This is a genomic window from Alcaligenes sp. GCM10023179, from assembly GCF_042653705.1.
In the GTDB taxonomy this organism is placed as follows: Bacteria; Pseudomonadota; Gammaproteobacteria; order Burkholderiales; family Burkholderiaceae_B; genus Alcaligenes; species Alcaligenes phenolicus.
Genome location: NZ_JBHSIQ010000001.1, coordinates 1,957,132 through 2,014,802, shown reverse-complemented (window position 1 = coordinate 2,014,802; position 57,671 = coordinate 1,957,132). Strand labels below are relative to the sequence as shown.

General features: G+C 55.5%; 48 protein-coding genes (2 of these 48 only partly in view). 31 read left to right on the top strand and 17 right to left on the bottom strand.

Annotated features, from left to right (window positions below; all coding sequences use genetic code 11):
• The 7 genes from ACFPDR_RS09095 to ACFPDR_RS09065 form a co-directional block, all read left to right on the top strand.
• Positions 1-1,046: the 3' portion of a dicarboxylate/amino acid:cation symporter gene (locus tag ACFPDR_RS09095; protein WP_060185035.1), read on the top strand. The gene continues 277 nt to the left of window position 1, outside the view; 1,046 of the gene's 1,323 nt are visible here — the last part of the coding sequence; its start codon lies off the left edge, out of view; it ends in the stop codon at positions 1,044-1,046.
• Between the two features lie 71 nt (positions 1,047-1,117).
• A complete protein-coding gene (locus ACFPDR_RS09090) occupies positions 1,118-2,929 on the top strand; it encodes a sensor histidine kinase (RefSeq protein WP_376911031.1) in 1,812 nt (603 codons plus the stop codon).
• Positions 2,914-4,248 (top strand): sigma-54-dependent transcriptional regulator, encoded by a 1,335-nt coding sequence (locus ACFPDR_RS09085; RefSeq protein ID WP_060185037.1) that lies wholly within the window; start codon positions 2,914-2,916, stop codon positions 4,246-4,248. The genes ACFPDR_RS09090 and ACFPDR_RS09085 overlap by 16 nt, the downstream gene beginning before the upstream one ends.
• A 119-nt stretch (positions 4,249-4,367) precedes the next feature.
• Complete coding sequence (locus ACFPDR_RS09080; protein WP_115633635.1) at positions 4,368-5,291, top strand: LysR family transcriptional regulator; 924 nt, start codon at positions 4,368-4,370, stop codon at positions 5,289-5,291.
• 267 nt (positions 5,292-5,558) lie between these two features.
• Complete coding sequence (gene tcuA, locus ACFPDR_RS09075; protein ID WP_376911030.1) at positions 5,559-6,944, top strand: FAD-dependent tricarballylate dehydrogenase TcuA; 1,386 nt, start codon at positions 5,559-5,561, stop codon at positions 6,942-6,944.
• A gap of 32 nt (positions 6,945-6,976) precedes the next feature.
• Positions 6,977-8,167: a tricarballylate utilization 4Fe-4S protein TcuB gene (gene tcuB, locus ACFPDR_RS09070; protein WP_376911062.1), complete on the top strand. Its 1,191-nt coding sequence runs from the start codon at positions 6,977-6,979 to the stop codon at positions 8,165-8,167.
• 70 nt (positions 8,168-8,237) lie between these two features.
• On the top strand, positions 8,238-9,215 hold the full coding sequence (locus tag ACFPDR_RS09065) for a Bug family tripartite tricarboxylate transporter substrate binding protein (RefSeq protein ID WP_115633637.1): 978 nt from the start codon (positions 8,238-8,240) through the stop codon (positions 9,213-9,215).
• A gap of 238 nt (positions 9,216-9,453) precedes the next feature.
• Here ACFPDR_RS09065 and ACFPDR_RS09060 read toward each other — a convergent pair whose 3' ends face one another.
• The 6 genes from ACFPDR_RS09060 to fmdA all read right to left on the bottom strand — a co-directional run bounded on the left by ACFPDR_RS09060 (position 9,454) and on the right by fmdA (position 18,657).
• Positions 9,454-12,579 carry a tetrathionate reductase subunit A gene (locus ACFPDR_RS09060; protein ID WP_376911029.1) on the bottom strand — a complete coding sequence of 1,042 codons (3,126 nt, stop codon included), beginning with the start codon at positions 12,577-12,579 and terminating at the stop codon, positions 9,454-9,456.
• Positions 12,580-12,616: 37 nt separating this feature from the next.
• The gene (gene nrfD / locus ACFPDR_RS09055) at positions 12,617-13,648 is read right to left on the bottom strand and encodes an NrfD/PsrC family molybdoenzyme membrane anchor subunit (RefSeq protein WP_376911028.1); all 1,032 of its coding nucleotides are present in this window, start codon (positions 13,646-13,648) and stop codon (positions 12,617-12,619) included.
• Between the two features lie 9 nt (positions 13,649-13,657).
• The gene (gene dsrO / locus ACFPDR_RS09050) at positions 13,658-14,416 is read right to left on the bottom strand and encodes a sulfate reduction electron transfer complex DsrMKJOP subunit DsrO (protein WP_035273177.1); all 759 of its coding nucleotides are present in this window, start codon (positions 14,414-14,416) and stop codon (positions 13,658-13,660) included.
• Between the two features lie 208 nt (positions 14,417-14,624).
• Positions 14,625-16,871 (bottom strand): TonB-dependent siderophore receptor, encoded by a 2,247-nt coding sequence (locus ACFPDR_RS09045; protein WP_277614408.1) that lies wholly within the window; start codon positions 16,869-16,871, stop codon positions 14,625-14,627.
• A 241-nt stretch (positions 16,872-17,112) separates the two neighbouring features.
• Positions 17,113-17,400 carry an FmdB family zinc ribbon protein gene (locus ACFPDR_RS09040; protein WP_009453884.1) on the bottom strand — a complete coding sequence of 96 codons (288 nt, stop codon included), beginning with the start codon at positions 17,398-17,400 and terminating at the stop codon, positions 17,113-17,115.
• Between the two features lie 57 nt (positions 17,401-17,457).
• Entirely contained in the window at positions 17,458-18,657 is a 1,200-nt protein-coding gene (gene fmdA / locus ACFPDR_RS09035) for a formamidase (RefSeq protein WP_021446607.1), read from the bottom strand.
• A gap of 452 nt (positions 18,658-19,109) precedes the next feature.
• On the opposite strand from fmdA, the gene ACFPDR_RS09030 reads away from it, so the two are divergent.
• The 3 genes from ACFPDR_RS09030 to ACFPDR_RS09020 all read left to right on the top strand — a co-directional run bounded on the left by ACFPDR_RS09030 (position 19,110) and on the right by ACFPDR_RS09020 (position 22,716).
• Positions 19,110-20,486 (top strand): 8-oxoguanine deaminase, encoded by a 1,377-nt coding sequence (locus ACFPDR_RS09030; protein ID WP_035273174.1) that lies wholly within the window; start codon positions 19,110-19,112, stop codon positions 20,484-20,486.
• A gap of 55 nt (positions 20,487-20,541) precedes the next feature.
• Positions 20,542-22,074, top strand: coding sequence for a nucleobase:cation symporter-2 family protein (locus ACFPDR_RS09025; protein WP_035273173.1), 1,533 nt, complete (start codon positions 20,542-20,544; stop codon positions 22,072-22,074).
• Between the two features lie 192 nt (positions 22,075-22,266).
• Positions 22,267-22,716: an Hsp20/alpha crystallin family protein gene (locus ACFPDR_RS09020; RefSeq protein WP_035273170.1), complete on the top strand. Its 450-nt coding sequence runs from the start codon at positions 22,267-22,269 to the stop codon at positions 22,714-22,716.
• 58 nt (positions 22,717-22,774) lie between these two features.
• On the opposite strand, the gene ACFPDR_RS09015 is transcribed toward ACFPDR_RS09020, so the two are convergent.
• The 5 genes from ACFPDR_RS09015 to ACFPDR_RS08995 all read right to left on the bottom strand — a co-directional run bounded on the left by ACFPDR_RS09015 (position 22,775) and on the right by ACFPDR_RS08995 (position 27,762).
• A complete protein-coding gene (locus tag ACFPDR_RS09015; RefSeq protein ID WP_376911027.1) occupies positions 22,775-23,815 on the bottom strand; it encodes a methyltransferase in 1,041 nt (346 codons plus the stop codon).
• A 123-nt stretch (positions 23,816-23,938) separates the two neighbouring features.
• Positions 23,939-24,589: a M20 metallopeptidase family protein gene (locus tag ACFPDR_RS09010; protein ID WP_376911026.1), complete on the bottom strand. Its 651-nt coding sequence runs from the start codon at positions 24,587-24,589 to the stop codon at positions 23,939-23,941.
• Positions 24,579-25,265 (bottom strand): M20 metallopeptidase family protein, encoded by a 687-nt coding sequence (locus ACFPDR_RS09005; RefSeq protein ID WP_376911025.1) that lies wholly within the window; start codon positions 25,263-25,265, stop codon positions 24,579-24,581. The genes ACFPDR_RS09010 and ACFPDR_RS09005 overlap by 11 nt, the downstream gene beginning before the upstream one ends.
• A 329-nt stretch (positions 25,266-25,594) precedes the next feature.
• On the bottom strand, positions 25,595-26,911 hold the full coding sequence (locus ACFPDR_RS09000) for a M20 metallopeptidase family protein (RefSeq protein ID WP_035273728.1): 1,317 nt from the start codon (positions 26,909-26,911) through the stop codon (positions 25,595-25,597).
• 83 nt (positions 26,912-26,994) lie between these two features.
• Entirely contained in the window at positions 26,995-27,762 is a 768-nt protein-coding gene (locus tag ACFPDR_RS08995) for an AraC family transcriptional regulator (RefSeq protein ID WP_035273725.1), read from the bottom strand.
• Between the two features lie 98 nt (positions 27,763-27,860).
• On the opposite strand from ACFPDR_RS08995, the gene ACFPDR_RS08990 reads away from it, so the two are divergent.
• The 6 genes from ACFPDR_RS08990 (at position 27,861) to ACFPDR_RS08965 (ending at position 33,945) form a co-directional block, all read left to right on the top strand.
• Positions 27,861-28,985 carry an MFS transporter gene (locus ACFPDR_RS08990; RefSeq protein WP_247966822.1) on the top strand — a complete coding sequence of 375 codons (1,125 nt, stop codon included), beginning with the start codon at positions 27,861-27,863 and terminating at the stop codon, positions 28,983-28,985.
• Between the two features lie 170 nt (positions 28,986-29,155).
• Positions 29,156-30,394 carry an MFS transporter gene (locus tag ACFPDR_RS08985; RefSeq protein ID WP_035273719.1) on the top strand — a complete coding sequence of 413 codons (1,239 nt, stop codon included), beginning with the start codon at positions 29,156-29,158 and terminating at the stop codon, positions 30,392-30,394.
• A gap of 3 nt (positions 30,395-30,397) precedes the next feature.
• Positions 30,398-31,261: an alpha/beta hydrolase gene (locus ACFPDR_RS08980; RefSeq protein WP_376911024.1), complete on the top strand. Its 864-nt coding sequence runs from the start codon at positions 30,398-30,400 to the stop codon at positions 31,259-31,261.
• Positions 31,258-32,250, top strand: coding sequence for a VOC family protein (locus tag ACFPDR_RS08975; protein WP_376911023.1), 993 nt, complete (start codon positions 31,258-31,260; stop codon positions 32,248-32,250). Before ACFPDR_RS08980 ends, ACFPDR_RS08975 begins: the two co-directional genes overlap by 4 nt.
• 10 nt (positions 32,251-32,260) lie before the next feature.
• Positions 32,261-33,418 (top strand): FAD-dependent oxidoreductase, encoded by a 1,158-nt coding sequence (locus ACFPDR_RS08970; protein WP_376911022.1) that lies wholly within the window; start codon positions 32,261-32,263, stop codon positions 33,416-33,418.
• 71 nt (positions 33,419-33,489) lie between these two features.
• Entirely contained in the window at positions 33,490-33,945 is a 456-nt protein-coding gene (locus tag ACFPDR_RS08965) for a MarR family winged helix-turn-helix transcriptional regulator (protein ID WP_376911021.1), read from the top strand.
• Positions 33,946-33,953: 8 nt separating this feature from the next.
• Here the strand turns inward: ACFPDR_RS08965 and nudC are convergent, their stop codons facing one another.
• A complete protein-coding gene (gene nudC, locus ACFPDR_RS08960) occupies positions 33,954-34,715 on the bottom strand; it encodes an NAD(+) diphosphatase (RefSeq protein ID WP_254003190.1) in 762 nt (253 codons plus the stop codon).
• Positions 34,716-35,323: 608 nt separating this feature from the next.
• Positions 35,324-36,256, bottom strand: a complete 933-nt coding sequence (locus tag ACFPDR_RS08955; protein WP_009453903.1) for a YicC/YloC family endoribonuclease — start codon at positions 36,254-36,256, stop codon at positions 35,324-35,326.
• A 147-nt stretch (positions 36,257-36,403) separates the two neighbouring features.
• Between ACFPDR_RS08955 and ACFPDR_RS08950 the strand changes: the two genes are divergently transcribed.
• From ACFPDR_RS08950 to ACFPDR_RS08920, 7 genes are all read left to right on the top strand, one after another.
• Positions 36,404-37,522, top strand: coding sequence for a metallophosphoesterase family protein (locus ACFPDR_RS08950; protein ID WP_376911020.1), 1,119 nt, complete (start codon positions 36,404-36,406; stop codon positions 37,520-37,522).
• Positions 37,512-40,133 carry an AAA family ATPase gene (locus tag ACFPDR_RS08945; protein WP_376911019.1) on the top strand — a complete coding sequence of 874 codons (2,622 nt, stop codon included), beginning with the start codon at positions 37,512-37,514 and terminating at the stop codon, positions 40,131-40,133. The genes ACFPDR_RS08950 and ACFPDR_RS08945 overlap by 11 nt, the downstream gene beginning before the upstream one ends.
• Positions 40,134-40,162: 29 nt before the next feature.
• Positions 40,163-40,900, top strand: a complete 738-nt coding sequence (gene rph / locus ACFPDR_RS08940) for a ribonuclease PH (RefSeq protein ID WP_026482596.1) — start codon at positions 40,163-40,165, stop codon at positions 40,898-40,900.
• 153 nt (positions 40,901-41,053) lie between these two features.
• Entirely contained in the window at positions 41,054-41,665 is a 612-nt protein-coding gene (gene rdgB / locus ACFPDR_RS08935) for an RdgB/HAM1 family non-canonical purine NTP pyrophosphatase (RefSeq protein WP_009453909.1), read from the top strand.
• A gap of 4 nt (positions 41,666-41,669) precedes the next feature.
• Entirely contained in the window at positions 41,670-42,884 is a 1,215-nt protein-coding gene (gene hemW, locus ACFPDR_RS08930; RefSeq protein WP_060185057.1) for a radical SAM family heme chaperone HemW, read from the top strand.
• Positions 42,885-43,111: 227 nt separating this feature from the next.
• The gene (gene glnA / locus ACFPDR_RS08925) at positions 43,112-44,524 is read left to right on the top strand and encodes a type I glutamate--ammonia ligase (RefSeq protein WP_021446603.1); all 1,413 of its coding nucleotides are present in this window, start codon (positions 43,112-43,114) and stop codon (positions 44,522-44,524) included.
• A gap of 123 nt (positions 44,525-44,647) precedes the next feature.
• The gene (locus tag ACFPDR_RS08920) at positions 44,648-45,106 is read left to right on the top strand and encodes a GNAT family N-acetyltransferase (RefSeq protein WP_060185058.1); all 459 of its coding nucleotides are present in this window, start codon (positions 44,648-44,650) and stop codon (positions 45,104-45,106) included.
• 56 nt (positions 45,107-45,162) lie between these two features.
• Here ACFPDR_RS08920 and ACFPDR_RS08915 read toward each other — a convergent pair whose 3' ends face one another.
• On the bottom strand, positions 45,163-46,092 hold the full coding sequence (locus tag ACFPDR_RS08915; RefSeq protein WP_060185059.1) for a LysR family transcriptional regulator: 930 nt from the start codon (positions 46,090-46,092) through the stop codon (positions 45,163-45,165).
• 102 nt (positions 46,093-46,194) lie between these two features.
• Between ACFPDR_RS08915 and ACFPDR_RS08910 the strand changes: the two genes are divergently transcribed.
• Together ACFPDR_RS08910 and ACFPDR_RS08905 are read left to right on the top strand one after the other, a co-directional pair.
• The gene (locus tag ACFPDR_RS08910; protein WP_376911018.1) at positions 46,195-47,388 is read left to right on the top strand and encodes an MFS transporter; all 1,194 of its coding nucleotides are present in this window, start codon (positions 46,195-46,197) and stop codon (positions 47,386-47,388) included.
• Positions 47,389-47,515: 127 nt separating this feature from the next.
• Positions 47,516-48,277, top strand: a complete 762-nt coding sequence (locus ACFPDR_RS08905; protein WP_376911017.1) for a MauE/DoxX family redox-associated membrane protein — start codon at positions 47,516-47,518, stop codon at positions 48,275-48,277.
• Between the two features lie 95 nt (positions 48,278-48,372).
• Here the strand turns inward: ACFPDR_RS08905 and ACFPDR_RS08900 are convergent, their stop codons facing one another.
• The 3 genes from ACFPDR_RS08900 to ACFPDR_RS08890 form a co-directional block, all read right to left on the bottom strand.
• Positions 48,373-49,155: an ABC transporter ATP-binding protein gene (locus ACFPDR_RS08900; protein WP_060185062.1), complete on the bottom strand. Its 783-nt coding sequence runs from the start codon at positions 49,153-49,155 to the stop codon at positions 48,373-48,375.
• Positions 49,152-50,816, bottom strand: coding sequence for an ABC transporter permease (locus ACFPDR_RS08895; RefSeq protein ID WP_060185063.1), 1,665 nt, complete (start codon positions 50,814-50,816; stop codon positions 49,152-49,154). The genes ACFPDR_RS08900 and ACFPDR_RS08895 overlap by 4 nt, the downstream gene beginning before the upstream one ends.
• 94 nt (positions 50,817-50,910) lie before the next feature.
• On the bottom strand, positions 50,911-51,954 hold the full coding sequence (locus ACFPDR_RS08890; protein WP_009453937.1) for a Fe(3+) ABC transporter substrate-binding protein: 1,044 nt from the start codon (positions 51,952-51,954) through the stop codon (positions 50,911-50,913).
• Positions 51,955-52,262: 308 nt separating this feature from the next.
• Here ACFPDR_RS08890 and ACFPDR_RS08885 point away from each other — a divergent pair, with 308 nt between their 5' ends.
• From ACFPDR_RS08885 to ACFPDR_RS08860, 6 genes are all read left to right on the top strand, one after another.
• On the top strand, positions 52,263-53,039 hold the full coding sequence (locus ACFPDR_RS08885) for a ferredoxin--NADP reductase (protein ID WP_042480593.1): 777 nt from the start codon (positions 52,263-52,265) through the stop codon (positions 53,037-53,039).
• A gap of 73 nt (positions 53,040-53,112) precedes the next feature.
• Complete coding sequence (locus ACFPDR_RS08880) at positions 53,113-53,499, top strand: Rid family detoxifying hydrolase (RefSeq protein ID WP_026482586.1); 387 nt, start codon at positions 53,113-53,115, stop codon at positions 53,497-53,499.
• A gap of 12 nt (positions 53,500-53,511) precedes the next feature.
• Positions 53,512-55,593 carry an ATP-dependent DNA helicase RecG gene (gene recG, locus ACFPDR_RS08875; protein WP_060185065.1) on the top strand — a complete coding sequence of 694 codons (2,082 nt, stop codon included), beginning with the start codon at positions 53,512-53,514 and terminating at the stop codon, positions 55,591-55,593.
• Positions 55,594-55,630: 37 nt separating this feature from the next.
• Positions 55,631-56,596 carry a LysR substrate-binding domain-containing protein gene (locus tag ACFPDR_RS08870; RefSeq protein WP_009453943.1) on the top strand — a complete coding sequence of 322 codons (966 nt, stop codon included), beginning with the start codon at positions 55,631-55,633 and terminating at the stop codon, positions 56,594-56,596.
• 392 nt (positions 56,597-56,988) lie between these two features.
• Positions 56,989-57,456, top strand: coding sequence for a Dps family protein (locus tag ACFPDR_RS08865; protein WP_026482584.1), 468 nt, complete (start codon positions 56,989-56,991; stop codon positions 57,454-57,456).
• 156 nt (positions 57,457-57,612) lie between these two features.
• Positions 57,613-57,671, top strand: the beginning of a protein-coding gene (locus ACFPDR_RS08860) for a branched-chain amino acid ABC transporter substrate-binding protein (protein WP_026482583.1). Its footprint extends 1,066 nt past the window's final position; only the first 59 of its 1,125 coding nucleotides appear in the window; it begins with the start codon at positions 57,613-57,615; its stop codon lies off the right edge, out of view.

Genomic DNA, 57,671 nt, shown 5'->3' with positions numbered 1-57,671 from the left:
TGGTATCGCTGACGGTAGGGCTGATTTTTGCCAATATTTTCCAACCAGGTGCCAATGTCGGCATCCCCTTGCCGGCTGAATCCGCTCACTTGGGGGTAGATACCTCGGCACTGAACCTGAAAACGTTTCTGACCCACGTTGTGCCACGTAACTTTTTTGAGTCCATGTCCAAGAACGAGATTTTGCAAATCCTGGTGTTCTCGGTATTTTTCGGACTGGCCTTGGGAAAAGTGCGTGGAAATCCCCAGGCAAACACCCTCGCACAAACCATCGAGGGCGCAGTGCCAGTGATGCTGACGGTAACCAACTACGTTATGTACTTTGCGCCGCTAGGTGTGTTTGCTGCCGTTGCCAATATCATCACGACCGAAGGGCTGGGTATTTTGGCTGTCTATGGCAAATTCCTGGGCAGCTTTTATGCCACCTTGGTGGTGTTGTGGTTGATTCTGCTTGCTGCGGGATTTCTGGTGCTCAAGGGCCGTGTATTCACGCTGTTCAAAGAAATCCGTCAACCCATGTTGCTGGGCTTTTCCACCGCCTCCAGTGAAGCCGCCTATCCACGTTTGATGGAAAAGCTGGAAGTGTTCGGTGTACGCAAACGGGTTATCGGCTTTGTCCTTCCGCTGGGTTATTCCTTTAACCTGGATGGCTCCATGATCTACACCGCTTTTGCCGCTTTGTTTATCTCACAGGCGTATGACGTGCCGCTGTCCTTACAACAGCAGATTATTATGCTGCTGGTGTTGATGATCTCCAGCAAAGGTATCGCCGGTGTGCCACGCTCCGCGCTGGTCGTGGTGGCCGCGGTTTTACCGATGTTTGGGCTGCCCGAGGCTGGTGTACTATTGATCATGGGCATTGATCACTTTCTGGACATGGGCCGCACCGCGACAAATGTGTTGGGTAACGGCATTGCCACGGCCGTTGTTGCTAAATGGGAGGGCGCCATCGACGCACCCGACGAGTCAGACAACAGGGCGGCAGATCCATCCGTGCTCCAGCCCAAGGAGGCAGCCGCGGCAGGCTCCGTGCCTGTCGTTGCCTGAGGCCTCCCCTGTCTCTGAGTGGCGGCTGTTTACTAAAATCCCGTGTAAGTGGCCGCTACGGTTTTATGCATTTGCCCCGATTTTTTCGTCCTCAGAAAGTCTTGCTGTTACTGGCGCTGATTGTGTCGCTGGCTGCCATAGCGGGCGTGATGGCTTATCGTGTTGGCGAAGCGCTCGGACTAGCCAGTTTGCAGGACACGGCTCGGCAGCGTCTGGACTTGTATGCGCTGACACTGCGTCACGAAGTCGAGAAATACGAATATTTACCCAAGATGCTGGAGCTGGATCAAGCAGTGGTTGGGCTTTTGGAGCGTAACACCCAGTCCTCGCTCGAGGTCAGCCGTCATCTGGAGCGCTTGAACGAGCGTGCCAAGACCCGCGTGATTTACATCCTTGGTCGCCAGGGACGCGTTCTGGCGACCAGCAACTGGCAACAGGCTGACAGTTATCTGGGGGAAGATCTTTCCTATCGCCATTATTTCTCCGAGGCACACCAAGGGCGGCCCGGTTTCTTCTTTGGCGTTGGGACCACCCGGGGTGAGGCAGGCTATTACATCTCAGCACCCATCTCGCTGGCGGGGCAGGTCATGGGAGTGGCCGTGATCAAGGTGGACCTTGATCGTTTGCAGGATTCCTGGACCCATGCTCAAGCGCCGGTGATCGTTTCCGATCACTATGGAGTGGCGATTTTGTCCTCTGTGCCCGCCTGGAAATTTACAGCAAATCAACCCTTAACTGAAGATGTGCAGCAGCACCTGCGCGAGACTCGCCAGTACAATGGTTTACCGATTGTGCCACTGGATCTCCTGACCCAAAAAGTGCTGAGCCAGGATGCACAATTAGTATCTTGGTCGCAGGCCTGGACGGAATCGGGGGCAGCGGATCAGGTTCGCGGACTGTCGCTGGCTCAGACACTTCCGTTTGGTGCCAACGGCTGGACTTTGACGCTGTTTTTGCCCACCGATCTGGTCTATTCCATGGCTCGCCTGTACGCAGGCCTGGCGGCCTTGGGTGTCGTGTCCTTTTTTGTCATATTAATCAGTTGGTATTTGCGCCGGCAGCAACAGCGTGATCGGGCTCTTGCGCGCTTGCAACTGGAGCGGGCCCATGCTCAGCTTGAACGCAAGGTGCAGGAGCGTACTCGAACGTTGGAAGAGACCCAGGCCGGCTTGATTCACGCAGGCAAACTGGCTGTCATTGGACAGTTGTCTACCGGCCTGGCCCACGAGCTGAATCAACCCTTGACGGCACTGCGTACCTTGTCAGGGAACACCATCCGCTTCATGGAGCGCGGCGACCTGGATACGGTACGCGCCAATTTGAAACGCATCAATGATTTGGTGGACAGCATGGGCGCGCTGACCTCACAGCTCAAACAATTTGCTCGCAAATCGCCTGGTCATTCGGGGCTGGCGGATTTGAACGCCATTATCGATCAGGCCCTGCTAATCCTGGATCCTTCCATTCACCAACACCGCGCAACGATACAGGTTCAATTGGCTGACGAGGCGAGCAGGGTGCTGTGCAATCCCAACCGCCTTGAACAAGTGATTGTTAATCTACTGAGCAATGCGATTGACGCTGCGGCCACGCAAAACGCTCATCCCGTCATTCAGATCAGCAGCCAGCGGCAAGGCCAGCAGGTGGCGATCCGGGTTCAAGACAATGGTCCGGGATTAAGCGAGGAGGTCTGCTTGCATTTATTCGAACCGTTTTTCACCACCAAAGACAGTGGTACCGGACTGGGCCTGGGTTTGGCCATTTCGATGAGTATTATCCAACATTGCGGGGGCAACCTGACGGCAGAGAACTTGCCAAGTGGTGGTGCCGTATTCACCATTGTGCTTCCCTTTCCTGGAGCAGAGAAATGTACGACGGGCTGACTGTTCTCATCGTTGAAGACGACGTTAATGTACGTCTGGGCTGTAGCCAAACCTTGCAGCTTGAAGGCATTCAGGTGCAAGAGGCAGAAAGCGCCGAACAGGCCTTGCACCTCCTTCACAAGGCTTGGCCAGGCATTGTGGTGTCCGACGTGCGTTTGCCAGGCGCCGATGGCATGAGCTTGTTGCAGCAGCTGCAGCACGTGGACAGCGACTTGCCTGTCGTACTGATTACCGGCCATGGTGATGTGTCGATGGCCGTTCAGGCCATGAAAATGGGGGCCTATGATTTTATCGAGAAACCATTTTCGCCCGAACATTTTGTACAGGTCGTATCGCGCGCCCTGGATAAACGTCAAATGAGCTTTGAAATCGAAGCTTTGCAGTGCCGCTTGCAGGATAAGCAATCCATTGAAGCGCGTGTTCTGGGTAACTCCTCTGTCATGTCCAAGGTACGTGAACTAATCTGCAATCTGGGCAATAGTGCCGCCGATGTACTTATTTTTGGCGAAACCGGTACCGGCAAAGAACTGGTAGCACGCTGCCTTCACGAGGTGGGGCACACCAGCGAGGGCAATTTTGTGGCCGTCAACTGCGGTGCACTGTCCGACAGTCTGTTCGACAGTCAGATGTTCGGTCATGAAGCAGGCGCTTTTACGGGCGCTGGCAAGCGGGTGATCGGCAAGATAGAGTATGCACATCAAGGTACCTTGTTTCTGGACGAAATTGAAAGCATGCCAATGGTCATGCAGGTCAAACTATTGCGCGTTTTACAGGAACGTACGCTGGAGCGTTTAGGCTCGAATCAATCCATCGCCATCAATTGCCGGGTCATTGCGGCCACTAAAGTCGATTTACTGGCGCAGGCTGATCAAGGCCAGTTCCGTCACGATTTGTATTACCGGCTGAACATGGCGACCTTGCCACTGCCGCCCCTGCGTGAGCGGCGCGAGGATATTGGTCTGTTGTTCGAGCATTTTGCCTTGTTGGCGGCGGCCCGGCATGGCCGCCCGGCACTGGAGCCGGACTCCGAACGTCTGCAAGCTATGCTGGCCTGGCATTGGCCGGGTAATGTGCGCGAGCTGCGTAACTTTGCGGACCGCTGCGTGCTGGGAGTCAACGGCGCCTTGCCCGGCCAGCAAGCTGCGTCAGCAGTTGTGCCCACCTCGCTGGTTCAAACCGTGGAAGCGGTCGAACGTGCCTTGATCGTCGAAGCCCTGAGACGGCATCAACATAATTTGACCCGCGCCGGACAGGAACTGGGCATCGCCAAAAGCACACTACACGACAAAATTCGCAAGTACGGTCTGTTAGCTTCCTAATTTCCTTTTTTTAGTGCTCCGGTTTGTGCTGATCGGTCCTGTCATGTGCAGGAGACGCAGCCGTTGCTCTGATTGAACTATGATCAGAGCTTTCGTCCTATTTTTTATGGCGTTTTATTATGGAGCTGCGTCAGCTACGGTATTTCTTGCGTGTGGTGGAATTAGGCAGCATGGGCAAGGCCGCTCAGGATCTGGGTGTTGTCACTTCGGCGCTTAGCCAGCAAATTAGCCGCCTGGAGGGGGAGCTATCCGTGCGTCTGTTACAGCGCACATCGACTGGCGTGGTCCCCACCGCAGCCGGCTTGGCGTTTCGTCAAGAAGCGCAATTGGCCTTGAGACACACCGATAATGCCGTGTTGGCGGCACAGGCCGCTCGGTTGTCTGGGCAAGTCACTGTGGGTCTGGCACCGACCACCGGTTCGGTCCTGGCGGTCCCTTTTCTCACTGCCATGAAGCAGCGCTATCCCGATGTACGGGTGCATCTGATTGAAAGCTTGTCGGGCAATCTCTCTCAAATGCTCAATCGACGCCAGATTGACTTAGGGGTGGTGTTCCATACAGCAGGGCATCACTCCTGGAGTGCGCAAGCTATTTTGGATGAACGCCTGTTTCTTATCATCCACCCCAATCAACGCCACTTGTTGCCTGTGGAGCACTCGTTGACGCTGGGTGATATTACCAATCTGCCACTTGTCATGCCCAGCGCCTCCCACGGCTTGCGTGCATTGTTGAATGCCGAATTTTTTCGCGAAGGCACTGAGGCCAATGTTGTGGTGGAGATTGATGGCCTGGCCTTGCTAATGGATGTGGTGTGCTCTGGCTATGCCGCAACGGTTCAACCTGGTGCAGCAGTAGTCCGTAATCACAATCAACGTTTAGTGAGCTTGCCTTTAGCACATGAAACCCTCAAACGCCGTAACCTGATCGCCAGCTTATCGGACGAAGAATTAGCACCAGCGGGGCTTGCGGCCCGGATCGTGCTGGCTGATGTAATGCGCTCACTTGTGCAGCAATCACGTTGGCCAGGAGCCACGCTGCTCTGAAATAGAGATTTTTCCTCATAAAGCGACAGCTGCTCAGTCTGCTGACTGTCACTCGTTCTAGCTCTGCTCACGCTCATTCACAGTGAAGTGTGCTTTTGCGCTGCTTAACACACAAGGTCTCCCTGTGGCCTTGGCCTTCACTTTTAGTGAACACCTATAGCCATGACCATACTGGCGTCGACAAGACCACATCCCTAAAGTAGACCCCGTTCCATATCGTGGCGAAACGCGTAAACCACGAATAGCACACAGGAAACGGACAACAAAATGATAGATGTACTTGTTATTGGGGGTGGCAACGCCGCATTGTGCGCCGCACTTACAGCCCGTGAAGGAGGGGCAAGTGTGCTATTGCTGGAAGCATCTCCACGTGAATGGCGAGGGGGCAATTCGCAACACACTCGTAATTTGCGCTGTATGCATGATGCGCCGCAAGATGTTCTGGTCGATGCGTATCCAGAGGAAGAGTTCTGGCAGGACTTGCTCAAAGTGACAGCCGGAAAAACCAATGAACATCTGGCTCGTTTAGTCATTCGCACAACGAGCTCCTGTCGCAGTTGGATGCGCAAGCACGGTGTCAACTTCCAGCCACCGCTCTCGGGCGCCTTACATGTGGCTCGCACCAATGCGTTTTTCATGGGTGGCGGAAAAGCCTTGATAAATGCGTATTACCGCAGTGCTCAATCCCTGGGAGTGGACATTCGCTATAACGCGCCTGTTGACCGGTTGGAAATCGAGGACGGTCAGTTTGTCGCAGCCTGGAGCGGCGAAGAACGTATCCAGGCGCGTGTTTGTGTACTGGCGGCAGGCGGTTTTGAATCTAACCGTGAATGGTTACGGGATGCCTGGGGACAAAATGAGTTTGGAGAGTGGCCTTCGGATAATTTCCTGATTCGTGGCACGCGCTTCAATCAAGGAACATTGCTGCGCCACATGATCGACGATCACAAAGCAGACCATATCGGCGATCCTACTCAAGCGCATATGGTGGCAATTGACGCACGAGCCCCTTTGTATGACGGAGGTATCTGTACCCGTATTGACTGCGTGTCCCTAGGGGTCGTAGTCAACCGTCAAGCCAAGCGGTTCTATGACGAGGGAGAAGATTTCTGGCCCAAACGCTACGCAATTTGGGGTCGTTTGGTGGCCAAACAACCTGGCCAGATTGCTTATTCGATCATAGACAGCAAGGCTATTGGCAGATTCATGCCTCCTGTTTTTCCTGGACAAAAGGCTGAAAGACTGCCCGAACTGGCCTGCAAACTTGGCCTGGACGAGGTGACGTTCGAGAAAACCTTGAATGATTACAACAAGGCCTGCCAAGTTGGAAGGTTTGATCACACAGCGCTGGACGACTGTCATACCCAAGGTATTACGCCTGCCAAAACGCACTGGGCCTTGCCCATCGACACCCCCCCATTCTATGGCTACGCCTTGCGCCCAGGCGTGACATTTACCTACTTGGGTTTGCACACCGACGAAACAGCTGCCGTACGGTTTAACGACCGGCCTAGCCGCAATCTGTTTGTGGCTGGGGAAATGATGGCGGGCAATGTGCTGGGGCAAGGCTATACAGCAGGGGTGGGAATGTCGATTGGAACAACCTTTGGCTGCATTGCAGGCACGCAGGCTGCGCAGGCGGCCAAACAATGAAAACGCTATTGCGCCCTGATCCCGAGACTCCCATGAAATCACTTCAAACACTGATCGATGATGCGTGCAACACCGGTTTGCACACACACTCGCCCAGCCCCACCGTTCGCCACATGCCTCATGAGCAGGAGGTTGATCGGATCATGACGATCTGTAATGCCTGTCGTTACTGTGAGGGGTTTTGCGCGGTATTTCCCGCAATGACACGCCGCTTGATGTTCGAGCCGGCAGACGTTCATTATCTGGCGAATTTATGCCATAACTGCGGGGCGTGCCTGCACGCTTGCCAATACGCACCGCCTCACGAATTTGCCGTGAATGTTCCGCAAGCGATGGCCAAGGTTCGTGCCCAAACCTATACCCAATATGCTTGGCCCAAAAGGCTGGGCAAGCTCTATGAGCGCAACGGCTTGGTGATGTCGATTGCCTTGACCTTGGGCTTGGCCTTATTCCTGGTTCTGGCCTTGGCGCTCAACGGTACGCTCTGGGACGCAGCATTGGCTGGAGATTTTTACAATCTATTCCCGCACAACCTGTTGGTAAGCATGTTTGCACCCGTATTCCTATTTGCGGTATTTGCGTTAGGCAAAGGGGTGCATGGTTTTTGGACGGAAATCACTCCAGCCACCAGTGGCGCACCTGTCAGCAGGGTTGCCGCTGCCGAGGCAACCCATTCGGTACTCAAACTCAAGTATCTGGATGGAGGGCATGGGAAGGGATGCCATAACGAGGACGATGCTTACACCTTGTCGCGCCGCCGATTTCATCACCTGACCTTTTATGGCTTCATGCTGTGTTTTGCTGCAACCAGCCTGGGCACGATCTACCACTATCTGTTCGATATGGTGGCTCCTTACGATTTCCCCAGTCTGCCCAAACTCTTGGGGGCTGTGGGAGGGGTTAGCCTTTGTATCGGCACGGCCGGCTTAGGCTATCTGAACTTGCGTCGCGACCCGGCACAGGGCGATCAGAAGCAAAAACCGATGGATCTAGGCTTTATCGCCTTGCTGTTTTTGATCAGCACCAGCGGATTGGCTCTATGGCTGGCACGTGCCACACCCGCGATGGGTTTGTTGTTGTGCTTACACCTCGGAGCGGTCATGGCGCTCTTTGCCACCTTGCCTTATGGCAAGTTTGCTCACGGTATTTTCCGTAGCGCATCGCTACTGCGCCATGCCATAGAGAAGCGCCAGCCAAACCCCATTCGTGCCGGTGGCGACTGACCCTGCCAGGCTTGAAGCACCGCGTTTATTTTCATCGCAACAATACTTATAACGACCCAAGAGGAGCATCATGCATTTTCGTCCCTTTTCCTGTTTTGCGATTGCCGCCTTATCAATAGGTTTGCTTTCTTCATCTGTGCAAGCGCAGACATTTCCGCCCAAAAAGTCGATTTCTTTAGTTGTCGGCTTTGCCGCCGGGGGAGCAGCCGATGCTGCAGCTCGCATGATTGCAAAAAAACTGGGAGACAACATCGGTCAGACTGTTGTCGTACAGAACAAAGCAGGCGCTGGCGGTATTTTGGCGCATCAGCAAGTGGCTAATGCTGATAATGATGGCTCGGTGCTGCTCTTGGGCTCTGTGGGGCCAATGACTATTTCTCCACACCTGATGAAAGTGCCTTACGATCCGTTCAAAGACCTGGCTCCTTTGTCGGGTGGTGTACATTTTCCCAACGTACTGGTTGTGCATAAAGGTATAGGTGCAAAAACCTTGGGCGAGTTTATTGAGCTTGCCAAGAGTGAGCCTGGTCTTATCGACTTTGCTTCGTCCGGATCAGGCTCTGCCTCACACTTGGCCGGAGAACTGCTCAACCAGCGCGCTGGAGTTGAAATGGTACACGTGCCTTATCGCGGCGGTGGTCAAGCCTTGCAAGACCTCATCGGGGAACGTGTGTCTTCATACTTTGCGGCTCCCCCGACAGCGGCTCCTCACATCAAAACCGGTGCCTTGATTCCAATAGCGACAACCGGTTTGGAGCGCTCTGCTGATATGCCAACCATTCCAACAGTGGCAGAGGCCGGCTACCCTGGTTTTATTGCACTAAATTGGTATGCATTCTTGGGGCCTGGTACGATGCCAGAGGATATGCAGGAGCGTTGGAATCAGGAGCTGGTCAAGGTATTGAACGATCCTGAAGTGCGTCAGTCCTTGCTGGACTATGGCTTAACACCTCAGCCGACAAGCCGCGCAGAATTAACCCAGTTCATGGAACAAGAATCGGCTCAGTGGCAACAGACCATTCAAGAACGTGGGCTAAAAGGGGAGTAACAGCCCCTGTATCCATGAAGCTGAATGGGCTAATGCTGCTACGCTTGCGGCTGCACTCGTGAAAGCACAAGCCATTCAGTTCATGAAATAGGTTCTTGGGGTAGAGGGCATCGCCTCGAGGGCTGACCCTTGCCATTTGGGCCATTAAACTTGGTTCACTAACGGATGAGGCCGATTATCCCAAAGAATAATCGGCGCCCTTATCGTTGAACAATGGTTTGATGGAGGTGTGTTTCTTTTAAGCCGACAGCTTCTCCACTCTTGCTGGCAGGCCCTGTCGCACGGCCGCGCCAGAAACCCAGTCAATCCAGACGTTATCCTGGCCATCGCCACGGGTTGGATCAGCAAAACCCAATTCGTTCAGGTTCACACCTGCAGCCAGATCGTTCAGGTGAGGCATGGCCTCACCATCAATCTGGTGCGAACGCGCACCCAGTTCGGTATGCCCAAAACCGTGTTCGATTGCAATGGCCCCGCGCATAATACCGCCACGCACCAAAGCAACACCTTCAACCGCACCACCTGGTGTGCTGACACGAATACGATCGCCGTTACGGATGCCCATGTTCTTCGCATCATCCAGATTCAAGGAAATCGGATTGTGCGGGTGGACCTGGCGCAGGCGGGACATCCCGATGGACATGGAGCTCATCAAATTGGATTTGTAGGAGCTCATCAGCAATGGCCACTCTTGTTCCGAGAAATGCTCGCGCATTGGGCTGCCGTCAGCCAAACGAGTGGGGTACCAAGTAGGGCAACCGCTAAGACGTTCACCCGTCATGGTGTGACGCATCTTGGACAGGTCTTCATTCCAGATCTGCAAAGCATTGCTGTAGCGATTTTTCAGCTGATTTCCTTTCCAGGCGTTTTCGATTCGGTCGAATCGGCCACCGCGTGTCAACAACATCGCCACTTTGCGCTGCTCTTCAGGATGCAAACGCGCTTGAAGATCAGGAAAAAGTCGATCCACACCGGTGATGCGCATATCGTCGTCGGATGCGTCGCCAACCGGGCGGCCAGCACCAAAGGCAATATTGGCCATGCCCCGCAGATAGAAATCCTCGGCGCGCAGCAAGTCGTGGGCATTGCCTGCCTTGTCTTTCAGAACGCCTTTACCAAAACCTGGCAATCCCAAACGCAAAGCTACTGCAAACAGGAAACTTTCCAGATTGATAGGCTGACCGTCAGCCGTGCGATCCACTCGTGGCTCGACCACAGGCCAGCGCAGGGTCGAGGACTTGGCGATCACGTCAGCCCAAGGTGCCGAAACACCCCAGCTTTCGTAAGTCACCGTGTCTGGCATGATGTAGTCTGCGTAGGCATTGGTTTCGTTGATAAAGGGATTAACCGAAATCGACAAGGGCAGAACCGCAGGGTCTCTCAGTTTGTGCAGCAAGGCATTTTTAAAGCCAGCAATCGCATAGACCGGGTTGCTCATGTGGTTGATCCACACTTTGCTGGTGTATGGATAGCCATTCAGGCCTGATGCAATCATTTCACTGCTCAAGGCACCTACAGCGGGGTACCAAGGAGCAGGAGCGGGGTACAACGCTTCCCCATTCGCTTGGCGGCGCTTGAATTCGCTGGATTTTTCGTAAGCGAAGCGATGTCGCGACAAAGACACGCCTTTAGCCGCCACTTTTCCGGGGAATTGAGCAAAGTTGTAGCGTGGGCCGGGGCCAAAAGGACCAAATGGGCCCGCATCCAGCACCAAACCGCCTTTCAGGTTCAGGTTACCCACCAAGGTATTCAACATGGCAATCGCGTAAGCCGTGTAGAAACCGGAACCGTTCATGGTGCCGCCGTGTGCGTCAGCCACGGCTTGGCGACCGTAGCTGGTAAATTCACGGGCCAGTTCGATCAGGGTTTCTTCGTCCATGCCGCAGCCCTTGGCGTATTCGGCAATGGATTTTTCCTGACTGCGCTCGCGCAGCATGTTCAGCGCAGTACAGACACGTACATCCTTGCCTTCCAGCTCAACGGTACGGTCGACAAATAACGTCGCGCGATCAAGATCGGTATGGGCGCGCAGCTCGCCTTGTTCGTCCTGAACGATAAAGGGCGATTCAGTGCCTTCAGCCACCTCCCAACCAAGGTCTGTACCACGCAAATAGCGGCCAAAACCTGGATGCTCAGGATCCGCAATCAACAAATGGCTGGCGTTCGTCCAGGAAGCGGTATTTTCGTCCTGCTCCGCAGGCGCATGGGGCAGGGACAAGTGTTCTGCATCAAAACGCTCTTGTTCCAGAATCCAGCGCAACATGCCCATGACCAGGGACAAGTCAGTGCCGGGCAGAACAGGCTGCCAGCGGTTGCCACTACCCGAGGCCAGGCTGGACGACGTTGGCAAGATCGGGGAAACAACCACGTACTTGAAGGTGTTTTCTGGACGCGAACGGGCTTCTGCCAGCTCACGGCCTTGACGCTGGAAGGGATTACCGGATTGAGCCGGTGCTGCACCAATAAACAGGCCAAAACGGGCGTTTTTCCAGTCAGGTTTGCCATGAGGCATACCTTTGATGTCACCCATGGCAGCGCCTGTACCGACACGGAAGCTTTGACCACAGTAAGAACCGTGGTTGCTGACGTTGATCGTGCCAAAAGCCTGCTCGGCAAAGCGTTTGACCAGTGGCGTACGGCCTTCGTTCGCGGCATCCGTAAACAACAACTGGTTGGCCAATGGACCGAACTCGGGGTTTTGCGGGTCAATCAGGGTTTCGTGATCCCAAATCGCACGCAAACCATCGACATGACCTTCTTTGAACAGATCGCCGCCTTCGCAGACCTCTTCAATCAATTGTTCAAAACTGATGCGCTCCCATTGGCCTGACCCACGGGGGCCGACGCGTTTCAACGGCGACAGAACCCGGTAAGGGCTGCTGTGCTGTTCCAGCATGGAAGCGCCGCGGGCACAGGCGCTGGCACGGCCTTCCAAGCCATTCTCACCACCCAGCATGGCGTAAACCTCGCGTACGGGCTGCTCCATGGGAGCAGACTGCGTGGTTGCCAAAGGATGATAAGGATTACCGGCGATACGCAGAATCTTGTTGTTCTCCGTATCAATACGTACGCGCACACCACACTGCGTCCAGCAGCCCAGGCAACTGGACGGGCTCACAATCTGGCCGGGCTGCGTATCCAGCAGACCCGTGATCGGATCAATACGGAATTCAGCCTGCAAGGAGTTGCCACGGGTTGCGTGTGCGGTTGGCACACCGGCTGTACCTTGGCCCAGACCTTGGACCGCCTTGACTACCGTGTCGCTATAACCAGCCGCAAAGGCAGCCAGACCACCCACAGCAGCACCGCCGCGGGTCAATACCTGTCGACGCGACAGGTTAGGGGTTTCTTTTTTCTTGCTCATGACGATAAGTACCTGAAAGCTAGTGAGTCTGTAGGGCCTAGGCCGTCAAAGACGAACGGCGGGCCGGGAACAGAGAGAGCAGGGTGGTGCTGGCGGCGAGCAAGGCAATACACAAGCCCAGCACACCCAGCATCCCCAGCAGACCATCGCTGCCTAAGGGCATGGTGTAGAGGTACAAACCGGCGCCGTATTTGGGCACACCCTGTACCGCCATGAAAATAATCCAGCGAAACACCCAGGCCGAGCCGAGCATGAAAGCCGCACAGAACAAGCTATAAAGATTGCCTTGCAGGGTGCCGATTGGACGGCTGAGCATATACAGCAACAGCAAGCCAAACGCGGAAGAACCCAGGAAGCCCAAACGCCATACGGGGTAACTCTGGAACAGTTCCCAGGCCGAACCGAAGGAATGGCTGTAACCCATCAGACCGGAGCCGACCCAGAACAGGGCCACGACGATCAAGGTCAGAACCACCCCCAAAGACCAGCGGCGTACGTATTCCAGCGGTAAATTGGCTACGCCACCGGGCAAGAGGCGAGCCACCAGCAGGATGGCACCCAGGCTGGCCAGAGCAGCCGTCAAGGCAAAGTTGATAGGCAGGAATGCGGTATTCCACAAGGGGCGTGAACGCAGCACCATGACTTCAAAACCGCTGTAAACCAGAATCGACAAGGCCGAAACCAGCAGAGCCAGGCTCAACCAGCGCCACAGAGCACGTTTATTCAACCACCAGGCCAGCACGTTGGCCATGGATAGGCCCACGAACAGGGGCAGCAGTACAGCACCCAGCGACATCCAGGACCAAGGAGTGAAGTGGGCATAAAAATGCCAGAAACGGCCAGGTTGGTGCAAGTCAGCCAGCAAGGACACAGGAGCGGCAATGCTGCTGCACAGAAGCACAATCATCAGCGCAGGCTCCAGACGACGCAAGGCGCTGTCGCTGGACCAGGCGCAACGCCATACCCAGACGGTGCTGGTGGCAGCCATACCAACCAGGAAAAAGTATTGAACCGCCCAAGGTAACCAGGCAACTTCGTAGGCGGGGGTCAGAATTTCGATAATAGACATAATGGCCCCTTAGAACTGATTGGTCAGACGCACACTGGCCTGCCCATCCACACCATCAACGAACTCATCGGGCAAACCGATGTAGAACACATGCGGGTTGGTATTCATGCCGGGCTTGAGTACACGGATTTCCTCTTTGTGCTCTTTAAGCAGCTGGGAAATCGTGCTGGTTTCATCGTTCATATCGCCAATGACGCGCGCGCCACCGACGCAGCTTTCCACACAGGCGGGCAGCAGACCCACTTCCAGGCGGTGCTCGCAAAAGGTGCATTTATCGGCGGTCTGGGTTTCATGGTTAATGAAACGGGCATCGTAAGGACAGGCTTGAACACAGTAGGCACAGCCAACACATCGTTCGTTGTCGACCAGCACCACCCCGTCTTCGCGCTGGAACGTCGCCTGCACAGGACAGACCGGCACACAGGGCGGGTTGTCGCAGTGGTTACAGAGGCGTGGCAGGCTCAGCATGGCCGCCTGCTGCTGTTCATCGAGCACCTCGTATTGCAGAACCGTGGTACGGAACTGCCCGATAGGGGGGGCATTTTCGATAGAACAGCTGACCGTACAGGCTTGGCAACCGATACATTTTCTTAGATCAACCACCATGCCGTAGCGGGCCCCATCTTTCCCACCGCTACGTCGTGGAGGCTGGCTGTTCATGGCAGCTTGAACAGGCTGAATAGGAATAATCGTGGCCCCGGCACTAAGGCCCAGCAATTCCTTAAGAAAACGTCGCTTGCCCTTTTTGGGCTCGGCGCTTGGAATCATGTGTTTTCCTTTTCTATGCTTGGGTTGAACCCATTTACATTATTTGTAGTTATAAGCATATGAAGAATACAAAGTTCCGGTCTTGATGAAGGTCAAAAAGAACATTTAAAGGTTGAAATGTTGACGCTCGGCTGTATTTTTCAGGCACAAAAAAAGCCCCTCCAGAAAAGGGAGGGGCGCTATATACCTGAGTTGTGGATAAAACCGCTTAGAACGTTCCGCTTAAGCCCAGGAAGAAAGTGCGGCCGGGTTGGTTAAACGTCCGAGCTCCGGCGCCGTAAATATAGTTGGCATTAGTCAGGTTCACACCGATCGCATTACCGCGACGGAACAGGCGTTTGTCAAAGAGGTTATCAACCCCTGCATTGATGCGGAAATGCTTGTTGATCTTGTACTGCGTGCTCAAGCCAAACAAGGCGTAAGGGGAGACCTTGTCGGTAGCAGAACCTGTCAGAGGCTGACCGTAGAAATCATATTTAGGCGGTTTTTGCTCGCCATAGAAGGTTGCTTTGGCGCGTAAAGACCAATCGGCGTTCACGTTCCAGTCCAGCGTTGTGTTGATGGTGTACTTGGGAATGGTTGATAGCGCTTCACCTGTGGTCTTGTTTTTGGACTCGATCATGTAGGTAAAGTTGGTGGACCACAGCCAGTTCTCGGCTAATGGCAATGTCAGGTTACCTTCCAGACCGGATACCACGGCTTTGGGAATGTTTTCCCATTGCAGGACCAATTGATCCCTGTTCATATCCCAGAAACTGGACTGTGCAAAACGCCCCGCTTCCACTTTGTTGCGGTAATCGTTGTGGAAGTAAGTCAGGCTAGCTCCCAAGCCATCATCACCCACATACTCAACACCGAGCTCTTTATTAAGACTAGTTTCTGCTTTCAGGTTCGAATTACCCTGGAGAAAACACCCAGCCTCTACAACATTAGGCGCACCTGTATTTCCCCAACACCCATTGCCTGCGCTATACAAAGTGTAGCCATCGTTACTTTGATACAAGTTGGGTGCCTTGTAAGCTCGTGCGATACCTGCTTTGAATAGCCAGTTATCGGTCACGGCATGTGACAAGTTCAAGGAAGGGCTCCAATTACTACCATGTATATCGTGGTAGTCAAACCGCAGCCCTGGGGTCACAGTTGTCTTGTCTGTGGCATAAATATTGTCCTCGACAAAAACCGAATAAATATTCGCACGTGCCTTGGGTTTATAACTTCTAGGGCTGCTCGGAACCTTTTCTGGATTGCGTGCGGCCAAATCAGAAGATTTATCGTTCAATTCCTGCCCGACCCACTCCAGACCAAATGTGGCGTATTGCTCGATACTTCCTGTTTTGAACTGATGGCTCAATTCGGTATGCGCCGTCATCGTGGTCAGGTCAATAGTCCCAAAACCACCATCTTTCACGCGCAGAGGATCATTGAAAGCGCCTTCAGTGCCACCAGCCAGACCTTCCAAAATACGGTAGTTACGCGTCTTTTCGTATTGGAAATAACTCAGTGTATTCGTCTTATCATTCCAGTCCCCACGATGCGTCAGCGAGTAGCTTTGGCGATACATCTTGTTGGTCTCGTCGCCCAGCTGACGTTTGACCTCGTCATTGGTATTCGTGTTCTGGGTATCACCCGTGTAAATATTGCCTTGGCGGCTATAGGAAGCCTCCAGATCCACCGTTTGGCGGCTATCAGGACGCCAGGACAGCAAGCCATTGATGTCCTTGTTACGTACGCCTTCACGTCCAGCAGGCAAGCTGTTCGCATTGGCACCACCACGCTCGGTCTGGTGTCCTTTATTGATCTCCGGATCGTCCGAATCCGTCTTGTTCAGGTTCCCGTACAAACGGAAGGACAAAGATTCGCTGATCGGGCCACTCAAGCCAAAGCTCATGCGTCGCGTGGCGCCTTCATCGCTATGTTCGGGCAAGTTGCCATACAAGGAGTAGGTGCCCTGGAATTTGTCTGTCGTAGGCTTGGTGATGATGTTGACCACACCGCCCGCAGCCCCGTTGCCGTAGCGAGCGGCCGCCGGGCCGCGCAGCACTTCCACGCGTTCGATCTGCTCGGCAGGCACCCAGTTGGTATCCCCACGCGAATCGCGTTCGCCACGCCAGCCGAAACGCACAGCAGAACGTGAACTGACGGGTTTGCCGTCAATCAGAATCATGGTGTTTTCCGGGCCCATGCCGCGAATGTCGATCTGGCGATTATTACCGCGCTGGCCGCTGGCCGAGTTACCCGTCAGGTTCACGCCCGGCATGGTGCGCAGAACTTCGGAGATATCGTTGGCGGGAGGGGACTTCTGGATGTCTTCGGCGGTAATGATGGAAGAACCCAAGGTCTGCTTGAGCTCCTGCTCGGCCTTGACCACGATGCGGTCCAGCTCCTCGACCTCTTGCGCTTGCGTCTGATAGGGGAAGGCCAACAATAAAGCCACTGCCAGACTGCTTAAAGGCATAAAAGATACGCCGCTAGGCACCTGGCGCTTAGCGGCGAGAGACGAGGACACCGACATAATGAACACCCAGTAATAATGAGATTGATTCTTGATTATAAACAGAATGTTTCATGTTACCGAGCGTGAATCTCGTAAAACCAACACATCCGTCTGGGCAAATTCAGCCAGAACTACGCCCGCCGACGTTAATGTTGCGGCCTGTCAAGGCTGACAGCTTGCGTTGCAAAGGGGCTAATTGTATTTAGGCGCAAACGCTGCAGCCAGGGCCCATACAGGTATGGATGACAGAATTCCGGGTGCTGGAACGAGTGCCGGGCCCGGTCACATTATTGCCCGCCAAAGCTTGTTGAGGCGTCAGACCGCGCGTGGGGCTGGCTTTGCTGAACAGGCGTCGTGGCGCGCTCAGTTGCAGCAAGAGGCTGCCTTTTTCACAAGCAGGGCAGGTCTGGGGATCGTTGCGGGTGGCAATGCTGCGCAAATGGCTGCTGCGTTGCAGGCAATGATTACAAAGATAGTCGTACAAAGGCATGGCAAATCCGAGTAAAGCAAGCCCTGACTCCAAGACGAAGCCAGGGCCGGAGACCGATCAGGTCAAATTACAGCGTGTGCCTGGACGGCCAAAACGGGCCGCGTCATTCAAGGCACCTTTGGGCAGGATATCGGTATCAAAAATACCGGTAGGCAAGGCCAGAGAAGCGGAGCTGTTAGGCAGATCCACCACGCCGCCGTAACGGCCCTCAACGGGAGCAGCAGTCAGCAACATATAGGCTTGCGCACGCGACAGGTCTGTCGTGCGGCTGATGTAATCGATCGCAGCCAAACAGGCCTGACGGTATGCAACCGTAGAATCCAGGTAGTAGTTGACGCCTTCTTCCACGCTGATACCGGTGAAGTGCATCCACTGATCGTACTTGGGATCATGACGGCCTGGAACATAGATAGGCGCGGTCAGATTGTATTTGGCCATGCCACCTTTGATCAGATCAAAGCCAAGGTGGGCTGCGCCGTCCATTTCAATGGCACCACAGAAAGAGATTTCGCCATCGCCCTGGGAGAAGTGCAAGTCGCCCATGGACAGGCCAGCACCCTTCACATAGACGGGGAAGTAAATCCGCGAGCCAATGGTCAGGTTCTTGATGTCCAGGTTGCCGCCATGCTCACGTGGAGGCACGGTACGGGCAGCTTCAGCCGCCATGCGGTCAAACTCGGCCCCTTTAACGCCGCGCAATACAGCGGTTTTGGCATCAGGCGGGTTGGCGTGGCCCTTGGGCACCAGCAGGGCTTCACGGCGGTTCCACTCGCGCAGCAGTTCGTGCGAGGGCAGGGTGCCGATCAGGCCGGGGTGCATCATGGCCGCAATGCGTACGCCAGGGATGTGACGCGAGGTGGCGTAAACACCATGCAGGTCCCAGATGGCCTTATCGGCTTCGGGAAAATGCTCGGCCAAAAAGCCACCGCCATTTTCCTTGGCAAAAATGCCGGAGAAACCGACAGGAGTAATGGCGCGAATATCCAGCAGATCCACCACCAGAATATCGCCTGGCTCAGCACCCTCTACGTGGATGGGGCCAGTCAATGGGTGGGCGCGGGTCAGGTCAACGTCGCGTACGTCGTTGGCGCTGTCCGTGTTCTTGATCTGGGCGTCCAGAAAGTCCATGCATTCCAGAATCATTTCCTCGCCAGGCTTCACGCTGGTCAGGTCTGGAATATCAGGGTGCCATCGGTTGTGCCCGATTTCAGCTTGCTCGGCCAGGGGGGCGCCGGGTTTGATTTTTATATGCTGCATGTGTTCTCCGAATAATGTGTGCGAGGTCAGCACAACGGCGCTTTTAATGCGCTTGGCGACACAATTAACACGACTGAACAGGCACGGTCAAAATGTGTGGATATGCGGGTTTATATGTTTTTTTATGCCAATAAATAAATTCCTAAGCGAGTCAATGATTTAGGCTTTAAGTGATTAAAGGACAATAGTCCCAGGTTTTTGTCCAGAGGATAAATCCTGATTTTGAGCAAATTTTTATGTCCCGGAATACCGTAAAAAAACGGGCCGCTCTCTATACGACAAACCTTATAGAAGGCATAAGAGTTCCTGAATGGCCTAGCAGGACTCAAGGCTTGGAGCGAAAAAGGGTACAGCTAAGCCCAGGCTCCAAATAACCCTTATCACAGCAGGTATATAGGTCGGCTAGTCGAACTGACAACAATAAAAAGCAATAAAACGCAGGAGACACAATAATGACTAGCCGTTCCCCGATCCTGTGGATTTGCAATCCACTGGCCTGTTCAGATGCACAAGCTGCCGGTGGCGTACTGGTGCAAGATAGCCGCATTATCGAAAAAGTGGCCGCCGGTCAGCAGCCCAAGCAGGCTTACGACCAAAGCTGGGATGCCTCCCGGCACGTTTTGCTGCCCGGTTTGGTGAATACGCATCATCACTTTTACCAAACCCTGACACGGGCCTATACCCCAGCGCTGAACAAACCCTTGTTCCCCTGGCTGACCACCTTGTATGACGTGTGGGCCGGGCTGGACGACGAGCAAATGCAGGTGGCCAGCGAGCTGGCCATGGTGGAACTGTTGCAGTCGGGCTGTACGACGGTGGCCGATCACCACTATGTGTTTTCGGGCGCCTTGCAACATGCCATTGATTGCCAGGCTGAAACCGCTCAACGCCTGGGTGTACGCGCCGCATTGACCCGTGGTTCCATGAGTGTGGGTCGGGATCAGGGAGGCTTGCCCCCGCAAAACGTCGTACAGGACGAGCAAACCATTCTGGACGACAGCCTGCGCCTGATTCGTCAATATCACCAACGCGAGGATGGGGCGATGATCACGCTGGCCCTGGCTCCGTGTTCGCCTTTCTCTGTCAGCCGCGAGTTGATGAGCGAAAGCGCCAAGCTGGCTGAACGCGAGGACGTACGCCTGCATACGCATCTGGCTGAAACAGACGACGAAACTGCCTACTGCGAGCGCCTCTTTGGTATGCGTCCACTGGACTATCTGGATCAGCAGGGCTGGTTAAGCAATCGCACCTGGCTGGCACACGGCATTCACTTCAACGACGAAGAAATCCAGCGTCTGGGCCGGGCAGGCACAGGTATTGCCCATTGTCCCTCGTCCAATATGGTCTTGGGCAGCGGCCTGTGCCGCACCATCGAGCTGGAAGCCGCTGGTGCACCCGTGGGGCTGGCCGTAGATGGCTCGGCCTCCAATGATCACTCCAATCTGGCTCAAGAGATGCGACAGGCACTCTTGCTGGGCCGGCTGCGCTACGAGCCGGGCCAGGTTACCCATCAAGCCGTTATCCGTTGGGCGACTCAAGGCTCGGCCCGTTGTTTGGGACGCGAGGACATTGGTGGCCTGAACGTCGGGCAGCAGGCCGATCTGGCCTTGTTCACCCTGGATGAATTGCGCTTTTCCGGCGCTGAGAACCCCTTGGCGGCCTTGCTGCTCTGCGGCGCAGACCGGGCCGACCGCGTGATGGTCGCCGGCCAGTGGCGCGTGATTGACGGCCAACCCTGCGGCATTGATTTGCAAGACCTGATGCAACGCCATCAAGCCGCTGCGCGTCGTTTGCGCGACAAGGTGCTGGATACCGTAGCGACAGCTTGAGTTCGGTAGTGACAGGGCCTCTAGAGCCCTGCCTATTTATTTTCGGAGACAAACAATGACAACACCTACAAGGGCGACGGGTGCAGCGACTGCGCAGCGCCCCGAAGACGAGAATCTGGGCCTGGGCGCGAATCTTGCCTACGGTTTTCAACACGTATTGACCATGTATGGCGGCATTATTGCCGTACCCCTGATCATTGGCGAGGCCGCTGGCCTGCCTGCCAATGAAACCGGCTTGCTGATTACCGCCTGCTTGTTCATGGGCGGCCTGGCGACCTTGCTGCAAACGCTGGGCGTGCCGTTTTTTGGCTGCCGTCTGCCGCTGGTTCAAGGGGTATCATTTTCTGGCGTAGCCACCATGATCGCCATTTTGGGTACGGGCGGCGGTTTGCCAGCGGTATTCGGCGCAGTCATTGTCGCGTCCCTGCTTGGGCTGCTGATTACGCCGGTCTTTTCACGGGTGATCCGGTTCTTCCCGCCTTTAGTCACGGGCTGCGTGATTACGACTATTGGTCTGACCTTGATGCCAGTGGCCGCATTCTGGGCCATGGGCGGTAATCCTTCCGCACCGGACTTTGGCAGCGTAGGTAATATTTCCCTGGCCGCCATGACCTTGCTGATCGTGCTCTTGCTCAGCAAGCTGGGCAGCGCCACGATCTCCCGCCTGTCTATCTTGCTGGCTATTATTATCGGCACCGTCATTGCCGTCGCCATGGGCCATGCAGATTTCTCTGCCGTCAGCGAAGGCGAGGTCTTTGCCTTGCCCAGCCTGTTCCACTTTGGCATGCCCACTTTCCAGACTGCCGCGATTATCTCCATGTTCATTGTGATCATCGTGACGCTGGTGGAAACTTCGGCCGACATTCTGGCCGTGGGCGACATTATCGAAACCAAAGTGGATGCTCGTCGTCTGGGTGATGGCTTGCGTGCCGATATGCTCTCCAGCCTGATCGCCCCTGTATTTGGCTCTTTCACACAAAGTGCCTTTGCCCAGAACGTCGGTCTGGTGGCGGTCACCGGCGTGAAAAGCCGTTACGTCGTAGCCTTTGGTGGCCTGATTCTGATCGCACTGGGCTTGCTGCCCATCATGGGCCGTCTGGTTGCCGCTGTCCCACCCGCGGTACTGGGTGGCGCGGGTATGGTCCTGTTTGGCACCGTCGCTGCCAGCGGTATCCGTACGCTGGCCAAGGTGAACTACGAAAACAATATGAACCTGATCATCGTCGCCACCGCTATCGGCGCCGGCATGATTCCTATCGTGGCCCCCAAGTTCTACGAGCACTTCCCAACCTGGTTTGCGACGATTTTCCACTCCGGCATCAGCTCGGCAGCCCTGGTGGCGATTGTGCTGAACCTGCTGTTCAACCATTTCACGTTGGGCAATCCGGATCAGCCCTCTGTGTTTGCTGCGGGTGGAGGCCGCTATCTGCGGGTCTCGGACGTGGCCAATCTGAACGAAGGAGACTATGTTGAAAACGGCAAGGTCATGGACAAGGACGGCAAGGAGATCCCGATTATTGCTGATGAGCACCCCGCACCGGAACAGTCCCCTGTGCTGCACACGAAACCGAGTTTAAGCAGTACCTGAACAAGTAGAAACACTGCTAAAAGAACATAAGATCGTACCTTTGGCCGCCTTGTCTCTTTAGGGAGCAAGGCGGTTTTTTTTTAGCTAAGTACTTGAAATATCGGGAACTAGCCTCATCTCCTCTTATGTAGGCGACCGAGCCCACGCCTTCCATTGCAGCAGGGCTCAGCAAAGGAAAAATGGAGATCAAGCATGGCAAATAATTTGACACGTTTTAATCCCTTTGGTGATCTGGCAGGCCTGGACACGTGGCGAGATATTGAAGACATCTTCCGACGCGTTCCTGTTGTCGGCTCCCTGGCCGGAAATACACCGCCCGCCATTCGTCTGGATGTCAGCGAGAGCGAAGAGGCCTATCAAGTCAGCGCGGAAGTGCCAGGTATCAACAAGGAAGACGTGCATGTCAGCGTTGAAGGCAATGTGGTTTCTATCCGAGTGGAAAGCCGTCGGACTCAGGAAGAAAAGGACGGCGATACGGTCTTGCGCAGTGAACGCTATTACGGGGTGCAGACACGTCGTTTCAGCCTGGCTCAGGACATTGATGAAGCCCAGGCAAGCGCAAAATGTGAAAACGGCGTTCTGGAGTTGATTCTGCCCAAGAAAAAGAGTGGGGCAGGGGCCAAGAAGCTGGAAATCCGCTAAAAAGCATGCTCGAAGAAAACCGCGCCTACAAGGCGCGGTTTTCTTTCAGGCGCGGGAACTATTTGTGTCCCACTTCCAGAATGGAACACAAGCCCGCTGTGGGGATACGGCGTATCAAGCGCAAACCAGCCTGCTCAAATAAAGCTTCAAATTCCGCCAGGGTTCGTTCACGGCTGTCTTCCAGCACACACATGGTGATCAGATCCAGCAATTTACCGCCATCTGGCTGATTATTCGGCTCGATGACGCTTTCCAGAATCAGAATGCGACCATTTTCAGACATACCGCGTTTGCAGTTACGCAGGATGGTGATGCCTCGCTCATCGCTCCAGTCATGAATGATCATCTGCAGAAGATAAATATCGCCGGCTGGGCAGCTCTCGAAGAAATCGCCGCTGACCAGTTTCCAGCGTTCAGGCTGATTCAAGTTTGGAAGCACCGAATTATCCAGTACCTGGGCCTGATCGAACAAAATCCCGTAGGCGCTGGGGTTCTGTTGCAGAATCAATAGCAGTAAACCACCAATACCACCGCCCACATCCACCACCGTAGCGCCTTCTGGAACATCGATCTGTTCGATCAGCAGATGATTAGAGGCCATGGACAGCCCGGCGACACCTTGATGGAAAACATCATGAATGGCCTTGTCCTCCCAGTGTTCAAAAAAACCATGTCCAAAGCGCTCGCGGAAAATGGGGGTGCCGGCCGCCGCCTTGGCCAGATCTCCGGCGCAGTGCAAAAATGCGGCGTCTGTCAGCATCAGGGCCGCATCTTTCAGCCGGGTAGGGGAGTCAGACAGCATTTGCTTACCCAGTTCGTCCAACTGATAGGTATCTACCGGCTGTTCCCTAAAGACTCGATTGGCACACAAGACACGCAAGATACGCTGTAAATGAATGCCTTGGGTATGGGTCAAGCGAGCCAGCTCGTCAATCGTCTTGGACCCGTTTCTCAGATGATCGGCCAGCCCTAACTGGGCAGCAGCCCGTACCGAGGTTGAAATGGAATACGCCATGATCAGATTGAGCAACTCAACCCCACTATCTTGCCCCTGGCTTAAATCTTGGCTGCGTTCGGAAGTATCAGAAAATTTTGTCATCTCCATCCCTTTAAAAAAAGGCCGATCACCATGAAAGCGAATCGGCCTTTGAGGAAACGAAATTAATTCATCAGAACAAGTCACTAATATGCACTTGTTCTGGATCAGGAAATGAAAAAGAAATTAAGGGTTATTGTTCTGGATCATATAAGTCAAAGAGCTTGCCAATAATGCACGGGTTCCAATTTTCAATGAATTCTCGTCAATCAGGAATTCGGGTGAATGATTTGCCGCTCCAGGTTTATCGGCATACGGCGTAGCGTTAAGACGCCAAAAAACCAGAGGGATGTCTTTGGCAAAAACACCTACATCCTCAGACACCATAGCTGGAGATGTTTCGCGTACTCCGGCACCGTCAGCGGCTAGCTCGAAGGCAGGTAACAGCATCGCCGTCGTAGCAGGATCACTGATGGTAATGGGATACCCGCTGTTGATCTTCACTGTCGCGCTGACATCGTGGTTGGCCGCAATGTTCTCGGCATAGCGCTTGACCAGATCCTTGGCGATAAGCTGGTTGCTGGGTGAGTAGGAGCGGATAGTACCTTCAAGAACCGCGGTATCTGGCAAGACATTGCCTTTAAAGCCGCTTTGCAGCTTGCCTACAGAAACAACGGTTGTACCGGTACCCGGATTGGTACGCTGCGCAATGATGTTATTTAAAGAAACCACAATTTCGGCTGCAGCCGTCAAAGGCGAGGTGGCTCTCCAAGGAGCGGAACCATGTCCCCCTTCACCTTGCAAAGAGATATTGAAACCATCGCCGCTAGCCAGCATGACTCCTTCGCGGTAGCCAATCTCCTTGGGGGGGAAAACCGGCGCCAATATGCTGGGCCATGATCACATCCACCTTGGGCGACTCCATGACACCTGCATCCATCATGACGCGCGCACCTGTGGGCCCTCCAGGTGTCGGATTGCCTTCCTCGGCGGGTTGAAAGATCAGGACAATCGTGCCGGGTAAATCGGCACGTATGTCGGACAACACCTGGGCAGCCCCCAGTAGCATGGCCATGTGAGTATCGTGACCGCAGGCATGAGAAATGGGAACATCCTGGCCTTGCCATGACCCTCTGGCAGTGGACTTGAAGGGTAGATCGTTGATTTCTTCGACTGGCAAGGCATCCATATCCGCCCGCAAGGCGACGACCGGACCGGGCTGTCCACCCGTCAATACGGCCTTGATGCCTGCTGTTTGACCCACTCCGGTCTGAATGACATAGCCAGGCATGGTGTCCAGTGCTGCCTTGATGTAGGCGGCCGTGTTGTGTTCCTGGAAGGACAACTCGGGATTCTGGTGAAGATGGCGGCGCCAGCTGATGATCTGCGGCTCCAGCAAATCTGCTTTCTGCAAAGCCTGATCAATCAGAGTAGGGGTAGTGGGCTGAGCAATGGCAAGACCTGAAACGAAACAACTGACAGCAAACAAACCTAAGCGAAATGGATGCGTCATAAGACTTCTTCCTTTCATGGTTAAAGGTCTGCCGATAATAGCACCTCTATAAAAAATTTAATTTCAAGAAAAAATAAAACAGGAAAATAAATAAATTTTATTTTTAATGATTAACTGCCTAATTTAAAATAAGGATCCCGTAAAATGGATTTATTCCAAAAAAGAATTCATTAACAATCAAAAAAAATGAAATCGTGTTCAGATTTCAAGAATGAGTTCGCTATGCTCCAGCAAGAAAAAACCGGCCACTGCAACAGTGAGCCGGTTTTTTTGGGCAACGTATCGGAGCAGGATGGGCAAGGCATACCCATCTCAAGCCCCAAAAGCCATCAAGGTTTCTTGTTGTCGATCATGTAGGTCAGCGAGCTGGCCACCAAGGCACGCGTACCGATACGCAGTGCTTTCTCGTCAATCATGAACTCGGGTGAATGGTTGGGAGCGCCAGGCTTGTCCGCATAAGGCGAGGCATTCAAGCGCCAGAACACCAGTGGAATGTTCTTGGAGAAGGCCCCAAAGTCTTCCGAACCCATGCCTGGCGGCACTTCCTTGGCACCTACACCATCAGTAGCCTGATTCAGGGCAGGGCTGACAAGCTGAGTCACCGCAGGATCGCTGATCAGAACTTCATAACCTGTATCGATTTTCACCGTGGATTTCAAACCATGGCTATTGGCAATGTTCTGCGCATAGAGCTTGATCAAATCATGGGCCGTGGCTTGGTTCATCTTGGACAAGGAGCGGACCGTGCCGGAAATATGAGCACTTTCAGGCAGCACGTTAGGGCGATTGCCGCTTTGCAAGGACCCCACAGTGACGACAGTCGTCCCATCCAGAGGGTTGGTGCGCTGAGCGATGATGTTATTCAAGGCTGTTACGGTTTCCGCCGCGGCGACTACGGGGGAACTAGCACTCCAGGGAGAAGAGCCATGACCGCCTTTACCGTCCAGCGTAATGGTAAACACATCACCACTGGCCATAATGCTGCCCTGACGATAGCCTATGCTACCTGCCGGGAAAGCCGGACCAATATGTTGACCCATGATCACATCCACTTTGGGCTTGTCCAGCACTCCTTCTTTCATCATGGCGTTGGCGCCGCTAAGCGGCGTACCAGGGCCTTGCTCCTCGGCAGGCTGGAACAACAGGACCACTGTGCCCGGCAACTGGTCACGCATATCGGAAAAGACTTTTGCCGCTCCCAGCAACATGGCGACATGGGTGTCATGGCCGCAAGCATGGGATACAGGCACCTCTTTGCCTTGCCATTGCCCCTTGGCGGTGGACTTGAAAGGCAAGTCATTCCGTTCCAGCACAGGCAGGGCATCCATATCTGCCCGCAAGGCGACAACCGGGCCCGGCTTGCCGCCTTTCAAAACGGCCTTGATCCCGGTTTGAGCAATGCCGGTTTGAATTTCATAACCGGGCATGGTCTCCAGAGCAGCCTTGATATAGGCCGCTGTATTGTGTTCCTGATAGGACAACTCCGGATTCTGGTGAATATGGCGGCGCCATTCGATGACTTGCTGTTCAAGGGCATCCGCTTTGCTCAAGGCTTGATCTACAAGTCCCGAGCTGGCTTGAGCCATGGCGGTGCCAGCCATCAAACAACTAGCCGCAAGCAGACTCAGGCGAAATGAAAATGTCATTGTGCTCCTCTCTCTTTTTGTAGTCGTAGAGGGCCGATCATAGTGCCTAAACAATCAGTATCCAAAGTAGTGTTTATCCTGCCTTATGTAACCGGCTGTCTGGCGTAGTGGCCTGGCGTCTCTCCCATCTGATCCTTGAAGAAAGCTATAAAAGCACTGTCGCTGGCAAACCCAAGATCAAACGCAATCTTGGTCACGGCATCACCCGTAGACAACTGCTCAATGGATTTGAGCAGCCGCCATTGCTGTCGCCACTGCTGATAACTCATGCCAGTGTCACGCTTGAACAAGCGGCTGATCGTCTTTTCTCCTGCCCCCAGATATTCCGCCAGCACATGCAAGGCGGGCGGCAAAGTATCGATAGGTATGCGCTTTAAGCGCGTATCTTGCGGCAAGGGCAAAAACAGGGCTTGATCCGGCGCACGGTGCAGCTCATTCAATAGAAGTTGCATCATATGCAGGCCGGGAGGCCGGTCCCAATCCTCATCCAGATCCGCCTTGGCTATGCGGTCCAGCACGGCTGTCAACAGATCATTCGCTGCCAGAATCTGCACCTGTTCGGGCAGGCCCGGGTAATGCTCCGGGTCCAGATAGACAGAGCGGTACTCCACCTGTTCGCTCATGCGGGCCTGATGTGGAAGCAAGGCTGGAATCCAGATCAAACGCCCCGGTGGCAGCAAGCACAGTTGCTGATCCAGCGTTACGCTGATGCAGCCACTACGGGTGTACAAAATCTGCCCCCAAGGATGTTGGTGCAGACCGGAATCGTGTTGCGCCAGTTGCGCCGCAATACCCAGGGCATGACGTCCCGTCAGATCCGGAAAAGGATCATTAGCATCTAAAAAAGGCATGATTGTCCGATTTCATGGGTTTTTTATCAGAATACTTGTAATAGAAAAATCCAGCCAGACTTACGCTGATTCTTTTTTCCTAATTCAGTGTGGTTTGCATGTCTCGTTTCCTATTCTTGATGATCGCCTTGATCATGTTTCCGCAGGTGGTGGAAACCGCCTATAGCCCGGCTTTACCCCTGATCGCCGACAGTTACTCCGTGTCGGCCAGCCGCGCCGGGCAGACCTTATCGGTCTACTTCATAGCCTTTGCCGCAGGCGTGCTGTTCTGGGGCTGGCTATGCGACAAGGCCGGGCGTCGGCCCGCTGTTCTGGCCGGTTTGACGGTTTATGGCCTGGGCTGCCTGCTGGCTGTGTTCAGCCCCAGCTTCGGTGTTTTGCTGGCTGCCCGCATGATCAGTGCATTTGGAGCGGCGGTCGGCTCGATCGGTGTACAAACCATGTTGCGCGATCGTTACCAGGCAGAAGATCTGGCCAGGATCTTTGGCACCATAGGTGCCGCTCTGGCATTAAGCCCCTTGTTAGGTTTGGCAATGGGCGTCGCTCTGACAACAAGCGCAAGCCTCATGCCAGTCTTTCTGGGACTGTTCGCGTTGGCCTTGATCTTGTTTGCCGCTTGCCTGTTTCAGCTTCCTGAAACCCGTCCGCTTCAACACAGCCAGGCCAGCATGGTGAATGTGCTGTTCCGCTTGCTGCGTGACCCGGCAATTTGGCAGTCCGCCATGCTGGTGGCTCTGTTCAACGTCACGATTTTTTCCTTTTACCAATGGGCACCTTTCCTGCTGGAAGGCCTGGGCTCCGATAACCGTCCCATGATGGTGGCCGGCCTTTTACTGGCTGCCGGAACCTTTATGGGCGCTTTTCTGAATCGCCGCTGGCTGGCGGCAGGACACCGTGCCCGGCATTTGGTGTGGCGGGGGATTTTGATTTTGGCCGTGGCGGCTACCGGCCTGGAGTTGGCGGGAACACATCTGATTTTCCTGCTGCCGGCCATGTTGCTGGCATTGGCCTACGCCATCGCCATCCCCAATCTTTTGTCGGCTGCCTTGCAGGACTATCGCTCGGTGGCAGGGAAGGCAGGTGCTGTCTTTGGCTTGATGTACAGCCTGTTGCTAGGCATCGGTTTGGCCTTGTCGGCCTGGTGGGGAAATCTGGCTGACGTGACTGTTGTTTGTGCTGTGCTGGCCGCTATTTGTCTGGCCTTGCCCCTGAAAAAGGCTTGAGAAAAACCCTGATACGCCATTCGTAAGCCGCCTCATCATAGGGTATATACCAATACATATGTATTGACATAGATTAAGCCAAATCACCATAATCCTTCATGTTTAAAGCAATTGAAGAGTGTGCCTGACAAACACTCAGCTTGAACATTTATCCAAAAGGAGAGGATGACATGGTGGAACAGGGGGTTATGGGCAATCCGCTCGACAAGGCCAAGCCACGCGGCACAGTGGCCTTGCTCATGCTGTTGATGGCCGTGATGGGCGAAATGTGCCTGGCGGCCGACTTTTACGGCTTTGCAGCTGTTATCAAAATTGTCTCGGCAGACCTGTCACTGAGCCCCGCGCAAGCCGGGCTGGTGCAGGGTGCTTTCGGTGTCTCGTTTGCACTGGGCATGTTGTTCTGGGCACCACGTGGTCGCTCCATGAGCTCGGCCCGTTTGTACCTGATTGGCTTGGGTGGCAGCGGCTTGCTGATGCTGCTGCAGACTCAGGCACAGGATTTCACGCAGCTATTTTTACTGCGTCTGGTTGTGGGCTTTTTTGACTCTGCAGTCTGGGTCGGGTCCATGAAAATCGTCATGCAGTGGTTTGCGCCACGCCGCCAGGGTCTGGTGCTGGGCATTATTCTGGCCGCCTATTCGCTGGCCATTACCCTGGACTTTGCCTTGGGTTTGCCTTACGCCATGGCCCATGGCTGGCGTGCTTTCTTCCTGGTCCTGGGCGGGCTGACCTTAAGTGCCTGTTTAATCACGCAGCTGGTGGTACGCGCCGGTCCTTATCAAGATCCACACGACAAGATCAAAACCGATGCCGGTGTGTTGCGCTCCATTGCCGCACGCCCCTGGATCTGGGTAGGCATTCTGGCCATTTTTGGGGCTTTGTTCTCGGTTGCGGCAACCGCGACCTGGCTGATTCCAGCGCTGATTGATGTGCAGAAAATGGCCCCCGAACAGGCTCCCTTGTTCGGCACCATCATGGGCTTGTCCCAAGTCTTCTTCCTGATTCTGGGCGGTTATGTCAGCGATCGCTTCACCCGTGTTGGGGTAATGCGTGTGGGCATGTGGTTGACCATTCTGGCAGCCAGCGCCTGTGTTCTGGTTGCCTGGCAGGCATTGCCCTACAGCGGCCTGCTGATCGTGGCCATTCTTTGCGGCGTAGGGGTCTTTCATGGTGGCGCCATTTTCAGCTACGTGGGGGAGCGCTATGGCGTGAACCTGGGCCCTAGCGCTGCTGGCTATGCCGAAATGGGCGGTGTGTTCGCCACCTTTGTCGCGCCGTCCCTGCTGGGCCTCTTGCTGAGCCTGACTGGTTCCTACATCTGGGCCTTTGGCAGCTTCCTGGCGGTGGAAGTGCTGGTTTTCATCGGTTTCCTCCTATTGAATCGCTTGCCTTCGGCGCAGGCGGAATAAGCAATGAACAAACTTGTTTTCGATCCAGCAGACCTGGAGCAATACCGGCTCCAGGCCTCGGTGGCTGATTTTGACGCTGAGATGGCCACCTACAAGCAGGCCAGTGAACGGGCTCGTGTAGCCCTGGAAGCCTGTTTCAGCACCCACGCCTATGGCGATGACCCGACAGAAAAACTGGATATCTATGCCGCCAGCCAGGCTGGCGCCCCGGTTTACCTGTTCATTCATGGGGGCTACTGGCGCATGTTGTCCAAGGATGACTCGGCCATGATGGCGCAAAGCCTGCATGCCGCCGGTGCCACGGTGATTTGCCTGGACTATGGCTTGGCTCCGGCTTACCGCCTGCCGCAGATCGTGGCGCAATGCGAACGCGCCTTGCAGTGGGTCCACGCGCACGCGACGCAATTTAATGGCGACCCGCAACGTATTCATATTAGTGGCAGCTCGGCAGGGGGCCACTTAAGCGGCATGTTGCTGGCGGCCGATACCCGACGTGAACAGCGTCTGATCCACAGCGCCAGCATTATCAGCGGCGTCATGGATTTGCATCCCCTCTTGCAGACCGCCGTGAATGACTGGCTGCAGCTGAACCAAGAACAAGCCCAACGCTATAGCCCGGCCTTGCACCCACCAGCAAGGGGAACGCCCGTGCTGGTGGCCTGGGGGGCACTGGAACCTGCCGTCATGCAAGAACAAAGCCGTCACTACGCCCGCCAATGCGAGCTGGCGGGCTGCGTGGTGCAAAGCATGGCCGTGCCAAACCGTAATCATTTCAACGTCTTGATGGATCTGGAGCAGAGCGACAGCGCATTGACGCTAGCCGTGTTGCAGACCATGAATCGTCATACCCAGGAGGAGAAACTATGACACAAGCAACTTCCCACTCCATCCAAACCGCGTGCTTTGAGCCCCGCCGTCTGGGCCACGTCAACCTGTGGGTTGACGAACTGCAACGCGGTGAAGATTTTTACAGTCAGGTCTGCGGCCTGAAAGTGGAGTTTACCGAACCGGATCTGGTAGCGACCTTTTTGGGCACCGGCCACACGCCCCATGATCTGGGCATGATGGAAACGACTAAAGGCGTGAACCGGTATGGCCGTGACGGTCTGCTGCAACTGCCCGGCACAATTGGGCTGAAGCCCGGTCTGAATCACCTTGCCTGGGAGCTGGAAAACGAAGCTGAACTGGTTGCCGGCTGGAAGCGCGCAAAAGAGCAGGGGCGCGACATTGACATGACAGTGGACCATCAGGTTGCCCATAGCGTCTATATGTTTGACCCCGATGGCAACTACAACGAGTTCTACTGCGACACCATTAAAGACTGGCGCAGCGTACTGGGTGGCCCTATGGAATTACTGACCAGTCGCTGGGATCCTGAAGGTCAGGAGCCTTTTACCGAAGGCCGTTACGACTCCGACCCGGTTCTGGAAACAGTGACCGACGCCCCGGTCCAACCACGCCGCGTCACCCATGCCGTGCTGCGTACCGCTCAGTTGGACGCCATGCGCCGCTTTTACACCGAAGTCGGCGGCCTGGAAGTGGTTTATGAAAACGAGCAGGTTGTCTACTTGCGTGCTGGTCTGGCCAATTATGATTACAGCCTGATCCTGGTACGTGATGAAGAAGCCTCCTTCTCGCATGGCAGTTTCGAGCTGGCCGGCGTCCAGGATCTGGAACAAACACTGGAGCGCCTGAAAGCCCAGAACATCACACCCGTTCACAACGTGAACCTGCCCTGGAAGCGCGCTTTCTTCTTGCGTGACCCGGATGGTCTGCTCAGCGAGTGGTACGTAACTCTGGCTGGCGAACGTGTTCTGGATAGCAATCACTCTTTGCCTTTGTGGGCGCAAGTTTAAGGAAACCAGCATGTCCGATAAAAAACTAAGTGCCTTGATTGCAGGCGGTGGCCTGGGTGGTTTGGCAACCGCCGCCGCTTTGGCTCAACGCGGCTGGGATGTCACTGTGCTGGAGCGCCAGTCTGAATTGCGCGCCAATGGCTCCGGTATTTATATCTGGGAAAACGGCCTGCGCGTTCTCAAAGCCCTGGGAGCGTACGAACAAGCGATTGAAGGCGCTTTCTACGGTAGTCACTTTGAGCAGCGCGATCTGAATAACGAGGTCATTGATTGCGGCCCCACACCGCCCGATCGCCGTCTGATTACCGTGATGCGCTCGCAACTGCTGAAATCCCTGGAGCAAGCGGGCAAACGCGCCGGCGTAAAGGTACGCACGAATGTGGAAGTCATCGCCGCCAGCGCACGCGGCGAAGTTCAACTGGCCTCGGGCGAGCGTTTACGTGCCGATCTGGTCGTGGGTGCTGATGGCATCTGGTCCCGTATCCGCCAATCTCTCGGTCTGGAACTGGTGCACGAGCAAACCCGCGAAGGGGCCTTGCGTACCATGATCACCCGCAAGCCAGACGACACTCCGGAGCAAGACGCTCAAAAATACATCGAGAACTGGAACGGTCTGCATCGCTTGCTGATTACGCCCGTCAGCGAAACCCAAACCTATCTGGCCTTAACGTGCCCGTACGACGATGTGCGTGCCAGCAATATCCAGATCGACAAGGAATACTGGTCTGCCTTGTTCCCACACTGGGCACACTTGATTGAACGCACAGATGGCCCGGTCAGTTGGGGTCGTTACAGTGTGACGCGCTGCAAAACCTGGTCCAGTGGCCGTGCCGCGATTTTGGGCGACGCCGCCCACGCTCAACCGCCGAACCTGGGGCAGGGTGGGGGCATGGCCATGCAAAATGGCCTGGCTTTGGCCACGTTCCTGGAAAAGGTGCAGGATGCCCGCGATATCCCCGAAGCCCTGGAAGCCTGGGAAAACAACGAGCGCGAGATTGTAGAGCACTGCCAGAAGTGGTCCTGTCTATATGGTGAGATCAGCGCCTTGCCCGATGCCGTGCGTACTCAGGTCGTGCGTTCTGCCATGGCCAATCCCTGGAGCTACGCGCAGATTTTCCGCGCTGCCAGTCACACGCCTACGGGAACCGTCCAGGCAGAGCTCTGCTAGTATACTGACGGTCCGCTTGTCGCTCCGATTTCATGGAGCGACAAGCGCAGGATTGACTCTCCCAAGGCATTATGAGCAAAACTCCCGTCTCCATCCCTGACAGCAGCGTAGAAACCAATCTGGCCTTCCAGATGGCCAACATTATCTACAAGTTGGACCAAACGCTAAGATCGACCACCCTGCGTGAACACAATATGACCTATGTGCACTTTCGGGTCTTGCAGTACCTGTGGGATAAGGACGGGCGCAGCATCGGGGAAATTGCCAAGGCCATCGTGGTACATCAGCCGGTCCTGAGCCGGGTGATTGACCAAATGGAAGAACGCGAATTGGTGCAGCGCCGCACGGACGAAAACGACAGCCGCTATATGCGTGTGTACCTGAGCGAAACGGGCCGTGAGCGCTATGCGCAAGTCTGGCCCGCCGCCAAAGAAATGATTGATGATGCTCTGTCGGTGCTCACTCCGAATGAGCGCGAGGATTTGGGCCGTATGCTGCGCAATGTCGCCGCCCATCTGGCGACCTGAGTCGCGCTTTAAGTCTTGGCCTGGCCCGGTAAATTGGCCCGAATCAAACGGCCCGCAATGGAGTCTGTATGGGGCAGATCGGGCAGGGCGTCACCCGGGCCAAACCAGCGCGCGTCATTGATTTCGTCAGCTTGAATGCGCAAATCACCCCCGGCGTACTCGGCGGTATAAGCCACCATTAAAGAATGTGGGAAAGGCCAGGACTGACTGCCGAAATACTGAATATTGTCCACGCGCAGCCCCACTTCCTCCATAACCTCACGGTGAATGGCTTCTTCCAGGTTTTCACCGGCTTCCACAAACCCGGCCAGAGCCGTGTAGCGCGCCGTCGCGTAAGTGGAGTGACTGGCCAACAAGATACGGTCCTTGTCGCGGATCAGTACCATCATGGCCGGGGAGATGCGGGGATAGGCCGAGAAACCACAAGAGGTGCAGCGAAAGCACAGTTCATGCTTCACACGCTCCATGGTCGAACCGCACACACCACAGTAACGATGGCTGCGCGCCCATTCCGAAACTTGAAAAGCCCGATTCACCATACTGGCTTGATCTCCCAACTGCGACAGCACGCCGCGCAAGTGACGGAAGGTAAAGCCATCCGGAGCCGGGGTCTCGGCCGCTACGTGGCAGGCAAAATCCTGACAATCGTCACCTGGAAAAAGAGCATGCCATTGCGCCGGCGCTAAATCCAGTGCGGGTTTGGCAGGAATCAAGGCTTGTCCTTCCTGGCTGCTGACCAATATTTCATTTCCACGAAAAATGAAATTCATGTGTTTTCTGTCCTTTAATAAGCCGCCTAAGAGCAGCACAGCGCTGGCTATTGTACGGGAAGGACGGAGGCAGAAAAAAGCGGAGAAAAACCCAAGGGGCCGAGCAGGGCATTCAGACAGCGGCCAGAAAAAACCGCCGTTTTAAAACCAGAAACACAACTGTCAAAAAGGTGACGTGTTACCTGGCCTTGTCGAGAAAATCCCAGGACAAAACCGGCAAGCCACCTAATTAGCAGACAGATAATTAAGCATGAATTTATTTAAAACCAGTGATTCGTTTTTAAACTTTTAAAACCGGATTAATTATTTATAAAAACCATTTCTTATTTTTGTTTTATTTTTTTTATTTTAAAATCGCTATTTTATTTTTATATATTAAGGCAGCTTATAAAGCGTCTGTATTTATTCCTGGCTTCACTAGACCACTTTCAGAAAAAATAGCCCTAGGGAGTTTGAGGATGATCAGAAAAGTCCACAAAAAAACCGCCTGGCCTGAGCAAGACGGTTTTCTTGAAAAAACCGCATAAAACCTGAGGTTTCACGCGGTTTAAGCAGACAGCACCTGCTGAAAAAAATACTGGCAGGCAGAAAATAAGGAACTGGCTGGTTTACTCGATGTTTTGGGTCTGTTCGCGCAGTTGCTCAATACATAGCTTCAAGTCGATAGAGGCGCGCGTCATGTCCATGCTGCCTGCCTTGGAACCCAAGGTATTGGCCTCACGGTTCATCTCTTGGAACAGGAAGTCCAAACGCTTGCCAGTGCTGCCTTGGCGCGTGCTTTTCTTGTTGGACGACACGCTGGTATCACCGTTAAGAATCAGTTCCAGCTCGGTCAAATGCGAACGCAAGCGGGCAATTTCCTCGGCCACATCGATACGCAGAGAGAAAACAGCCGCTTCCTGGGCGACGCGGGCAGACAGCTCTTCGCCCGAAATCAGGGCAAAACCGTCCGGGCTGGCTTGCAACAAGGCGTCATGCAAGCGAGTGGCAATCTTGTTCTTCTGCTCCGTCAGAATAGAAGGCAAGTGCTGCTCAACCTCGTCCACAATGGCGCTCATGTCCTGGCGAATATCCAGCATGGCTTGTGCCAGCCGCTGGCCTTCACGCTCTCGGGTCGCCTGAAAATCCTGCAGGGCCGCCTCGAAAGCCTGGCTGATCATGGGCAGCCAGATTTCGGGGTCCATGCCTGAATTATTGCCGCTTTGGTTGCTCAGCAAGGTATGCAGCTCGGGCGCAGGCAGATCGGGAATGGCGACGCGTGCCACTTGCAGCATTTGTGCTGTGCGTTCCACCGCCTCCATATCCAGGCTACGTTGCTGATCCGTGCCGCTACGGGCAAAGTTGACCCGCAATTCCAGCTTGCCACGCTGTACACCCTGGGCGGCCAGCTCGCGCAGCAGATTCTCCGCAAAACGCAGTTCCTCGGGCAAACGCAGATTCAGGTCCAGAAAGCGGTTGTTGACGCTGCGCATCTCGATATTGATGGTGCCTGCTTCGGACTCGGCCTTGGCGCTGCCAAACGCGGTCATGCTACGGATCATGGGTGGGTCACTTTAAGAATGGAATAAAGCCGCCAATTGTACTCTCAGGTCCCGGCTTTGGCCGCGCCTCTTGCCGCGACAAAGCTCTATACTTTAGGCATTCAAGGCCTGTAAGGGCCGATTTTTTTACCAAATCTAAGGGCAGTCATGCTACGAATCCTGCATACAGCCGATTGGCAAATAGGTCGCCAGTATTCGCGTTTCGAGCTGGAGGACGCGGCCGCCCTGGCTGAGGCACGTTTCAAGGCCATTGAGAAGCTGGCAACGCTGGCTACCGAACATCGCGCCGATCTGCTTGTGGTAGCGGGCGATGTCTTTGATTCGCAAACCCTGAGCGATCGCAATCTGCGCCGCAGTTTCAATGCCATGGCGGGTTTCACCGGCCCCTGGCTGCTCCTGCCCGGCAACCATGACGCGGCCTTGAGCGAAAGTGTCTGGACACGCGCGCGCCGCTTGAACTGCATTCCAGATTATGTGCATGTGCTTGATAGACCGGAGCTTTTTCTGCTGGACGAGCTCAAGCTTGCGGTCCTGCCAGCGCCGTTGACACAACGCCAGACTTATCAGGACTTGAGCGACTGGTTCGATCAGGCCGAAAGTCCGGCGGGTTACTGGCGTCTGGGCTTGGCGCATGGCAGCGTCAGTGGGGTGCTGGAGCATTTGGACAGCCATAACCTGATCGATCAAAACCGCGTACAACGCGCCAAACTGGACTATCTGGCACTGGGGGACTGGCACGGCACCGTCAAAATTAACGAGCGCTGCTACTACAGCGGCACGCCCGAGCCGGACCGCTTTCGGGATAACGACTCTGGCCAGGCTCTGCTGGTGGAAATCAGCGAACCGGGCGCAACACCTGTGGTTCAAGCCTTGCCGGTTGCCCAACACCCTTGGCGCAGCATTCAGCACCATTTGAATGACGACACGGATCTGGACCTGCTGGAGCGGGAACTGAATGCCTTGGCCGATCAAAGCGTGGTCGAGCTGGAGCTATCAGGTCAGTTAAGCCTGAGCGGTTTTGAGCGTCTGGAAAGTATTTTGGGGCAGTCCCAAGCCCGTTGCCGCGCCTGGGACTGCCAGTGCGAGGCCTTGCGTCTGGCACCTTCTGAAGAGGATCTGGACGCCTTGCAAGCCGATGGCTACTTGCAAGCCGCGTTGAAACAGCTGCAGGAACTGCGTCACGGCAGCCAGCAGCAAGCCGCTGAAGATGCCTTGTTGATTCTGGCCGGTTTGCTGCGCGATAAGGAAGGTGGTCATGCACATTAAGTCCCTGCGCGTCGAGCAGTTCAAGCGCTTTCGTCAGCCCGTCTCACTGGACCAACTGGAACCGGGCCTGAACATCATCAGCGCCCCGAACGAGGCCGGTAAAAGCACCTTGGCCGAAGCCTTGCGCACGGTGTTTTTCGAACGTTATGGCACAGGTAGTCTGGCAAAAATCCTGCCTTGGGGTGATTCTTCAGCCGCACCGGAAATCGAGCTGGATTTCAGCCTGAACGGCCAGGACATGCGACTGAGCAAACGTTTCCTGAAGCGCAAACGCTGCGATTTATACATTGGCAATCAGCATCTGGACAATGACGAGGCCGAACAATTCCTGGCCCAGCAAATGGGCTTTGAGTACGCCGCCAAAGGCAGCAGCCAGGCCCGTAACTGGGGCGTGCCGGGCCTTTTGTGGATTGAACAAGGGCAGGGCCAGGACTTGCGCAGCTCGGTCGAGCACGCCAGCGGCACCTTGCAGCAGGCTTTGGGTAGCGAAATCGCTGATTTGACCAGTGCAGACGGGGATTATCTGATCGAACAGGCCCAGCAACAGCTGGACCAATATGTGACCCAGGCTCAAGGACAGCCACGCGGCGTCTGGCTGGCAGCGCAGAAAGAAGCCAAGGAGCTGGAAGAGCAGTTACAGAGCCAGCAAGCCGCCTTGCAGCAGTACCAGCAATGGGTGGACGAACTGGCGCAGGCCCGCAAGCAAATCACCCATGCCGAGGCTAAGCGCCCGTGGGAACAGCTACGTGAGCAAGCCAAACAAGTGCAGGTTCAGTTACTTCAAGCCCGCCAATTGCAGGAACGGGCCAAGGAACTGCAACAGGCGCTGAACATGTTGGCCGAGCGAGAAAAGCTCTACCAACAAGCTGGGGAACGCGACCTGGAGTGGGCTCGCCAACGCAGCCAGCGCGCCGAGCAGGTCAAATCCTTGAGTGCCAAGCTGGAGCAAGAGCAGGGCACGCTCAACAGTTTGAACCAGCGTCTGGAGCAGGCGCGCAGCCATAAAGACGCCAGCCTGCAGGAGCAGGAACGCGCCCGTACCTGGCAGCAATGGTTTCAAGATCAAGCCAGCTTTGACGGCACGCAGCAGCAATTGCAGCAGGTGCAAGGGCAACTGGAAGAACTGGGCAAGTTGGAAACCCAACTGGCGCAATGCGGGGCCGCCTTGGTGCAGCTGAAAATCAGCGACGAGGCCCTGGACCAATTACGCCAGCAGCACCAGCTTATTCAGCGTTTACAACACCAGCTTGAGACGATTTCCACCGAATTGCAGATCGAACTGCAAGACGGCGCCAGCCTGCTGCTGGACGGCGCAGCCATTCAAGGCCAGCACCGCGCCCACCTTAGCGCCAGCACTCTGATTGAGCTTCCCGGAATGGGTCAGTTGCGTATCATTCCCGGCGGTCGCGATCTGGGCAAGGTGCAGCAGCACTTGGCGCAAACCCAGCAGGAATATGCACAGGCGCTTGGCCAACTGGGCGGAAAAAGCCTGGAAGAGCTGGAACGCCGCCGCGAGCAATATCGGGAACAAGAGCAGCAGGACCGGCTGTTACGCAGCTCCATGAAAGCACTGGCCCCACAAGGCAAAGCGCACTTGCAAGGTCTGGTTCAGGCGGCTCAACAACGCATCGCCCCGCAACGCCCGCAAGGCGAGGCCATCGAGGCCTCGGAACTGGGCCGTATCGCCCAAGCCGCCTCCATGGCCGAGCAGCAGTACCGCGCACTGGAAAGCGACTGGCATGATGCCCGCGAAGCCCTTGCCCGCACCCAGGCTCGTCTGGAGCAGGCCCAGGCTGAAGCTCACAGCCTGGAACAGCAATGGGCTGACCCGCAACGCCAGCAAGCGCAGCAGGAGCGCGAGCAGCAATGGGGACAACTGCGCTTGCAACGCGAGCAGCAACTGGCCGATCAAAAAGCTCTGGAAGCCGAGCTGGCCGCCTTGCCCGTCTCGGTTCTGGAGCAGGACCTGCAACGTCTGGAGCGCAGCGCTCAACAGCAGGAGCAAAGCTATAACGAGGCCCGACTGGCCGCGCAATTGGTCCAAACCAAGCTGGAGACCCATGGTGCTCAAGGCCTGGAAGAGCAGATCGACCAGACCTCGCTACGTCTGCACGACTGCCAGCGCCGTTGCGCCACCTACGAGCGCCGTGTCGCGGCCTTGCGCCTGTTGCTGTCTGTCCTGCGAGAGCAGCGCAATGCCTTGACCCAGCAATTGCACGAGCCTTTGCAAAAGCACATCAACCACTATCTGCGTCTGCTTTTGGGCAAGGCACGGGTGGAACTGGACGAGTACCTAGCCCCACGCTGGCTGCAACGCGATAGCGGACAAGGGCTGGCCGACGACATTGACGGCTTGAGCTTTGGTGCACGCGAGCAAATCGGCCTGATCGCCCGTCTTGCCTATGCAGATTTGCTGCAACAGGCAGGCCGTCCCACCTTGCTGATTCTGGATGACGTGCTGGTCCACAGCGACAACGATCGCCTGGGGGCCATGAAGCGCATTATTCACGACGCCGCCCAACGCCATCAGATCCTGCTTTTCACCTGCCAGGCCGATAAGTGGATGGACATGGGTGTTGCGCTACGGCCCGTCCCGCAAGGCGTACAATAGGCGTTTTGAATTCTGTCCGGAGCCTAGCCTTGTCTGAAAACGCTACGATTGCACGTCCCTCGGGTCGATCTGCTGCACAATGCCGTCCTATCGAACTGGTGACCGGTTTTACCCGTCACGCCGAAGGCTCGGTACTGATCCGTCTGGGTGAAACCCATGTTCTGTGCAATGCCAGCGTGCTCGACAAAGTCCCTCCCTTTCTGAAAGGCAAGGAGCAGGGCTGGGTAACGGCGGAATACGGCATGCTGCCTCGCTCCACGCACACGCGCTCGGACCGTGAAGCGGCCCGTGGCAAGCAAAATGGCCGTACCCAGGAAATCCAGCGTCTGATCGGCCGCAGCCTGCGCGCTGTCTTTGATCTGAAAGCCCTGGGCGAGCGCACCATTCACATTGACTGTGATGTTCTGCAAGCCGACGGCGGCACCCGCTGCGCCAGCATCACTGGGGCCTGGGTCGCAGCCAGCCTGGCCGTACGCAGCCTGCAAGAGCAGGGCAAGCTGCAAGCCTCGCCCATTCTGGATCAACTGGCGGCCGTCTCGGTCGGCGTGTTCGAATCCAACCCCGTCCTGGACCTGGACTACCTGGAAGACTCCGCCTGCGGCGTGGACATGAATATCGTCATGACAGGCAGCGGCAATCTGGTGGAAGTGCAGGGCACCGCCGAAGGCCAGACCTTTGCACGCCCCACCTTGAACCGCTTGCTGGATCTGGCCGAGCAGGGCATTGCCGAGCTGATGCAAGCCCAGAAACAAGCCTTGCAGGGCTGATCGCGATGAAATGGGTCTGTCCTGCTCCCTGCGCGACACTGCCAGGTAGCGAGACAAACCGCTATTGGGACGCCGTCCCATGCAGCACACACTGCCTGGCACGGCGCCTTGCCATTTTTACTGAACAGGGCGCTTTGCCGCCTGCTGCGACTTATGAACACTGAATCCAAGCGTGTCGTCCTGGCCTCCAACAATGCCGGCAAACTCAAGGAGTTTTCCGCCATCCTGGCTCAGGCCGGTATCAGCATGGTTCCTCAAGGCCAATTGAACATTCCCGAGGCCGAGGAACCCTTTGCCACTTTTATCGAGAATGCGCTGGCCAAGGCCCGTCATGCCAGCCAATTAAGCGGCTTGCCCGCCTTGGCCGATGACTCCGGCCTCTGTGTGCGCGCCCTGGACGAAGCCCCCGGCGTATATTCCGCCCGTTTTGCCGCTCGCGAACTGGGCGGTGAAAAGTCCGATGCAGCCAATAACGCCTTGCTGGTCCAGCGTCTGCAAGGACAAAGCGACCGTCGCGCCTGTTATGTGGCTGTTCTGGTGTATGTGCGCCATGCCCAGGACCCACGGCCTATCGTGATTGAAGGCGTCTGGGAAGGGGAGATTCAGGATCAACCCGCTGGCGAGCACGGCTTTGGCTATGATCCTCACTTTTATCTGCCAGAGCTCAAGCAAACTGCGGCGCAGCTCTCTCCTGAAGTGAAGAACAAATACAGCCACCGGGCGCAAGCCATGCAAGCCTTGTTGGCCCGTCTGGCCGCCGAGTAACACCATGACTGTTTTCTCTCCTGAGGTACGCATCCGGCCTGGCTCCGGCCCGGCCACCTTGCTGCCCAGCCTGCCGCCCTTGTCCGTCTACGTGCACGTGCCCTGGTGCGTGCGCAAATGTCCATACTGTGACTTCAACTCACACGAAGCACCCGCTGAACTGCCCGAAAACGAGTATCTGGACGCTTTGCAGGCCGATCTGGAACAAACCCTGCCGCTAGTCTGGGGCAGACAGGTAATTTCCGTATTTATCGGTGGTGGCACGCCCAGTCTGCTGTCAGCCCAGGCGCTGGACCGTATGCTGGCCTTGCTGCGTTCCCACCTGAACTTGCTGCCCGACGCAGAAATTACGCTGGAAGCCAATCCTGGAGCTTCCGAAGCCTCGCGCTTCATGGATTTTGCACACAGTGGCGTGAACCGGATTTCTTTGGGCATTCAGAGCTTTAACGATGAGGCCCTGAAAGCGCTGGGCCGCATTCATGACAGCCAGCAAGCACGACAGGCTATTGAAGCCGCCATGAAAGCCGTGGACCGCGTGAACCTGGACGTCATGTACGCCTTGCCGGGCCAGACCCCAGCGCAATCCGAGCAGGACATTTTGCAGGCCATGTCTTATGAGACCGAGCACTTGTCGCTCTACCATTTGACCTTGGAACCCAATACCGTCTTCGCGAAATACCCGCCGGTCTTGCCCAATGACGACGACAGCGCCGCCATGCAGGACCGCCTGATCGAGCTGACCGCCAGCCGCGGCTGGAACCAGTACGAGATCTCGGCCTACAGCAAGCGCGGTGGCCATAGCCGCCACAATCTGAATTACTGGGAATTTGGCGACTATATCGGCATAGGCCCGGGAGCCCACGGCAAGCTGTCCTTTCACGACCGCATTATCCGTACTGCTACCACCCGCAGCCCGGCGCAATGGATGCAGAACGCCATCAAGCGCGACGGCAGCCACTATGCGCACAATGCCCGTGTCACACCCAAAGACTTGCCCTTTGAGTTCATGCTGAACGTGTTGCGCCTGAAAGAGGGCGTACCCGCCCAGTACTTCCAGGAACGCACGGGTGTGCCCCTTGCGAACATCCTGCCCGTGATCAAGCGCAATATCGAGAAAGGTTTGCTGGCTTCCGATCCGGTTCGTATTCGAACCACCGATTTAGGCTGGCGATTCTTAAATGATTTACAGGAAGCATTCCTTCCTGATGAAGGTTCCTGACATTTAATTGTTTATTTAAGACATTTTTTATTGTGCATCTGCACAATTGCTCTACAATTAATTTCTGGTAAGTCCTATGCCATAACTACTTTATCGGTATTGCGCTGTTTGGATCAGATTCAGCGGCAATCCCGATAAACGTAATTAAGACCTGCCGTAGTGGGTTACACAATGATCCGCGCCACTCCTCCTCACTTTTTGTTAACGTCATTGACGCTGGAGTAACCATGTCCTCCCCCGAAGATGTTCTGAAGATCATCGCCGAACGCGAAATCACGTTTGTCGATTTCCGCTTTACCGATACCCTGGGCCGTGAGCACCACTTGACCACCCCCGCACACGCGGTGGACGAGGATCGCTTTGAGTCTGGTGTCGCCTTTGACGGCTCTTCCTTGCCTGGCTGGAAAGGAATCGAAGCCTCGGACATGTTGCTCATCCCGGACGCCAAAACCGCCCGTATGGACCCGTTCCGTGAAGAGCCCACCCTGATTCTGACCTGCGATGTGGTCGAGCCTTCCGATCTGAAAGGTTACGACCGCGACCCACGTTCGCTGGCCAAGCGTGCTGAAGCCTACCTGCGCTCCAGCGGTTTGGGCGATACCGCGTACTTTGGTCCCGAGCCGGAATTCTTCGTGTTCGACGGTATTACCTGGAACGACGACATGTCGGGCAGCTTCGTGAAGATTCGCTCTGAAGAAGCTCCCTGGTCGCGTGGTCTGGAACTCAATGGCAATAACCTGGGTCACCGTCCTGGCGTCAAAGGCGGCTACGTTCCTGTTTCGCCTACAGACTCCTTTGCCGATCTGCGCGCTGAAATGTGTTTGCTGCTGGAACAGCAGGGCGTTCCTGTTGAAATCCACCACCACGAAGTGGCCGCTCCCGGCCAGCTGGAAATCGGTACGCGCTTCTCGACTCTGGTCGAGCGTGCGGACTGGAACCAGATCATGAAGTACACCATCCATAACGTGGCTCACGTTTATGGCAAAACGGCGACATTCATGCCCAAGCCCGTGGTCGGCGACAACGGTTCCGGCATGCACGTGCACCAGTCCATCTGGAAAGACGGCCAGAACCTGTTTGCCGGTAACGAGTACGCTGGTCTGTCCGAGTTCGCGCTGTTCTACATTGGCGGCATCATCAAGCACGCCCGTGCCCTGAACGCCATCACCAACCCCACGACCAACTCCTACAAGCGTCTGGTTCCGCACTTTGAAGCCCCAGTGAAACTGGCGTACTCCGCCCGTAACCGCTCGGCCTCGATCCGCATTCCTTACGTCAGCAACCCCAAGGCGCGTCGTGTGGAAGCCCGCTTCCCCGATCCAATGGCCAACCCATACCTGGCCTTCTCGGCCCTGATGATGGCCGGTCTGGACGGTGTGCAGAACAAGATTCACCCCGGCGATGCAGCCGACAAGAACTTGTACGATCTGCCACCCGAAGAAGATGCAAAAATCCCAACCGTTTGCGTGTCGCTGGAACAGGCGATCGAGTCCCTGGACAAAGATCGCGAATTCCTGACCCGTGGCGGTGTGTTCAGCAATGAAATGCTGGACGCCTTCATCGAGCTGAAACAAGCCGAAATCACCCGTCTGCGTATGGTTCCGCACCCGGTCGAATTCGACATGTACTACAGCCTGTAAGATCGAAGGCACTGGTTTTGGCCAGTACGATCAAAAAGAGCGGCTTTCGGGCCGCTCTTTTTATTCTGCCCTCGGACGATTACCATACGCAGTCACCCAAACCTTATCGTCATGGAAGTAAAGATGGACCTGGTTTTTCAATGGAAACGGTTGGACGATCTGTCCACGCGGGAAATGTACACAATCATCCAGGCTCGCGAGGCGGTGTTTGTGGTGGAGCAGGAGTGTGCCTACCAAGACGTGGACGGCCTGGACCTGGATTCCTGGCATTTGTCCGTGCTCAAGGACGGCGAGCTGGCTGCTTATGCTCGCGTTGTCGAACCGGGCTTGAAATATGATGAGCCTTCCATTGGCCGTGTCCTGACCTTGGCCAAGTTCCGTAGCCTGAAAATCGGCTACGCGCTAGTGGCTGAAGCGATCCGCTTTACGGAAGCCCACTATCCTGGCGCAGGCATACGCATTGGCGCACAGGCGCATTTGCAGAAGTTCTACGGCTCTTTAGGTTTTGAGCCTGTGGGCCAGATCTACGACGAGGACGGCATTCCTCATATTGATATGGTCAAAGCAGCCGTCATTGCTTGATATAGCGTCGGTTGCTGCAACGACGACTCAAGCTCAAACCCTACAAGGCCCCCAAGTTAATGGGTGTTTAATCCAGGCAAGGTGCCGATATCAGCTTGGGCCTTCAGATACTCAATCAAGGCACGTGCCGAGTTCGACAAGTGTCGTCGATGCGTATACGCCAGTACCAGACGCAAAGGGGCAGGCGGCAAGGGCAGGGGAACGGCAATCAGACGCCCTTGGGCGATTTCTTTCTCACATCCCTGCCGCACCAGAATCGCAAAACCCAGCCCTTTGACGGCGCCAGCTCCCGCCAGCAAACCGCTATTCACACGAAAGCGGCTGGGGACGTTCAAAATTTGAAAGCGACCATCGGGCAAGACAAACTGCCAGGCTTGGCCATCCAAAGCCGTATCGGTCGTAATGCAGGGCAACTGTTCCAACTCTTCCAGGCTGCTGGGCATACCGTATTGCTCGATCAAGGCAGGTGCCGCCACGACCTGGCAATCAAAAGAACACAATTCCTGCACCACCAGACTGCTGTCTGGCAGAGCACCCCGACACATCAATAAGGCCAGGTCAAAATCCTGCGCCAGCACACCAGGGCCTTCCAGGTTGGTTTGACAATGCAGTTCCAGATCCGGATGCTGGGCCGCAAAATCTGCCAGGACACCCGCCAATAGAAACGGCCCCACCTCGGATGGAATACAAATCCGCAAGCGTCCCGACAAACGGGTGCGTTGATCCAGCAAATCCTGTTCAGCCTGCTTTAAGGCTCCCCACCAGGGCTGAACGGTATCAAACAAGCCCTGGCCCACACTGGTCAAACGCAGTTGCCGGGAACTGCGCTCCAGCAAGCGCTGACCAATCTGCCGCTCCAGTTGCGCCACATAACGGCTGACATTGGAGGTCGGCAAATCCAGCACCTGAGCTGCAGCCGTAAAACTGCCACTTTCGGCTACCTGGATAAAAACCCGCAAGGCATTCAAATTCAGCTGAGGAGCCATGGAATTATCCCGGTTTTGATAATTTAATATTCGAATTATAGAGACTACATATCAAAACCGCGAAGAATTAGGCTAGAGGCCTCTTTCTTTATGCGTATCATCATGTCTGATTCTGAAGTGTTTCGTCCCCGGCTGCGTGCCCGTGCCGTGTCTTTTATCCAGTTTGTTCATGCTCTGGAATTCATGGCCTTGACGCCTTTGTTTGTCTGGATGGCAGTGGACTTTGATGTTCCTGCCACCTACGCCGGCTATGCCGCTTCCGCCTATATGGGCGGCGCCGCTTTATCGGGCGTCCTGGCTGCACGCTGGATGCACCGCGCGGCACTAAAGCCTTTACTGCTCCTGGCACTGATTCTCTTGGCCGTATTAACCGCTTTGGGGGCCATCAGCTCCGAATTCGGGCTATTTATCTTGCTGCGTCTGGGAGCTGGTTTGCTAGGTGGTTTTTTGATGAGCGCCGCAACGACTTTACTGCTGCATGGCATGAATGCCGAGCAGCGTACCGACGCGATTGCCATTGTGGTCAGCGCCTTTGCCTTGGTCAGTATCGCCGGAATGCCCGTCACCTTGTTCATCGCCGTAGAACTGGGCTGGCGTATCGCCTTGATGACTCTGGCCGTGCTCTGCCTGCTTGCCGTCGCAATTGCTCATCGCTATCTGCCTTCCAACCCTTTCGTTGCAGCGCAACCCTCACCACTGGCTCTAGGTAAAGAGGCCTGGCGCTGGCTAAGCCTGCCGGCTATTGCGCAGGCAGGCTCACTATTACTGATCCCGGTCCTGATCCCCATTTTGGCGCTGCGTTACGACACTCAAGCACAGCAAATGCCTGTGGTCTTCATGTTAGGCGGTGTCGCCGCCTTGATCGCCTCCCGCCTGTCCGCTACGGGCATCAAAAAATGGGGCGAGACCCGTATCTCTGATCTGGGCACATTGATCTTGCTCTTGTCCTTGATCATGCTGGCCCTGGGGCGGGGAACAGCTCACGTATTCATGATCCTGTTCATGACGGGCAGCTACACCCGTCTAGTCTGCGCCAGCGCCCGCAGTACCAGCTACCCCACTCAAGCTCAGCGGGGCCGCTTCATGGCTTTGCAAACCACAGGCAACCACATCGGCAGCTTTATTGCTCTGGCTATTCCGTCCCTACTGCTCCGCACTCTGGATATATCCGTGCCAGACCTTCATGTCTTGCTGCTCCTGACAGCGTTTGTTGCCCTTGTTCTGCCCATTTTCATGCGATGTGCTGCCACCCAGCCCCTGAGACCTTACGATCAGGCAAAAACAATCGATCACTAACACTACTAAATCACTACACCTGCTTACTCACACTTCCTGACACCTGGTTTAGGGTGTCAGATAAACGCTTGCATGAGCGGTCAGGGGAGGGCTTCCGACAAACAGCATCACGTCAAAGGAGTCGCATATGGCTACACACACCGCCAAACGCGCCGCGCTTTACCGCATGGTGACGGCAGAACATATCTGTCCCTTCGGACTTAAGGCACGCGCACTGCTCAAACGTAAAGGCTACGAGCTGGACGATCACTGGCTCAGGAATCGCGAAGAGATTGACGCTTTCAAGGCCAAGCATCAAGTCAGCACAACCCCCCAGACCTTTATCAATGGAAAACGGATAGGGGGCTATGACGAACTGGTCGAGTATTTCGGTGGGAAGGTCAAGGACAAGGATGCCGTCAGCTACACGCCCGTGATCGCCTTGTTTGTGATGGCTGGCTTGATGGCGCTAGCTGTTTCTTGGGCGGCATTCGGACAGATTGTCCTGCTCCAGGCGCTGGAATGGTTTATTGCCATTGCCATGTGTTTGCTGGCCGTGCAGAAGCTCAAAGATGTGGACGGCTTTGCCACCATGTTCCTGAACTACGACTTGCTGGCCCAACGATGGGTGCGCTACGCCTATCTGTACCCCTTTGGAGAAGCAGTGGCCGGCGTGTTGATGCTGGCCGGTGCCCTAGTGTGGCTGTCTGTGCCCATCGCCTTATTTATTGGCAGCATCGGTGCCTGGTCAGTGTTCAAGGCGGTCTATATCGACAAGCGCGAACTGAAATGCGCCTGCGTAGGTGGCGACAGCAAGGTGCCCTTGGGCTTTGTCTCTCTGACTGAAAACCTGATGATGGTAGCGATGGCGGTCTGGATGCTGATCAAGCCATCCATCATCAGCGCTTAGAGGACACTCAGTTCACCGTCCACCCGGAAGAAAGCGAGAGCTACCAGTCCAATATGGCAGCATGGGGCACACTAGAGCTGCCGTACTTGCAACTACTACGCAGGCTCGCCACGCAAAAAGGCCTGGGCCCGTTGCGCCATGATGGCTTCGCGGCGGATGAAGTCCGCCACAAAGTCATTCACAGGACGATGGTGCAGGCTGTAAGGCGTATCCCACTGGATGATCTTGCCAGCCTGCATCACACCAATACGATCGGCAATCGCAAAGGCTTCAGCCTGATTGTGGGTGACCAGAATCGCGGTAATGCCTGCGCTTTTCAGAATGTCGCGCACCTCAAACGCCAAGCGCTCGCGGGTATCCACATCCAGATTGGAAAACGGTTCATCCAGCAACAGCAGAGAGGGTTTGGGAGCCAAGGCGCGTGCCAAAGCCACGCGCTGCTGCTGGCCGCCCGACAATTCATGCGGATAGCGCTGCGCCAAACGGGACAGATCGACCAGTTCCAGCATTTCCAGTACTCGGGCCTGACGCTGGGCTTTATCCCATTTGCGCAGACCAAAGGCCACGTTTTTTTCTACCGTCAGGTGAGGAAAGAGGGCGTAATCCTGGAACATCATACCCACATGGCGGTCTTCCGGCGGCACTTGCTGAGACACAGCCGACAAGACATGGCCATTCAACAGAATATGTCCGGCACGCAAAGGCTCGAAACCGGCAATGGCCCGCAAGACCGTGGTCTTGCCACAGCCCGAGGCCCCCAGCAGACAGCCGATTTCCCCTTGGGGCAAATGCAGGCTGAGCTGGTCAACAACCGGCCGAAAACCTTCAGACGTTTCGTAGGACAGAGTAATCGCCTGCAAATCCAGAAAATCGTTCATGATGCGCGTGGGCCAGAGGCCATCAATTGAGTACGTGCCAATAAAATAACGGGGATCAAACCGGCCAGCACAATGGCCAAGGCGGCAACCGCGCCTTCCTCATAAGTCCCACGAGCCGCTTCCGCATACAGCCAGGTTGCCAGGGTCTCGAAATTCATCGGACGCAGCAACAAGGTCGCAGGCAGCTCCTTCATGGCATCAACAAAAATCAGCAAAGCAGCCGCGCCCATGGCGGGGCGCAGCAAGGGCAAGTGCACACGTTTCAGCGTCCCCACCGGGGTTTCACCCAATAAACGGGAAGCCTGCTCCAGCGATGCCGGGATTCGAGCCAGCCCGGCTTCAATACCGCCAACCGAGATCGCCAGAAAGCGTAGGGTATAGGCCAACACCAAAGCCAGCGTTGAACCCATCAACAACAAACCCGTCGCCGAAACACCAAACCAGGACATGACTTGATTGTAGAAAGAGTCAAACATGACGAGGGGCGTCAACAGCCCAATCGCCAATACGGTTCCCGGAATGGCGTATCCCAGACTGCTGACACCTGCCAGAAAACGGGCCAGACGCGGTTTGCGTCCCGAACGTACTGCCCGAGCAGCCCAGGCGACGACCAAGCCACAAGATAGGGTCGCGATAGTGGCCAGCGCTGCGATATACAAGGTGTTCCAGGCGCTGCTCAGCAATTGCGCCGACACACCGCCCGCCAAGCTCACATGCTTGATGGTCTCATTCAACAAATACAGGGATGGGGCCACAAAGCCCACCAGCACGGGCGCTACACCCAAAGCAATGGCGATACAGGCAGCGGAGCCTTTCAACCGGGTAGGTCGAATGGGTTCGGAACGCTGATTACTGGAATAGGCTTGGCGGCGGCGACCATAACGCTCGATGCTGATCAACGCCGCCACCAGACAGAGCATGGAAACAGCAATTTGCGCGGCACCCGCCAAATCCGAGCGCGTCACCCAGGTGGTGTAAATAGACACCGTCAGGGTCTGCACGCCCAGAAACTCGGAAGCACCAATATCGTTCAGGGTTTCCAGCAAAGCCAGGCTGACACCCACTGCAATCGCGGGGCGGGCCATAGGCAACACGACCCGGAAAAATACGCTACGGCCCGATTCACCCATAATGCGGGCAGCCTCCAGCAAGCTGGCCGATTGTGTCGCAAACATGGCGCGCGTGCTCAGGTATACATAGGGGTAGAGCACCGAACCCAGCAGAAAAATTGCGCCACCCAAGGAGCGCAGATCTGGCAAACGGAATTCACGCGGGCTGCTATAGCCCAAGACGTAGCGAATGGCAGACTGAATCGGGCCAATCGGATGCAGCAAATCCAGATACGCAAAGGCCACGATATAGGTCGGCACTGCCAGCGGCAGCAACAAAGCCCATTGCAAGACCCGTCGCCCGGGAAACTCGTAGGCGGTAATCAGCCAGGCCGACCCCACTCCCAGACAGCTCACCACCACGCCGACTCCCAGGAGCAGCAGCAAGGTATTGCTCATGGCTTGAGGCAGAACGAACTGGAACAAATGCGACCAGTGCTCAGTCGAACCGCCTAAGGCGTGGGTCAGCAGGGTAATCACAGGCGCTGCCACGATCAGGGCAATCACAGCGGCAGCCAGGGACCAAGAGGGCAGACGACGAAAAAAGGGCATTATGAAAGGCTAGGTATTACAGGCGCTTAAATGCGCGACGACCGCCGCTCTGATTTCTCAAAGCTGGCGGTCGTAGAAAAAGAGTAGGGCGATTTTAGTTGTCGAAGCCAACTTTATCTACCAGCTCGCTGGCTTGTTTGCGATGTTTGGCGATTTCAGTCAATGGCAAAGGATCAATCGTCATGGGGCCGAAGCTGGCCACCACGGGGTCCAGCTCAACACCGGCGCGCACGGGGTATTCGTAGTTGGCCTTGGCATACAGGCTCTGGGCTTTCTCGGAAACCAGGTACTCCAGCAGTTTGACAGCGTTGTCCTTATTAGGAGCGTGCTTGGCCACAGCGGCACCGGAAATATTCACGTGTGTGCCACCGCCCTTGGTATCAGCAAAGGTTGGACGCACCACATTGATGGCTTCGCCCCATTTGTAGGCATCGCTACCAGGCTCGGCGTTTTTCATGCGGCCCACGTAGTAGGCGTTGGCAATACCCACATCACAAATGCCGCCCAGAATGTCGCGCGCTACGTCACGGTCACCACCGGCAGCCTTGCGGCCCAGGTTGTCTTTCACGCCACGCAGCCATTGTTCCGTCGCTTCTGCACCATTATGCGCAATCATGGCAGCCACCAAGGCTGTGTTATAGGGGTGCTGGCCGGAGCGAATACACACCTTGCCTTTCCATTTAGGATCGGCGAAATCTTCGTAGTGAATGCTCTTTACATCCACGTCTTTAGCCACATAGGCCACGCGATCGCGCAAGGACAGGGAGTACCACTGTTTGTCGGCACCGCGCAAATTGGCGGGAATGGCGCCGTCCAGAGTGGCGGACTCAACGGGCTGAGTAATTCCGGCTTCCACCAGATCCAGCAGATTACCGATGTCCACCGTCATCAGAATGTCGGCAGGGGACTTGTCGCCTTCGGTTTTCACGCGCTCGATCAGGCCATCTTTCACAAACACGGTATTGACCTTCACGCCTGTGTCTTTGCTGAAGGTTTCCAGCAGGGGAGTAATCAGGCCAGGTTCGCGAGTGGTGTAGAGGTTGACTTCGCCAGAAGCAAAAGCCGCCATCGACATAGTGCCCATAGCGGACAGAAGCAAAGCTTGGGTCAGGGCACGGCTACGAAGAGTAAAGCGCATTATCAACACTCCAAAACAGGCGTAAATAGCGTAAAAATCGGCTGTAAGCCAGAAAATGTGAATGATTATCAAACGTATGCAGGAACTAGGCAAGAGCTATTTGAATGTAGGCCCGTTTCCAGGCTGGAAATCGCCGTACTGTCTGTGCCAAAGCAGGAGAATGGCGGCTCATGGAACTTAATGGTAAGTCCTGATTGCGATCAAATCGTATTGCTGAATGAGCATGGATTTACCTGGGGAACTCGGTACAATGGACAAATATTTGCTTACTGATCCGGGCAATGTTGCCCCTCTATACGACAACTAACATGGCAGCTTTCAATACCGAACAAGTGCTCAGCGTCCACCACTGGAACGACACCCTGTTCTCATTTACCACCACCCGCGACGCCGCCCTGCGTTTTCATAATGGGCACTTTGTAATGATCGGTCTGGAAGTCGATGGCAAGCCGCTGATGCGCGCTTACAGTATCGCCAGCGCCAACTACGAAGAAAATCTGGAGTTTCTCAGCATCAAGGTACAGGACGGTCCATTGACCTCGCGCCTGCAACACCTGAAAGAAGGCGACACCATTCTGGTCAGCCGCAAACCCGTTGGTACGCTGGTAATTGACGACCTGCGCGCAGGCCGCAACCTGTTCCTGTTTGGCACTGGCACCGGTCTGGCTCCGTTCATGAGCATCATCAAGGACCCCGACACCTACGAGCGTTTTGAAAAGGTGGTACTGGTTCATGGCGTGCGTTTTGTCAGCGAACTGGCGTACTCGGATTTCATCCAGAATGAATTGCCGCAGAACGAATACTTTGGTGAAGTGGTACGCGAAAAACTGCTGTATTACCCCACTGTCACCCGCGAAGAGTTCCGCAATACCGGCCGCATTACCGACCTGATCGAGACCGGCAAGCTGTGCGAAGACCTGGGCATTCCTCAACTGGATCCCGCTCAGGATCGCGCCATGTTGTGCGGCAGCCCCGCCATGCTGGCCGATATCAGCGCCATGCTCGATAAACGCGGTTTTGAAGTGTCGCCCGGTGTAGGTCAACCCGGTGACTACGTGATTGAACGCGCCTTCGTGGAAAAATAATCACGCCAAGATCTGTTAATTTTAGCTATAGGCGCTTAAACTCTGATAGTACAACACTCATCAGAGGTTTCTTATGACTAAGCAAGTTGTCTTCACCGATGCCGCTCCGGCTGCCGTAGGCCCATACTCTCAGGCCATTATTGCTTCGGGCGGCAAGACAGTATTTCTGTCTGGCCAAATCGGTCTGGAGCCTGCCACAGGCGAACTGGTATCTGAAAATTTTGAAGGTCAGGTACGTCAGGCATTTGCCAACCTGGAAGCTGTGGTCAAAGAAGCTGGCGCCAACCTGAGCGACATCGTCAAACTGACTTTGTTTTTGACAGATCTGTCCCGTTTTGCCAGCGCCAACGCCATCATGGCCGAACTGATTCCCCAGCCTTTCCCCGCACGCTCCACCATCGGTGTGGCCAGCTTGCCCAAAGGCGCTCAGTTCGAGGTCGAGGCTATCCTCAATTTCTAAAGACGTATTGCCATGACCGCAGGTCGGCCTGCGCCTCAGGCCAAACGGGCTGCGCCGCGCAAGGCGCTCAGTCTGGACCAGAAGTTTGAAAAGCTCGGCCTACGAGAGCCTGCCGACTTCGTGGTCCATCTTCCTTTGCGCTACGAGGACGAGACTCAGGTCGAGCCCATCGCCCATCTCTACCCTGGCAAGATGGCGCAAATTGAAGGGCGTATTCTTAGTACGGATGTTCAGGCTCGTCCCCGTGCGCAGCTCCATGCCCGTATTGCCGACGAAAGTGGCGAGCTGGCCTTGCGCTGGCTGCACTTTTATCCCAGCCAGCTCAAGCAGCTGCAAGGGGATTTGCCCCTGCGAGTACGCGGCGAAGTGCGCCAGGGCTTTCATGGCCTGGAAATGGTGCACCCCAAAGTCACCAAAGCCGGCCAACCCCTGGCCCGCGCCTTGACCCCTGTTTACCCCACGACTGATGGCTTGAGCCAGGTACAGCTGCGCAAAGCCATTGCCGATGCGCTCAATAATGCAGACCTGCGCGACACCCTGCCTGAAGAAGTTCGTAGCGAATATGGCCTGATGCCGTTTAACGAGGCTATCCGGCTGTTGCATTACCCACCGCCCGAGCTCAGCTACGACGATTTGTTCGAACACGGCCATCCGGCCTGGAGCCGCATCAAGTTTGATGAATTGCTAGCGCAGCAATTGTCCCTGGCGCAGGCTCGTGCTGCGCGTCAGGCTCAACGTGCCAAGCCTATGCGTGAAGGCAATAGTGACCTGGCTAAAGCCTTGCTGGCTTCGTTGCCCTTCAAGTTAACGGCCGCTCAGAAACGCTGCGTCAAGGAAATCAGCGCGGACATGAAGCGTTCGTATCCCATGCACCGGCTGTTGCAGGGAGATGTAGGCAGCGGCAAAACCATTGTGTCGGCCATTGCCGCCGTGCAAGCCATTGCCAGCGGTTTTCAGGTGGCCTTGATGGCACCGACTGAAATTCTGGCCGAGCAGCACTATCTGAAAATGCGCGCCTGGCTGGAGCCTTTAGGCGTCGAACTGGCCTGGTTAAGCGGCAGCTTGGGCGTCAAAGCTAAACGTCTGGCTTATGAGGCCATCAGCTCCGGACAAGCCAGACTGGCCATCGGCACCCAGGCCCTGATTCAGGACAATGTGCAGTTCCAGCAATTGGGCTTGGTGATTCTGGATGAACAACACCGCTTTGGTGTTGGCCAGCGTCTGGAACTGAACCGCAAAGGGGATGCGCAGGACAAGAAAGGGCAAGCCTACTTGCCGCATCAACTCAATATGAGTGCCACGCCCATCCCACGTACCTTGGCCATGGCTTTTTTTGCCGATCTGGATGTTTCCGCGATCGACGAGTTGCCCCCAGGCCGCAGTCCCATCATTACCAAGCTGGCCGCCGATAATCGCCGTGATGAAATCATGGCGCGCGTCCGGGCTGAAGTTGCCCAAGGTAGACAAGCCTATTGGGTCTGCCCCTTGGTCGAGGAAAGTGAAGCCCTGCAATTGCAAACCGCCGTCGATACCCATGCGGCTCTGGAACAAGCCTTGGCCCCCTTGCGGGTAGGCCTGATTCATGGCCGCTTGTCCTCAACGGAAAAAGCGGACGTCATGGAAGCGTTCCGTAGCGGCAATCTGGACGTGCTGGTCGCAACCACCGTGATTGAAGTCGGTGTAGACGTACCCAATGCTTCTTTAATGATTATTGAACACGCCGAGCGCTTCGGCCTGGCCCAACTGCACCAACTACGCGGCCGGGTAGGGCGGGGACAGATTCAATCCGTTTGCGTCTTGCTTTACCAGGCACCGTTGTCGGCCATTGCCCGCCTGCGTTTGCGCGCCATGTATGAAACCACCGATGGCTTTGAAATTGCCCGCCGCGACCTGGAACAACGCGGCCCGGGCGAGTTCATGGGCATGCGCCAATCCGGGCAGGCAGGCTTGCGTTTTGCCAGCCTGGAGTCCGATGAAGATTTGATCGAGCAGGCCCAAACATTGGCCAGCACCTTTCGCCGTGATTATCCAGACCACGCTCACCACCATTTACAGCGCTGGATGAAGGGCCGGGAAGAATTACTCCGTAGTTAACCCAAGGTCTTAATGCTGTTTTGCACAAGGAATTGTCATGACATTGACCGAGCTGAAATACATCGTTGCCGTAGCACGCGAGCGTCATTTTGGACGTGCTGCCGAAGCCTGCTTTGTGAGCCAACCGACGCTGTCGGTGGCCATCAAGAAGTTGGAAGACGAATTAGGCGTGGTCATCTTCGAGCGTGGCGGGCCCGAGGTGGCTATTACCCCCATTGGGCTGCGCATCGTCACCCAGGCACAGAAAGTGCTGGAAGAGGGCGCCAACCTGCGCGAGATTGCCCGCCAGGGCCACGATCCTTTGGCTGGCCCTTTGCGCGTTGGCATTATTTACACCGTGGCACCGTACCTGCTGCCCAAGCTCGTTCCCAAGCAGATTGAGCTGACCCCGCAAATGCCACTTTTATTGCAAGAAAACTTTACCGTGCGTCTGCTGGAATTGCTGCGCCAAGGTGAGATTGATTGCGCCATTGTGGCCCTGCCTTTGCCTGAAACAGGCTTGGTTATCCGCGAGCTGTACGACGAGCCTTTTGTGGTGGCCATGCCCCATGAACACGCCTGGGCCAAGCGCAAGGAAATTGATCCCGAACAGCTGAAAGATCAGACCATGCTGCTGCTGGGTGCCGGCCATTGTTTCCGCGACCAGGTGCTGGATGTTTGCCCGGAGCTATCGCGCTTTTCAGCGTCCAGTGAAGGCATACAGCGCACCTTTGAAGGCTCTTCACTGGAAACCATCCGTCATATGGTGGCCACCGGCATCGGTCTGACTGTCCTGCCTGCCAGCTCTCTGACAGCCCCCGGCCAGGCCAACGAACTGCTGGCCTATGTCCCCTTCAAAAAACCCATTCCAGATCGTCGCATTGCCTTGGTCTGGCGCAAAAGTTTTCCACGTACGTCGGCCATTGACGCCTTGACCCGTGGGATCATGGAAAGTGGCTTGGCTGGGGTCAACTACTTAAAAGTCGAATACAACAGCAATTTCCCGTATCCTGAACTAGCGTAAATCGCACACCTACTGCGTGTTATTCTGCTTCAGTACCTATTTAGCCCTCTGTTCAACAGGAGTCCACTATGGCAAAAGCCGTGAAAGCAGTCAGTAAAACCGCCAAGGTCAGCAAGGCCGAAGAAGCCCCGAACACTGATACCAAGGTCGCAGTTGCAGCCGATGTAAAGGCTGAACCAAAACCGGCAGCCGCCAAGGCCCCCGCCAAAAAAGTGACCGCTAAAAAGGCCGTCGCCAAAAAGCCTGCCACCGCAGCCAAAGCTCCCGCCAAGGCGGCCGCTAAACCTGCGGCCAAGCCAGCTGCCAAACCAGCCGCTGCTCGCAAGCCTGCCGCGACCAAGCCTGTTGCCGCCGCCAAACCCGCTGCTCCTGCCAGCGCCGCCAGCAGCGCTCTGAAAATTGATATCGGTATTTCGACGGCAGACCGTGCTGCTGTAGTTAAAGAGTTGTCCAAGGTACTGGCCGACTCCTACACCGTGTACCTGATGACACACAACTTCCACTGGAACGTCACCGGCCCTATGTTCAAGACTCTGCATGAGCTGTTCATGACGCAGTACACCGAACTGTGGCAAGCCCTGGATGACATCGCCGAGCGTATCCGCGCCCTGGGTCACTACGCCCCTGGTACCTATGCCGAATTCCAGAAGCTGTCCTCCATCACCCAGCCCGCTTCCGTGCCGGATGCCACCACCATGATCGAACTGCTGGTCAAAGGTAACGAAGCGCTGGCTCGTACTGCACGCACCGCTTTTGACCGTGCCGACTCGGCCGACGACCAGCCTACCGCTGACTTGTTGACCCAGCGTCTGGACGTGCACGAGAAAAATGCATGGATGCTGCGTAGCCTGCTGCAGTAATTTCCATCTTATCGCCCTCAAATAGCGATAAAAAAAGGCCACCAAACGGTGGCCTTTCCTATTCCCCCTATAGAAAACCCTGAATTCAGGCGTCAGGCAGGCATAAAGCCCTGTTATCGGTGTATGCTTTCCTGCATATTCACGGAGGTGTTTTCTATGAAAATTCGTTTCACTCCTGTTGCAGCGGCCATGAGCCTGGCAACGGGTCTGCTCTT

Coding starts and splice junctions, on each gene's coding strand:
- ACFPDR_RS08950 (WP_376911020.1), top strand. CDS start 36,404: ATGCTACGAATCCTGCATACAGCCGATTGGCAAATAGGTCGCCAGTAT.
- hemW (WP_060185057.1), top strand. CDS start 41,670: ATGACTGTTTTCTCTCCTGAGGTACGCATCCGGCCTGGCTCCGGCCCG.
- ACFPDR_RS09015 (WP_376911027.1), bottom strand. CDS start 23,815: ATGACAAAATTTTCTGATACTTCCGAACGCAGCCAAGATTTAAGCCAG.
- ACFPDR_RS09045 (WP_277614408.1), bottom strand. CDS start 16,871: ATGCCTTTAAGCAGTCTGGCAGTGGCTTTATTGTTGGCCTTCCCCTAT.
- ACFPDR_RS08975 (WP_376911023.1), top strand. CDS start 31,258: ATGACACAAGCAACTTCCCACTCCATCCAAACCGCGTGCTTTGAGCCC.
- ACFPDR_RS08980 (WP_376911024.1), top strand. CDS start 30,398: ATGAACAAACTTGTTTTCGATCCAGCAGACCTGGAGCAATACCGGCTC.
- ACFPDR_RS08915 (WP_060185059.1), bottom strand. CDS start 46,092: ATGGCTCCTCAGCTGAATTTGAATGCCTTGCGGGTTTTTATCCAGGTA.
- ACFPDR_RS09020 (WP_035273170.1), top strand. CDS start 22,267: ATGGCAAATAATTTGACACGTTTTAATCCCTTTGGTGATCTGGCAGGC.
- ACFPDR_RS08870 (WP_009453943.1), top strand. CDS start 55,631: ATGACATTGACCGAGCTGAAATACATCGTTGCCGTAGCACGCGAGCGT.
- ACFPDR_RS09005 (WP_376911025.1), bottom strand. CDS start 25,265: ATGACGCATCCATTTCGCTTAGGTTTGTTTGCTGTCAGTTGTTTCGTT.
- ACFPDR_RS08995 (WP_035273725.1), bottom strand. CDS start 27,762: ATGCCTTTTTTAGATGCTAATGATCCTTTTCCGGATCTGACGGGACGT.
- nrfD (WP_376911028.1), bottom strand. CDS start 13,648: ATGTCTATTATCGAAATTCTGACCCCCGCCTACGAAGTTGCCTGGTTA.
- dsrO (WP_035273177.1), bottom strand. CDS start 14,416: ATGATTCCAAGCGCCGAGCCCAAAAAGGGCAAGCGACGTTTTCTTAAG.
- ACFPDR_RS08895 (WP_060185063.1), bottom strand. CDS start 50,816: ATGCCCTTTTTTCGTCGTCTGCCCTCTTGGTCCCTGGCTGCCGCTGTG.
- ACFPDR_RS09030 (WP_035273174.1), top strand. CDS start 19,110: ATGACTAGCCGTTCCCCGATCCTGTGGATTTGCAATCCACTGGCCTGT.
- ACFPDR_RS08985 (WP_035273719.1), top strand. CDS start 29,156: ATGGTGGAACAGGGGGTTATGGGCAATCCGCTCGACAAGGCCAAGCCA.
- nudC (WP_254003190.1), bottom strand. CDS start 34,715: ATGAATTTCATTTTTCGTGGAAATGAAATATTGGTCAGCAGCCAGGAA.
- tcuA (WP_376911030.1), top strand. CDS start 5,559: ATGATAGATGTACTTGTTATTGGGGGTGGCAACGCCGCATTGTGCGCC.
- ACFPDR_RS08945 (WP_376911019.1), top strand. CDS start 37,512: ATGCACATTAAGTCCCTGCGCGTCGAGCAGTTCAAGCGCTTTCGTCAG.
- ACFPDR_RS09060 (WP_376911029.1), bottom strand. CDS start 12,579: ATGAGCAAGAAAAAAGAAACCCCTAACCTGTCGCGTCGACAGGTATTG.
- ACFPDR_RS08955 (WP_009453903.1), bottom strand. CDS start 36,256: ATGATCCGTAGCATGACCGCGTTTGGCAGCGCCAAGGCCGAGTCCGAA.
- ACFPDR_RS09065 (WP_115633637.1), top strand. CDS start 8,238: ATGCATTTTCGTCCCTTTTCCTGTTTTGCGATTGCCGCCTTATCAATA.
- ACFPDR_RS08910 (WP_376911018.1), top strand. CDS start 46,195: ATGTCTGATTCTGAAGTGTTTCGTCCCCGGCTGCGTGCCCGTGCCGTG.
- ACFPDR_RS09000 (WP_035273728.1), bottom strand. CDS start 26,911: ATGACATTTTCATTTCGCCTGAGTCTGCTTGCGGCTAGTTGTTTGATG.
- ACFPDR_RS09025 (WP_035273173.1), top strand. CDS start 20,542: ATGACAACACCTACAAGGGCGACGGGTGCAGCGACTGCGCAGCGCCCC.
- ACFPDR_RS09010 (WP_376911026.1), bottom strand. CDS start 24,589: ATGCTGGCTAGCGGCGATGGTTTCAATATCTCTTTGCAAGGTGAAGGG.
- ACFPDR_RS08880 (WP_026482586.1), top strand. CDS start 53,113: ATGACTAAGCAAGTTGTCTTCACCGATGCCGCTCCGGCTGCCGTAGGC.
- ACFPDR_RS09080 (WP_115633635.1), top strand. CDS start 4,368: ATGGAGCTGCGTCAGCTACGGTATTTCTTGCGTGTGGTGGAATTAGGC.
- fmdA (WP_021446607.1), bottom strand. CDS start 18,657: ATGCAGCATATAAAAATCAAACCCGGCGCCCCCCTGGCCGAGCAAGCT.
- tcuB (WP_376911062.1), top strand. CDS start 6,977: ATGAAATCACTTCAAACACTGATCGATGATGCGTGCAACACCGGTTTG.
- ACFPDR_RS08890 (WP_009453937.1), bottom strand. CDS start 51,954: ATGCGCTTTACTCTTCGTAGCCGTGCCCTGACCCAAGCTTTGCTTCTG.
- ACFPDR_RS08965 (WP_376911021.1), top strand. CDS start 33,490: ATGAGCAAAACTCCCGTCTCCATCCCTGACAGCAGCGTAGAAACCAAT.
- ACFPDR_RS09040 (WP_009453884.1), bottom strand. CDS start 17,400: ATGCCTTTGTACGACTATCTTTGTAATCATTGCCTGCAACGCAGCAGC.
- ACFPDR_RS09085 (WP_060185037.1), top strand. CDS start 2,914: ATGTACGACGGGCTGACTGTTCTCATCGTTGAAGACGACGTTAATGTA.
- ACFPDR_RS08900 (WP_060185062.1), bottom strand. CDS start 49,155: ATGAACGATTTTCTGGATTTGCAGGCGATTACTCTGTCCTACGAAACG.
- ACFPDR_RS08970 (WP_376911022.1), top strand. CDS start 32,261: ATGTCCGATAAAAAACTAAGTGCCTTGATTGCAGGCGGTGGCCTGGGT.
- ACFPDR_RS08920 (WP_060185058.1), top strand. CDS start 44,648: ATGGACCTGGTTTTTCAATGGAAACGGTTGGACGATCTGTCCACGCGG.
- recG (WP_060185065.1), top strand. CDS start 53,512: ATGACCGCAGGTCGGCCTGCGCCTCAGGCCAAACGGGCTGCGCCGCGC.
- ACFPDR_RS08990 (WP_247966822.1), top strand. CDS start 27,861: ATGTCTCGTTTCCTATTCTTGATGATCGCCTTGATCATGTTTCCGCAG.
- ACFPDR_RS08905 (WP_376911017.1), top strand. CDS start 47,516: ATGGCTACACACACCGCCAAACGCGCCGCGCTTTACCGCATGGTGACG.
- rdgB (WP_009453909.1), top strand. CDS start 41,054: ATGAACACTGAATCCAAGCGTGTCGTCCTGGCCTCCAACAATGCCGGC.
- glnA (WP_021446603.1), top strand. CDS start 43,112: ATGTCCTCCCCCGAAGATGTTCTGAAGATCATCGCCGAACGCGAAATC.
- ACFPDR_RS08885 (WP_042480593.1), top strand. CDS start 52,263: ATGGCAGCTTTCAATACCGAACAAGTGCTCAGCGTCCACCACTGGAAC.